This is a genomic window from Mesorhizobium sp. B2-7-2 (genome assembly GCF_006440775.1).
Classification (GTDB): domain Bacteria; phylum Pseudomonadota; class Alphaproteobacteria; order Rhizobiales; family Rhizobiaceae; genus Mesorhizobium.
In genome coordinates this window covers 55,216-111,524 of record NZ_VFTZ01000011.1, presented here as the reverse complement: position 1 = coordinate 111,524, position 56,309 = coordinate 55,216, and the positions used below count along the sequence as shown (strand labels likewise).

The following is a 56,309-nucleotide window of genomic DNA, read 5'->3' as shown; positions in this document are numbered from 1 at the left end:
CGACGCCGACGCGCTTGCCATAGCCCAGCATTCTCAGCGCCAGGCCGAAGGCAGCCGTGGTCTTGCCCTTGCCCGGCCCGGTGTTGACGATCAGCAGCCCCTTTTCGACCGTCTTGCCGGCCACTTCGGCATCCTGCACCGCCTTGCGCTTGGCCATCTTGGCGCGGTGGCGCTCGGCGTCCTTGTCATCAACGGTCTTGTCTTCGATTTCGGCCATGTCACTTCACCTTGAGTGGCAATCCCGCCACCATCATGAGAACGCTGTCGGCAGCGGTCGCCACCTGTTGGTTGAGCCGGCCGGCGGCGTCGCGGAACCGGCGCGCCAGCGCATTGTCGGGCACGATGCCCAGGCCGACTTCGTTTGAGACCACGAACCATGGCCCGCGCGGCCGCGACAGCGCATCCTTGAGCCGCCGGCATTCGGCCTCGACATCATGTTCGGCCAGCATGTGGTTGGTGAGCCACAATGTCAGGCAATCGATCAGCACAGGTTGGTAGGTCGGCAAAGCCTCGATTGTGCCCGCCAGATCGAGCGGCGCATCGACGGTGACCCAGCCTTCGCCGCGCCGCGACCGATGCAGCGCGATGCGCTCGCGCATCTCGTCGTCATAGGCCTGCGCCGTGGCGATATAGGTCCAGGGCGATGGGTTAACGATCGTCAGGCTCTCGGCATAAGAGCTCTTGCCCGAACGGGCACCCCCCAGGATGAAGGTCAGCTTCCCATCGGAAGCTCTATTGCCGCTCGCGGCTGTCGTGCCGGTCATTCTTGCCTTCCAGGTTGGAATCGTGTCGCGGCCCAGAGGCCGACGGTGCGCGAACCTTAGGCAGAAGCGCGACCACCGGCAAACCCAATTCCGCCACCGCCCGGCGCGATTGCGGCACGACTTGCGATGCTACGAGCCGGCAATCCGCGCCGCGACCAGCTGCTGCAACCGCCACAAATGTGTATCGTGGATGCCGCGCTGCTCGAGATTCTTCACCGTGTTGTAGAGATAGTCGGCGCCCGAGCCCCAATGGCCGCAGGAGGTCGCCAGCCGCTCGACAACCGCTTCCTCGCTTAATGGACCGGCATACGTGGTGCCCTGGCGGTTGATGACGAAGGCCAGCGCCCGCAGCGGGCCGCCATCGCTCGTCATATTGAGCAGGCGCGGATGGTAGCTGGTCGGCTTCAGTGTCACCTCTCGCCGCAGGATCTTGTCGAGTTGCTCGCGCCTGTCACCGTCGCCGAGCCGAAAGGCGACGCCCTTGCACTGTCCGCCACGGTCCAGCGCCATCATCAGGCCCGGGCTTTCCTTGGTGCCGCGCCAGCGCGTCATCTTCATGCAGAAGGATCTGTGCCAACCTCGCAGCAGGGCCACGCGCTCCTCGACATGCTCGATCTCGGGCTTCCAGATCAGAGAGCCGTAGCCAAACAGCCAGAGCGGTTCGTTGGCCAGGAGTTGAACCTCCAGCTCACGCGTCATCGCCGCATAGTCGCTGTCATCCAGATGTGCCGCATCGGGATCCGGTCCTGCATCCTCGACCGCGCGGAAGCAGCGGGCGACCAGTTCCTCGGTTAGCGACATGGTTCTTGGCAGCATGCGCGCGACCTTAAGGTTCCTGCGCGACCGAAACAATGCGGGCGCCGCGCGATTGACAACTCCTTGGCCCGGGTGTCGGCTGTCGGCAGCCACGGAGAAGCCGATGCAGCCCGATCCGAACGAACGCGACCCATACAACGGCCTGACCAGCCTCCAGCCGACCTTGCCGTCGGCCGCCTATTGGGACGCCGACGCCTACCGGCGCGATCTGGACGCCATCTGGTATCGAAACTGGTTGATGGTCTGCCGCGAGGCCGATATCGCCGAGCCCCTCGCCTTCCGCACGGTGCGCATCGGCAGCCAGGAGGTCGTCGTGCTGCGCGACGAGACCGGCGCCTTGCGCGCCTTCCACAACACCTGCAGGCATCGCGGCTCGCAGCTTTGCCAGGAGAGCGCCGGGCGGCTGAAAGCCAGGCTGCTGACCTGCCCCTATCACGCCTGGTCCTATTCGCTGCGCGGCGATCTCGTGCGCGTGCCGTCGAAATCGCTGCCCGAGAGCTTCGACAAGGCCGACTATCCGCTCTACCGCGTGGCGCTATCGGTGTGGCGCGGTTTCGTCTTCGTCAACCTCGCCGAGCATCCCGACGGCTCGGCGGAAAGCTCCTTCGATCGCGCCTCCGGAGATCTTTCCAGCTGGCCTCTGGAAAGCCTAGTCACCGGCCACCGGCTCACCAAAGTGATGAACTGCAATTGGAAGATTTTCTGGGAGAACTTCAACGAATGCCTGCACTGCCCCGGCGTGCATAAGGATTTGTCGCGACTGGTGCCGATCTATGGCCGCGGCCTGATGGCCAGGCATGACGATCCCGAATGGGCGCGCCACGCCGACAATGACGCCCCGGAATTCTCCGGCCGGCTGCGCCCCGGCGCCGAAACCTGGTCCAGGGACGGCCATGTCCATGGCCCTGTCTTTTCCGGCTTGACGCCGGCCGAGCGCGCTGCCGGCCAGACCTACACCACCTCGCTGCCCTCGATGTTCATCGTCGGCCATGTCGACTATATGCGCACCGTGCGGCTCGCCCCGCTCGGCCCGGAGCAGACCGAGCTGACCGCCGAATGGCTGTTCGCTCCGGAAGCGTTGGCTGAGACCGATGTCGAAAACATCGTCGCCTTCGGCACCCAGGTGCTCGAAGAAGACGCCGCGATCTGCGAGGTCAACCAGAAGGGGCTTCGCTCGCTGCGCCACAAAGCCGGCGTGCTGATGCCGGAGGAATACGATCTGCACCGCTTCCACGATTGGGTGCGCGGTCGTCACACAGCGTTCAAAACGCCTTCGGCAGGTAGCGCCAGGTGACGAAGCCGCAGAAGGCGGCCAGGATGCCGAGCGTGACGAACACCGATCCGAGGCCGAAGAAGGCCAGCACCACCGAATAGACGAGCGGCGGCGTCAGCTCGGAGAAATCGAGATAGGTGCGGTAGACCGCTGCCATCTGCGCCTTCTCGTAAGCGCGCACCGAGCGCATGAAGGCGGTCGAGCCGAGCGCGTCGAGGGCGATGGTGAACAAGGCGCCGCAAAGCAGCAGCGCGCCGGTGAGCAACGGCGCCGCCTCGCCGATTCCGCCCGCGGCAAACAACATGGCCGACATGGCGAAATAGGCGAAAGTCATGACCTTGCGCCCGCCGAAGCGCTTGCCGGCCCTGCCCCAGAAGATCGCCACGAACAGAAGCGCATTGCCGGCCGAAACCAGCAAGCCGCCGGCGAGCTCGCCCTGGCCGGTGATCACCATGAACAGCGGGCCGTAGACGAAGAACGTCGTCCAGAAGCAGGAGCGGCCGAAGGCGATCAGCCAGGCAAGCCTGAGCCTTGGCTGCTTCACGAAGCGGCCGATATTGGCAAGTGGATTGGCGGGCCGCGACTTGCCGGGCCGGATCGACTGGTTGTCGCTCAGCCGGTAGAACCAGAACAGGCAAAGCAGGGCGAACGCAAACACGACGACCGCGCCATGCGCGGCATAGATGCCGAAATGGGTGTAGAGGAAGATGCCGAGCGTCGGCCCGCCGGTCCAGGCGAACATCGACCACGCCATGCGCAGCGATTCTGCCTGCATGAAGTCGGTCTTGCGGATGTGATCCATGATGTAGAGGTTGAGCGTGATCGACAGCGCGCTCGCCCCCATGACGCGGCACAGCATGCCGGCAATCTGGCCGGGCAGCGAGTGGGTGACGAAGAAGGCGGAGCCGAGCGCCAGCAGCACGCAGCCGGCCGTGTAGACCCAGCGCCGCGCGAAGCGACGGATGAGCATCGGCATGAACAGCGTGACCGAAAGGCCCATGAGGGACACGATCGTGTAGAGGATCGAGACGATCCGCTCATTGTGCAGGATCTCGTAGGCCTGGATCGGGATCACGCTGGAGATCGTGGCGCGGGCGAAGGATTCAACCGCATAGAGCGAGGCGAAGGTGCGCGCGTCCGCCGGCCGCAGGGCCGGAAGCCAGATCGGATGGCGCACATGGGTGGACATCGGCCCTCCGAGACGTGAATCGTCCGTCAAATCTGGCCGGGCCAGCTGCCGGCCAGTAGCAGGAAACCGACTCCGAGAGGCCGAAAAAGCGAAGCCTGCCAAAGGCTTTCCAGCTCTGGCCTAAAGCGAAATTTCATGGCTGCCATGAACCGCATTGATGGCCGCCTGCTTCTGTCGTCCACTTGAACCGTGATAGTCGTTTGGCACGACTGAATCGGATCGAGATGATGAGCCTTCAAACGACGAGCGGCCCTGTTCAGGACGCGCCAAAGCACGGCCGCATCCAGGCCATCGACATCCTGCGCGGCATCGCGCTGATCGCGATGGCGAGCTACCACTTCACCTGGGACCTTGAAAACTTCGGCTACACCGCGCCCGCCCTCACCGCCTTCGGCTGGTGGAAATTCTACGCGCGCTGCATTGCCTCGACCTTCCTGTTGCTCGTCGGCGTCAGCCTTTTCCTTGCCCACGGCCGTCATATCCGCTGGCCAGGCTTCTGGAAGCGCTTCGCCATGGTGGCCATCGCAGCGGCCGCCATCTCGGCAGTCACCTACATCGTCACCCCGGACGGGTTCATCTTCTTCGGCATTCTGCATGAGATCGCGCTGGCGAGCCTGCTCGGCCTCGCCTTTCTCAGGCTGTCCTGGTTGGTGACGGCGATCATCGCCGCAGCGGTCATTGCCGCCCCTTACTATCTGCGGTCGGAGTTCTTCGACCATCCGGCGCTGTGGTGGGTGGGCCTTTCCGCCACCAACCCGCGTTCCAACGATTACGTGCCGCTTTTCCCCTGGTTCGGCCCTGTTCTGCTGGGGATCGCCACGGTGAAGCTTGCTTCCGCCACTGGCTTTCTCGCCCGGCTGGGAACATGGCTGCCCGGCCGCTGGTCTAAGCCGCTGACCTTCATCGGCCGGCACAGCCTCGCCTTCTACCTCATTCACCAGCCGCTTCTGTTCGGCTCGGTGTGGCTGTTCTCGCAGGTCTTGCCCGCCGCCCCTCAGGATAGGCAAGCCGGCTTCCTGCCGGCTTGCCAGGCGCAGTGCGAACAACAGCGGGACAGCAAGTTCTGTACGGGCTATTGTGGCTGCATGCTGGACACGCTGAAGGGCGAAGGGTCTCTCGACAAGCTCTACGCCAACGATCAGTCCAGCGTCTGGAAATCGCATCTGGCCGACATGGCGGAGACCTGCACCGCCGCGACGCAGGACCAGATGGAGGGAGGGCAGCAATGACGGGCATCGTAAAGCCCAGACACGGGATCATTCCCTGGCCGCCGGTGATCTATGTCGTGGCGATTGCGGCGAGCGTCGTCCTCGGCATACTCTACCCGCTGCCCTGGATCGGCGACATCTTCGGCGATCTCCTGTTCGGCGTCGGCTGGGTGGCGCTGTTCGGCGTCGCCATGCTCTGGATCACGGCCATCCGCGTCATGATGCGGGCCAAAACGACATTCGACCCCAACGCCGAACCTGATCATCTGGTGACGTCGGGCCCCTTCGGCATCACCCGCAACCCGATGTATCTCGCCAACACGCTGCTGCTGATCGGCGTCGCCTTCATCACCGGCATCGCCTGGTTCCTGCTCTTTGCCTTCCTCGCCGCCTTCGCGACGCAGAAGCTAGCGATCGAGAAGGAAGAAAAGATCCTGGCGACGAAGTTCGGCAAGAAATACCGCGATTATGCCAAGCGGGTGCGGCGCTGGATTTGAAGTTGCTTCGCTTGGATCGGTCGCGGGCCAGGCGTCCTTAGCGGGTGGGCTAGCGTGTTTCGCCTTTAGCTAGCCGCAGCGCCTCTCCCGTCATCATTCTATGGCGAAGCAAGGAGCGAAGCGACGCGCGCAGACCATAGAATCCATTCCGTGACATCAAGGCGTTGCAACGGTGCAGACTTCTGCTCCGCCGCGCCCTTCGATCGAGGTCACGGAATGGATCCTCGGGTCTCCGCGTCCGCTTCGCCCGTGGATGACGAAGCTGAGAGGGACCGGCTAATCTCGAACGTTTGCGGTAGTTGGTCTTCGCCTGTCAGCGGGCTACGTATTCACACCCAGCTCGGCCAGCCGCTCCACGCAGGACTCTTCCGCCTGGTCCAATTCAGCCAGCGTCTCTTCCAGGTCGCGCCGCTTCTGGCGCAGGTCCTCGCGTTTTTCCTCGATGCGCTTGATCATCAGCTTGAGTTGGCCGACCTCGCCGGGCGGCTCCTTGTACATCTGGATGATCTCGCGGATCTCGTTGATCGAGAAGCCGAGCCTTTTTCCCCGCATGATCTGGCGGATGAGATGCCGGTCCGACGGCCGAAACAGCCGCGTGCGGCCGCGCCTTACCGGCTGCACCAGCCCCTCGTCCTCGTAAAAACGCAATGTCCGCGTCGACACGTCGAATTCGCGCGTCAGCTCGGTGATCGTGTAATATTCCCGCATTCCCGCTCCCAAGCCAGGGCATCGCCGCTTGAAGCGTCGCCCTTCCCTCCGGTGATACCCATCCAGCGCCGGAATCGGCACGTGACCCCGCGGCAACCTCGCACGGCATTTACGTAAAAGTCAATTAACGGCGCCTTGTTGCTTTAGCGAATGCTGAACCACCAGGTAGCCAACCCAAGGAAAGCAAAGAAGCCGACGACGTCGGTGACGGTGGTGACGAAGACGGCGGAGGCCACGGCCGGATCGATCTTGAAACGGTCAAGGAGCAGCGGGATGAGAATCCCGGCCAAGGCAGCCGCGAACATGTTGATGATCATCGCCGCCGCGATGATGCCGCCCAGATTGGGATCGCGGAACCAGACTGCGGCCACGATGCCTATCAGCGTAGCGAAGACGATGCCGTTGATGAAGCCCACACCGACCTCGCGACGGATGATGCGGGCGGCGTTGTAGATATCGAGGTCCCTGGTCGCCAGTGCGCGCACGGTGACGGTCATGGTCTGCGAGCCGGCGTTGCCGCCCATGCCGGCGACGATCGGCATCAGCACCGCCAGCGCCACGATATGCTCGATCGTGCGGTCGAACAGGCCGATGACCGAGGCAGCAAGGAAGGCGGTCACAAGGTTGACCAGCAGCCAGGGCACGCGCGAGCGCGAGGTGGCGAGCACCGTGTCGGACAGTTCTTCGTCGCCGACGCCGCCCATGCGCAAAAGGTCCTCTTCCGCCTCTTCCTGGATGACGTCGACCACGTCGTCGATGGTCAGCACGCCGACCAGCCGCCCGTTCTCGTCGACCACGGCGGCGGAGAGCAAATTGTACTGCTCGAACTCGCGCGCCGCCTCTTCCTGGTCCATCGTGGCCGAGATCGCATGCAGGGTCTCATGCATGACGTCCTCGACCTTGACCGCGCGCTTGTTGCGCAGGATCTGGTCGAGATCGATGGCGCCGAGCAGCTTGAAGCTAGGGTCGATGACGAAGATCTGGCTGAAGCGCTCGGGCAGGTTTCTGTCCTCGCGCATGTAGTCGATGGTCTGACCGATGGTCCAGAACGGCGGCACGGCGACAAACTCCGTCTGCATGCGCCGGCCGGCGGTCTCTTCCGGATAGTCGAGCGCGCGCCTGAGCCTGATGCGCTCGGTGAAAGGCAGTTGCGACAGGATCTCGTCCTGGTCTTCCTTCTCGAGGTCCTCGAGGATGTAGACGGCGTCGTCGGAATCGAGCTCCTGCACCGCCTGCGCGATCTGTGCGTTGGGCAGATTGTCGACGATGTCGAGGCGGATCGCCTCGTCGACTTCGGTCAGCGCGGAGAAGTCGAAATCGGAGCCGAGCAGTTCGACCAAAGCCCGGCGCTGTTCGGGATGAAGCGCTTCCAGCACGTCGCCGAGCTCCGACTGGTGCAGGTCGTCGACCTCGCGCTTGAGGGTGATCGTGTCGCGGTCGGCGATCGCCGCGCCGATCTGGGCAAGGAAGGAGGCGCGCACTGCGCCGTCCTCGCCATAGATGTCGGCGTGGCGCTCCTCGGCGGGCGCGGCGCCGGTCGTCTGTCTGTCCTGGCCTTCCACCAGCGCCTCCCGCAACGAGGAATCCCCAAACGAGGTCTAGTGCATGATCCCGAAAAGGGGAAACCGCTTTTCGGGAAATCCAAACCCTGTTCGGCAGATAGCGCGGCAATAGGATTCGTCTTGGAAAGATGTCGCTCTAGCGCGCGGAATAGCCAAGGAAATGTGACGGCCGCCTTCGCCCCGCACTTCTCGGAAGCAGCGTGCGACTACCGCGTCGCAGGTGTGATAACGCTTCAGCGGGCGCGACAGCGCATGTCGCTGGGGAAAGAGCACCCCTTCCCTATTGAGGCAGAATTGTCATGATGCATGATCCAGAGATCAGCGCATCGCCAAATGCTCCGAGGACAAACGCTGCCCTTGAACATCAAGTCCGGAAAGACGAGCGAAGGAAATGCCGAGCGGCGCGTTCGCGTGGTCGTCGCCGAACGCAATCCGTTCGTCGTTTCGGCTTTACGCGAGATGCTGGAATGCGACGGCCGCTTCGATTTGCTCGGTGTCGTGCACAGCGGCGCGCAATTCCTGGAACTGGCCGCCGCCACGCAATTCGATGTCGCCGTCGTCGGCTGGAAGCTGGCCGACATGGACGGCGCCGATGTGCTTGCGGAAGTCCAGAGCCGCGAGCTTGGCGTGCGCATCGCGATCTTCTCCAACGACCACGACATCGGCATCCTGAAGCAATGCGTGCGCCTCGGCGCTCAAGGGTACTGCTTCCAGTTCGACGATCCGCCCGTCATCTTCGAGACGATCCTGGCGGTCGCCCACGGGCGCATCTGCATTCCCTACATCGACATCAACAAGGTCAACGACACGCCGCTGTCCCGGCTCACCGTGCGCGAGCGCGAATTGCTGGCGGTGCTTTCCGACGGCTGGACCAATCTGCAGATCGCAACGCGGACCGGGATTTCCGAGAACACAGTGAAGTATCACCTGAAGAACCTCTACGACAAGCTGGACGTCCGCAACCGCGCCATGGCCGTCGCGCTCTATTCGAGCGAGAAACGCCGCACCTCCAAATCACCTATAGGGTAGGCCAACCGGGTAGGATCATCCCACCCGCAAGGGCCAACAACTTACCCGGCAAGGTGTTGTTGCAAGGCCTCATCGAAACGAAACTGCCTCCACTATCCCAACGATCGGAGGAGTTTCGCGCATGGCTGGGTTTACCCATCTCTTTATCCCAGGACCCACCAACATTCCGGAACAGGTCCGGCAAGCCATGAACCTCCCAATGGAGGATATGCGCGCCTCCTCCTTCTCCAACCTGACGCTACCGCTGTTCGAGGACATCAAGAAGGTCTTCAAGAACGAGACCGGCCGCGTCTTCATCTACCCCTCCTCCGGCACCGGTGCCTGGGAAGCGGCGATGACCAATGTCCTCAGCCCCGGCGACAAGGTGCTGATGTCGCGCTTCGGCCAATTCTCGCATCTGTGGGTCGACATGGCCGAGCGCCTCGGCTTCGATGTCGACGTCATCGACTGCGAGTGGGGCACCGGCGTTCCGCTCGAGCTCTATGCCGAGAAGCTTCGGGCCGACAAGGCGCACCGCATCAAGGCTGTCTTCTGCACCCAGAACGAGACCGCGACCGGCGTCACCAGCGACGTCGCCGGCTGCCGCGCCGCGCTCGATGCGGCGCACCATCCTGCCCTTCTCTTCGTCGACGGCGTTTCCTCGATCGGCTCGATCGACTTCCGCCAGGAGGAATGGGGCGTCGACTGCGCCGTCAGCGGCTCACAGAAAGGCTTCATGCTGCCGGCCGGCCTCGGCTTCCTGTCGGTCAGCAAGAAGGCGCTTGCCGCTTCGCGGGTGGCGACACACCGGCACTGCTACTTTTCCTTCGAGGACATGATCCGCGCCAATGACGCCGGCTACTTCCCTTACACGCCGGCGACCCAATTGCTGCGCGGCCTGCGCGCCTCGCTCGACCTGATTGCCGAGGAAGGGTTGGAGAACATCTTCGTCCGCCACCATCGCCTTGCCGAGGGCGTGCGCAAGGCCGTCGACGCCTGGGGCCTGAAGCTGTGCGCCAAGACAGCGCAATGGCACTCCGACACGGTCAGCGCCATCCTGGTGCCGGAAGGCATCGACAGCGCGAATGTCGTCAAGCGCGCCTACCAGCAATACAATACCTCGCTCGGTGGCGGCCTCAACAAGGTGGCCGGCAAGGTCTTCCGCATCGGCCATCTCGGCTGGCTGAACGAGGTGATGGTGCTGGCCTCGCTGTCGGCCGCCGAAATGGCGCTGCTCGATTGCGGCGTGCGCCTGGCCCCCGGCTCGGGCGTGGCGGCGGCGATCGAGCATTTCCGCCGCACGGCCGACGTGCCGGTCGCCAGAGCGGCGTGAGGAGCGCACCATGAGCCACACCATCAACCATCTGAAGAAGCTGAGGCTGCAGCGCAGCGAGCTTGCCGTTCCGGGCTCCAGCCCGGAGATGATCGACAAGGCGGCCAACAGCGCCGCCGACTTCGTCTTCCTCGACATCGAGGACGCGGTGGCGCCGCCCGACAAGGAGCGTGCCCGCAAGAACATCATCCAGGCGCTGAACGACATCGACTGGCGCGCAAAGGGCAAGACCGTCTCGGTGCGCATCAACGGGCTCGACACGCATTACATGTACCGCGACGTCGTCGACGTCATGGAGCAGGCCGGCGACCGGCTGGACACGATCCTGGTGCCAAAGGTCGGCGTGCCGGCCGACCTCTATATGGTCGAGGCCATGGTCAACCAGATCGAGATGGCCAAGGGTTTCAAGACCCGTGTCGGCCTCGAGGCGTTGATCGAGACGGCGCTGGGCATGGCCAATGTCGAGGCGATCGCCGCCACGCCGGGCCGGCTGGAGGCGATGCATTTCGGCGTCGCCGACTATGCCGCCAGCAACAAGGCGCGCACCGTCAACATCGGCGGCCTCAATCCCGACTATCCGGGCGACCAGTGGCATTTCGCCCTGTCGCGCATGACGGTCGCCTGCCGCGCCTACGGCCTGCGCGCGATTGACGGTCCATTCGGCGATTTCTCCGATCCGGAGGGCTACAAGGCGGCCGCGAGGCGTGCCGCCGCGCTCGGTATCGAAGGCAAATGGGCGATCCACCCTTCGCAGATCGCCTTGGCCAACGATGTGTTCTCGCCGCCGGAGAAAGAAGTCACGCGGGCCAGGCGTATCCTCGAAGTGCTGAAGGAAGCCGAGGCGCTCGGCAAGGGCGCGGCGGCGCTCGACGGCAAGATGATCGACGCGGCGTCGGAGCGCATGGCGCGCAACGTGCTGGTGGTGAACGAGGCGATCGAACGCGCAGGCCATCTTGCCAGCGAACAAAAGCCGCAAGCCGCGCAATAGACATACCCGGAGGACATGATGGACATCCACGAATACCAGGCCAAGGAACTGCTTGCTCGCCACGGCGTGCACGTGCCGCGCGGCGGCCTCGCCTACAGCCCCGAGCAGGCGACCTATCGTGCCCGGGAGATCGGCGGCGCCAAATGGGTGCTGAAGGCGCAGGTCCATTCCGGCGCGCGCGGCAAGGCCGGCGGGATAAAACTCTGCTCGAACGACGAGGAGATTTCCAACGCGGCAGAAGCCATGCTTGGGCGCAAGCTGGTGACGCAGCAGACCGGCCCGCGCGGCAAGCTGATCTCGCGCCTCTATCTCGAGGAAGCCGTCGATATAGCGCAGGAGCTCTATCTCGGCTTCGTGCTCGACCGCAAGGAAGAGCGCGTCATGATCGTGGCATCGGCCGCCGGCGGCATGGAGATCGAGGACATCTCCGAAAAGAAGCCGGACTCCATCATCCGCGCCACCGTCGATCCGGGCGTCGGGATGCAAGGCTTCCAGGCGCGCGAAATCGCCTTCGGCCTCGGGCTTGAGAGCAACCTGATCGGCAAGGCGACCGAAACCATCCTCGGCTGCTACCAGGTGTTCCGCGACTACGACGCCTCAATGCTGGAGATCAACCCGCTGGTGGTGACGCGCGACGGCAGCCTCGTCGCACTCGACGCCAAAATGTCGTTCGACGAGAACGCGCTGTTCCGCCGGCCGGAGATTTCCGAGCTGCGCGACAAGAGCCAGGAAGATCCGCGCGAAACCTTCGCCAGCGACCGCGGCCTCTCCTATGTCGGGCTCGACGGCAATATCGGCTGCATCATCAACGGCGCAGGCCTCGCCATGGCAACGATGGACATGATCAAGATCGCCGGCGGCGAGCCGGCCAATTTCCTCGACATCGGCGGCGGCGCCTCGCCGGAGCGGGTAGCAAAGTCCTTCCGCGCCGTGCTCGGCGACAAGAATGTCGAGGCAATCCTGGTCAACATCTTCGCCGGTATCAACCGCTGCGACTGGGTGGCTGAAGGCGTCATCAAGGCGATCCGCGAGGTCGGCGTCGACGTCCCTCTGGTGGTGCGCCTATCCGGCACCAAGGTCGAGGAAGGACGCAAGATCCTGGCCGATTCCGGCGAGAAGGTGATCGTCGCCGACACGCTGGCCGAAGCCGCCGAAAAAGCCGTCGCCGCCTGGCGCGCAGCCGCCAAGAACAAAAAAGCAGCCTGAGGGAGGTCGAGAAATGGCAATCCTGCTCAACCGCAGCACGCGCGTCATCGTGCAAGGTTTCACCGGCAAGATCGGCAGCTTCCACGCCGACGACATGAAGCGCTACGGCACCAAGCTGGTCGGCGGCGTCACCCCCGGCAAGGGCGGCCAGACGCATCTCGGCCTGCCCATCTTCAACACCGTCAAGGGCGCCGTGCGCGAGACCCGCGCCGAGGCCAGCATCGTCTTCGTGCCGCCGCCCTTCGCCGCCGATTCGATCATGGAAGCGGCCGACGCCGGCATCAAGATTTGCGTCTGCATCACGGACGGCATCCCCTCGCAGGACATGATGCAGGTCAAGCGCTACATGCGCCGCTACCGCTTCGAGGATCGCATGCGGCTGGTCGGACCGAATTGCGCCGGCGTCATCACCCCCGGACAGGCGCTGATGGGCATCATGCCGGGCAGCATCTATCTGCCCGGACGCGTCGGCATCGTCGGCCGTTCCGGCACGCTGGGTTACGAGGCCGCATCGCAGATGAAAGCGCTGGGCATCGGCGTCTCGACCAGCGTCGGCATCGGCGGCGATCCGATCAACGGCTCGTCCTTCAAGGACATCCTGCAGCTCTTCGAACGCGACGACGACACCGACGCCGTGGTGATGATCGGCGAGATCGGCGGCCCGCAGGAGGCCGAAGCCGCGATCTGGGCGCGCGACAATATGAGGAAGCCGCTGATCGCCTATATCGCCGGCCTTTCCGCGCCGAAAGGCCGCCGCATGGGCCATGCCGGCGCGATCATCTCCGCCTTCGGCGAGTCGGCGCAGGAAAAGGTCGAAATCCTCAAGGAAGCCGGCGTCGTTATCGTGCCGACCCCCGCCTCCTTCGGCGAGGTCGTGGCCGATACGCTGGCGCGGACGAAGAAGGCGGCTTGACGGCCGACCAGGCGAGAATCGCGACAGGATGTGAAGCCTGTTCCGGGCCGGCCTCCTCGATGGTCGTCGGCCCGTGCGCTCGGCGCTGCCCGTATGAAGAGCAATTCCGGGAAACGTGCGCTGCGGCCGTCCGGGATTGCCTGAAGACAACTGCTTAGCAGCGCAGCGGCAAATCGGCTGACGATCGGGAAAGCGGCTTTGGAACAGAGCAAACCCATCAAGTTTCGTGAGGACGAGCGCAGCCTGCTGTTACGTCTGCTGCTTCAGGTCGCAAGCGCGCGCGAGCCCGAGATCGCCGCGGTCCTGAGCGGCCGCAGGTCACTTGTCTCGCTGGCCCCGGAGCAGCGCATCCCGGCGCTTCAGGCGAGCGGCGTGTGGTTCCAGTTGCTGGCGATTGCCGACGAGTTGCTGGCGATGCGGGCGCGGCGCGAGCTCGAGCAAGGCGCGGGCGCCGACGAAGTGCCTGGCTCCTTCGCCAGCGTGATTGCCGAGATGGCGGCGAGCGGCCACTCGGCGGCGGAAGCCCAGGCGGCGCTCGACGAACTTTGCGTCGGCCCGACCATGACCGCGCATCCGACGGAGGCCAAACGCGTCACGGTGCTGGAAATCCACCGCCGCATCTATCGCAAGCTGACCGAGCTCGACCAGCCGCGCTGGGCGCCGCGCGAACGCGATCTCTTGATCGCCGACCTGGAAAGCGAGATCGAGCTTTTGTGGATGACGGGCGAGCTGCGGCTGGAGCGACCGACGGTCGAGCGCGAGATCGCCTGGGGACTTCATTTCTTCCGCGAAGTTATCTTCGAGGCAACGCCGCAGCTCTATGGCAAGCTTCAGAGCTCCTGCGAGCGCCACTATCCGGGCGAGCCGATCCGAATTCCCTCCTTCATGCGCTATGCCTCGTGGATCGGCGGCGACCGTGACGGCAATCCGAATGTCACGGCCGAAGTCACCGCCTACGCCATGGCCGAATACCGCAACACCGCTATAGGCTGGTACCTGGCTCAGGCGCAGCGGCTGGTGACGGTGCTCAGCGCCAGTTCGAACGTCATCGAGCTGCCGGCCGGCTTCAGGCCGGTGCTGCAAACAGCGCTTGATAAGAGTGGAGAGGCGCAAGAGATAGCCGCCCGCAATCCTGACGAACCGCTGCGCCAGTTCGCTTCGGCCCTGCTGGCCCGGCTGGTCGCCACCCGTGACGGCGGCAAGGCGGCCTACCCGTCGGCGGAGGCGTTTCGCGCCGATCTCAACGCCCTCTCGTCAGTCCTCGAAGCGATCGGCGGCCGCGCGGTCGCCAGGCGTTTCATCCAGCCGCTCGTTTGGCAGGTCGGAAGCTTTGGCTTCCGCACGGTCTCGCTCGACATCCGGCAGAACTCCACAGTCGTCAATCGAGTGCTGGCCGAGCTGTTTGCGCTGATAGACGCCACCGATCCGATCGCCGCCGGCACGCCGCAATGGTCGGCGCGCATCCGCGGGGCGCTCAGCCAGGGCGAGCGGCTGCAGATCGACGCAAGCCAACTCTCGCCGGAGGCAGGTGAACTGCTGTCGACATTCGCTGTCATCCGCGAACAAATATCCAGCGCGGATGCCGACGCCGTCGGCTCTTTCGTGCTCAGCATGACCCGCTCGGCCGACGACCTGCTCGCGGTCTACCTGCTGGCGCAATATTGCGGGCTCTCCACCGCGCCCGGCGGCGACGCCACGATCAGGCTGCGGATCGTGCCGTTGTTCGAGACCATCGCCGACCTGCAGGCTGCACCCGGCGTCCTGAACGCATTGCTCGACGTTTCCCTTGTGCGGCGCACGGTGCGGGATTTCGGCGCGCGCCAGGAAATCATGCTTGGCTATTCGGACTCCAACAAGGACGGCGGATTCCTCGCTTCGAATTGGGAACTGGCAAAGGCGCAGAAGCGCCTCGCCGCCATCGGTCGCAAGCATAAGGTCAGGATCGGCTTCTTTCACGGCCGCGGCGGCTCCGTCAGCCGCGGCGGCGCGCCGACCGGCCGGGCGATCGCGGCGCAACCGCAGGGCACCGTCGCCGGAACCATGCGGGTGACCGAGCAGGGCGAGGTCGTTTCGTCGAAATTCGCCAATCGCGGCACCGGCCTCAACCAGCTCGAGGTTCTCGCCGCTGCCGTGCTGGCGCACGGGATCGGATCGCCCGGCGATGCCGGGCCGAAGGAATCGCCGGAGTTCGACGAAGCGCTGGAAGCGCTGGCGGGCATGTCGCAAGCATCCTACGCCGGATTGATGGCCGAGCCGGGCTTCCTCGACTATTTCAACCAGGCGAGCCCGGTCGCCGAACTGGCGCTCTTGAAAATGGGATCACGGCCGGATCGCCGTTTCGGCGCCAGCGGCATTGCCGACCTGCGCGCCATTCCGTGGGTGTTCGCGTGGAGCCAGAACCGACATCTGTTGACCGGCTGGTACGGCATAGGCAGCGCGCTGAGCGCGTTCGTCACGGTGCGCGGCGAGGCCGGGCGCGAGCTTCTGACCCGCATGTTCGAGCATTCGCGCTTCTTCCGCCTGATCGTCGACGAGGCCGAAAAGACGCTCTACCAGTCCGACATGGAGATCGCACGGCTCTATGCCGACCTGGTGTCCGACAGCGATGCGGCGGCAAGAATCCACGCCCGCATCGCGGCCGAATACGAGCTGACGCGGCGCCTGATCGGCGACCTTACGGGAGGCGACCTTTCCGCGCGCTTCCCGATGTTCAAAAGGCGTTTCGACAATCTGCGCCGGCAGATGGACGACATCCACCGGCTGCAGGTCAATCTGCTGCGCGAAGCTCGGGCAGGCACAAGCACAGATCAAAGGCGGGCGACCGACGCCCTGCTCGTCTCGATCAACTGCATCTCGGCCGGTCTGGGGTGGACGGGATAGGCTCGGTTTGCCGGTTGCCGGAATCGCCTCGCGTCAAGCATCAGCGGCGGTGTGGTCTCATGGCCCGCCGCCGCTTCACTTTGGTCTAGGAAACCGCCGGCAGCGACGATCGCTCGCCGAAGCCAAATTCAACAGGCTTTTGGGGAGAATGGTGCGGTCGAGAAGACTCGAACTTCCACGGGTTGCCCCACAGCGACCTCAACGCTGCGCGTCTACCAATTCCGCCACGACCGCACGTGGTAGGAGCCGGAACCGACCGGCCCGGGGCCTGTAGCAAATCGTTTCCGGCGAAACAAGTGCGCCGAGCGGAATATTCGCGAATGCGTATCGCCCACAACTGCGCAGAGGTTTTGGGAGGACGACGTGCATCAGGCAAAGCGGCTGGCACAAGCCGCCGCGGCTCGGCTTCACACTGGCGAAACTGGACGTTTTGGCCGATTGCCGCCATATGAGAGGAGCATCGAGAAAGTTCCATGACCGAACGCAGCCAGATCGCCACGTCGTTCCTTCCCCTGCCTGGTTCGTCGCCGGTGGAATGGATGATCGAACCTGGCTTCACCTCTTATCCGGACGCGCTGGCCTTCATGGAAGCGCGCGCCGAGGCGATCCGCAGCGGTGCTGCCGGCGAGATGGTCTGGCTGGTCGAGCATCCGCCGCTCTACACCGCCGGAACCAGCGCGCGAATTGAAGACCTGATCGATGCCGACCGCTTTCCGGTCTTTGCCGCCGGGCGCGGCGGCGAATATACCTATCACGGTCCCGGCCAGCGCGTGGCCTATGTGATGCTCGACCTGAAGCGCCGGCGCGAGGATGTGCGCGCCTTCGTCGCGGCGCTCGAGCAATGGATCATCGCCACGCTCGCCGCCTTCAACGTGCGCGGCGAGCGGCGCGAGGACCGCGTCGGCGTCTGGGTGGTACGACCGAACCGGCCCGCCCTGCCGGACGGCACGCCCGCCGAAGACAAGATCGCGGCCATCGGCATCCGGCTGCGGCGCTGGGTGAGCTTCCACGGCATCGCCATCAATGTCGAACCGGACCTCGGCCATTTCAGCGGCATCGTGCCCTGCGGCGTCTCGGATCATGGCGTGACCAGCCTCGTCGATCTTGGGCTGCCGGTCACCATGGCCGACCTCGACCTCGCGCTGAAAGCTGCGTTCGAGGATGTGTTCGGACCTGCCGCAGTTTCTGCCGCCGAGCCCGCTCGCAAGGCTAGCTAAGCCGCTCCGCCTACATGAGCTGCGCGGACGCCCACAGCATCCCGTAGCCATGGATGGCAAAAACGGCGAGCAGCGCGCCGGCCATGGCCAGCCTGTCGAAGGGCCGGATCGGCTTCAGCTCGTGGCGCGGCTTCACGCCGCTGCCCACGGTGATCAAGCTGAGGATCGCGAATACCGCGCCGGCGATCAGCAGGAATTTCGGCGAGAAACCAGCCCGCCAGCCGAGCGACAGAAGCGCCAAGAGCAGCAGGAAGGACGCCAGCGCAAGTGCGGCCGGGCCCGGGCAGATCTGGCGCAGCACCTGACCGCCGTCGAATTTCCACACCGGCACCAGATTGGCGATGTTGAACAGCGACGCGCAGCCGGCAAGCGTGGCCAAAAGCATTGCGGCCAGCCGATGTCCTTCGCTATTGGCGAAGCCGCTGGCGGCGATCAGCACCGGCACCAGGAAGGCGGAGAAGCCGGCGCCCATAAGCGCCACGAAGGCGACCTCGAAGCGGCTGTCATAGGGCCTGCCGCCGATGGCGATGCCGCCAAGCAGCGGAATGAAGATCATCCGCGCCCGGCGATGCCCCGTCAGGCGGAAGGCGGCCATATGGCCAAGCTCGTGCAGGGCGACCACCGAGGTGAGGATCGCCGCCAGCGCCAGGCCGCCAAGATTGAGCCCGAAGAACGGCCACAGGATCAGGGCCGAAAGCACGGCGAAGCCGATTTGGCTCAGCGGATGCTCGAACCAGCCGCCCCTGCGATACGTGCCCGTCGCCGCCCAGACGTCGAGCTTGCGCAATTCGCGGCGCATGGCGAAGAAACGGAAGATCAGGAACGCGACACCCCGATAGCGATCTGTCTGGCTGAGCGTCACCCGCGTGGCGTCACCGTCCGGTACGAGTTCGACGGTCTCGCGATAGTTCGCCCAGAACGAGGGATCGAGCGCCGTATCCTCAAGGACCGTCATCGAGAAGCAGCTTCCCTCCCTCACATCCTCGAACCGCGCCTTGCGGTCGATCGGCCGCCCGTCCCGTCCTTCCCAGGAGAGCCGGATCTGCGCCGCCCCTTCGCTATCCAGCGGCTGGGCGGCAAGGATTTCGCCCGACCAGCCGGCGTCGCTGCCGAACGGCCACAGCGCCTGCCAAAGGCGATTGCGATCGGCCTTGATCACGCGGCTGACCGTCACCGTGCGCAGTCCAAGCGGCACGGTCATCAAAAGAAAGATCAGTCCGAGATTGCCGGCCACGAGCGTGACCGTGACGATGACCGACACTTGTGTTGGCTCCCTGTCTTGAAGGAGCAGCCTAGCGGCGACGCGGCCAAGAAAGACTTAACAGCAATGGGTGGGCTCTTGCCCGTCCCAGGCGGGCTTTGCTTATCCCACAGGCGGGCCTTGTTGCCCGCCCGAACAACGGACGGGCCATTGCCCGTCCCGGTAGCGGCGAAGCCGCCCGATCACATGGCGCCGATCCAGATCGCCATGGAAACGAGAAAGGTGCTCATGCAAACCAGCGAGACAACATCCTGAACCAGATCAGACATAACTCTCTCCGTTGTTGGAATGTTCGTAATTTGTTCTAATTTTGTTCGAATGTCAACGACCGTCGACGGCGCGCCGGGGAAATTCGAGCGGTCCGTTTGGGCAGGGTTAAGGAAAGGTTAGCGGCTTTGCTCCGCGGGCACATCGCAGCCGTTTGCGATTGGCCAACACGCCGATGGCTTCGTCATTCTAGGGCGGAGCAAGGAGCGAAGCGACGCGCGCAGACCCTAGAATCCATTCCGTGAGATTGATGTTTCGTTACGGTGCGGAACAAGGCTTCTAAGAGCCGCCCGCTGCCCCCTCTGCGGCGTCGCATTCTTCGGCAGAGGTCAACACACAGGATCCTAGGGTCTTCGCTCCGCTTCGCGGAGCTTCGCCCTACGATGATGACATTGGGACCTATAGCGGCACGACCTTCCCCTCGGCCAACGTCACCCGCCGGTCCATGCGGCCGGCGAGCTCGTGGTTGTGGGTGGCGATCAGCGCCGCAAGGCCCGACTGCCTGACCAGCGCCTCCAGCGCATCGAACACGTAGGACGCGGTGACCGGATCGAGATTGCCGGTCGGCTCGTCGGCCAGGAGCACCAGCGGCGCGTTGGCGACCGCGCGGGCAATGGCGACGCGCTGCTGCTCGCCGCCGGAAAGCTCGGCCGGCCGGTGCTGCGCGCGCTTGCCGATCTGCATATAGTCGAGGAGCTGTGCCGCCCGCTCGGATGCTTCCTTGCGGCCGAGCCCCTTGATCAGTTGCGGCATCATGATGTTCTCGAGCGCGGAGAACTCCGGTAGCAAATGATGGAACTGATAGACGAAGCCGACATCGTTGCGGCGGATCGCGGTGCGCTCCTCGTCCGAGAGCCGGCCGCACGCACGGCCGGCGAGGATCACGTCGCCGGCGTCGGGCCGCTCCAGCAGACCCGCCGTGTGCAAAAGCGTCGACTTGCCGGTGCCGGACGGCGCCACCAGCGCCACCATCTCGCCGCGCCTGAGCGAAAAGTCGGCGCCGTTCAGAATGGTGAGCTTGCGCGGCCCCTGGACGTAGTGCCGCTCGACGCCCTTCAACTCGATAATGGCCTCGGCCATCATTCGTACCTCAAGGCTTCGACGGGATCGAGCCGGGCGGCCCGCCAGGCCGGGAACACCGTCGCGAGGAACGACAGGGCCAGCGCCATGATGACGACATAGGTCGTCTCGCGCGGATCCATCTTGGCAGGCAGCTGGCTGAGGAAATAGAGCTCGGGGTTGAACAGGATCCTGCCGGTCATCCAGGAGAAGAACTGGCGGATCGATTCGATATTGATGCAGATGACGACGCCGAGCAGCACGCCGGCGATGGTGCCGGTGACGCCGATCGCCGCGCCGGTCATCAGGAAGATGCGCAGGATCGCGCCGCGCGAGGCGCCCATCGTGCGCAGGATGGCGATGTCGTGGCCCTTGTCCTTCACCAGCATGATGAGGCCGGAAATGATGTTGAGCGCCGCCACCAGCACGATCAGCGTCAGGATCATGAACATGACGTTGCGCTCGACCTGCAGCGCCGAGAAGAAGGTCTCGTTGCGCTGGCGCCAGTCGACGAGGTCGACCGGCCGCTGCGCCGCCTGCTCGACCAGCGGCTTCAACGCGTCGACATTGTCGGGATTGTCGACATAGATCTCGATGGTCTGGGCTCGCCCATCCATGTTGAAATAGAGCTGCGCTTCCGAGAACGGCATATAGACGATCGAGCTGTCATATTCCGACATGCCGACCTCGAAGATCGCCGTCACCTTGTAGCCCTTCATGCGCGGCGTGGTGCCGAGCGGCGTCACGTCGCCGTCCGGCGAGATCAGCGTGATCGTGTCGCCGAGCACCAGCCCGAGGCTTTCGGCCATGCGCTTGCCGATCGCCACGCCGTCGCCGGTATCGAAGCCGTCGAGCGTGCCCTGCTTGATGTTGCTGGCGACGATCGAAATCTTGCCGAGGTCCTCGCCGCGGATGCCGCGCACCAGGGCGCCCGTGCCGCCGCCGACATTGCCTTGCGCCAGGACCTGGCCGTCGATCAGCGGGATGGCGTATTTGACGCCCGAAACACCGTTGATGCGGCTCGCCACCTGGGCGTAGTCCTCCAGCGGCGAATCGAGCGGCTGCACGATGAGATGGCCGTTGACGCCGAGGATGCGGGTCAGCAATTCGGCGCGGAAACCGTTCATCACGGCCATGACGACGATCAACGTCGCGACTCCGAGCATGATGCCGAGGAAGGAGATCGAGGCGATGACCGAGATCACCGTCTCCTTGCGGCGCGAGCGCAGATAGCGCCACGCCACCATGCGCTCGAAGCCGGAGAAAGCGCCCGCCGCTGACCTGGCCGCTGCCGCCGCCTCGTTCATGCGGCGATACCCAGGCGTTTCTTGGCCTCGGCGATCGGCAGCGTCGCGCGCTCGCCCGATTTGCGGCTCTTGATCTCGACCTCGCCGGCGGCCACGCCGCGCGGGCCGACGATCACCTGCCACGGCAGCCCGATCAGGTCGGCGGTGGCGAATTTGCCGCCGGGACGCTGGTCGGTGTCGTCATAAAGCACGTCCTTGCCCGCCGAAGTCAGAGCCGCATAGAGCTCGTCGCAGACGCGGTCGCATTCGCCGTCGCCGACCTTCATGTTGATCAGCCCGATATCGAAGGGCGCCACCGCTTCCGGCCAGATGATGCCGTTCTCGTCATGGCTGGCCTCGATGATCGCCGCGACCAGGCGCGATGGACCGATGCCGTAGGAGCCGCCAGAGGCGAAGTGATCCTTGCCGTCGGGTCCGGTCACCTTGGCGCCCATGGGCTTGGAGTATTTCTCGCCGAAGTGGAAGATGTGGCCGACCTCGATGCCGCGCGCCGAGACCTGCTCGTTGGGCGGAACGTTCGCCCAGGCCGCCTCGTCATGCATCTCGTCGGTGGCGGCATAAGGCGTCGTCCACTTCTTCACGATATCGCCGATCTCGGCGTCGTTGGAGAAGTCCGTGCCGGCGCCCGGCACGTCGAGCGTCAGATAGGCGCGGTCGCAGAACACCTGGCTCTCGCCGGTTTCGGCCAGGATGATGAACTCATGGCTGAGATCGCCGCCGATCGGACCGGTGTCGGCGCGCATTGGAATGGCCTGCAGGCCCATGCGTGTGAACGTCCTGAGATATGAGACGAACATACGGTTGTAGGCGGCCTTGGCGCCCTCGAAATCGAGGTCGAACGAATAGGCGTCCTTCATCAGGAATTCTCTGCTGCGCATGACGCCGAAGCGCGGGCGCACCTCGTCGCGGAACTTCCACTGGATATGGTAGAGGTTGAGCGGCAGGTCCTTGTAGGACTTCACGTAGGCGCGAAAAATCTCGGTGACCATCTCTTCGTTGGTCGGCCCGTAGAGCATGTCGCGGTCCTGGCGGTCCTTGATGCGCAGCATCTCCTTGCCGTAGTCGTTGTAACGGCCGCTTTCGCGCCACAGATCCGCCGACTGGATGGTCGGCATCAGGATTTCCAGCGCGCCGGCGCGGTTCTGTTCCTCGCGGATGATCTGGCAGACCTTGTCCAGCACGCGCTTGCCCAATGGCAGCCACGAAAAGCTGCCCTGCCCCTGCTGGCGGATCATGCCGGCGCGCAGCATCAGCCGATGCGAGACGATCTCGGCCTCGCGGGGATTTTCTTTGAGAATGGGCAGGAAATAGCGCGACAAACGCATGGACTTGTCCGTGAGTGAAATGGCGGCGCGGGAATCGGCGCAACCGAGGCTGCTTGCCCGGGCTTCATAGCCATTTCATGGCCGAATGGAAACCCGAGTGCCCCAAAGTATCGGGCCTTCTGCACCTTACCAAAAAGGCGATTTTGGCTGCAAAGTGCCGCAAATGGCTTTTTGATCGATTCACAAGCAAGCCCTGCCGCACTATTGTGCAGTGCAGCACGATATTGCCTGTTTCGAGGCAAAATTCTTCGTGACATTTTCACCTGCCTTGGTCTAGTGTGCGCCGATAACCGAGAGGGCGGAGAAAAATCTGCTCTCCTACGCGGTCAAAGTCTTGGGAGGATGCGATCTAGGCGCGGTAACTCGCTGCCGCCGGACACCGGAAACGGATCGGACGCGTTTAAATTGCAAGGCCTTGTGCCTTGCATTTTTTTTGTGCAATCATCTGCTTAGCGCGATCATCTGCCAAACGGCATCAGCCACAGTTGGTCGCCGAATTCGGAAGCCGGCTTCCGAATTCAACCTTGGCGCGCGTATGCTGCTTAATACTTGGGGAGACTGTATCTTCAGCCTCAGTGATGGGCATTCGGACTAAAGTCCGGCATGATCCGCATGATATCGTCGAAGCTGAATCCCAGGCCCATCGTCAGGCCGTAGAGAATGCCCATCACGACCACCGTCACGATCGTCGCGCGGGCGAAGGCACGCAGCATATGCGGGCCGCGCGGTGCGCTGGAAACGGTGCCAAGCGTGACATCCTGGTCGTCGTCCTGGGTGCGCAGGCTGAACGGAAGGACGACGAACAGCACCAGCCACCAGGTGACGAAGAACAGCGCCGCGAACAGGATCCAGTTCATGCCTGCTCCAGTTCGACCAGCGTGCCGAAGAAATCCTTGGGATGCAGGAACAGCACCGGCTTGCCATGCGCGCCGATCTTCGGATTGCCATCGCCAAGCACGCGCGCGCCGCTTTGCTTCAAATGATCGCGAGCGGCCAGGATATCGTCGACCTCATAGCAGACGTGATGCATGCCGCCCGAAGGGTTCTTCTCGAGGAACGCGGCGATGGGCGATGCCTCGCCCAGCGGCTCCAGCAACTCGATCTTGGTGTTGCCGACATCGACGAACGCCACGCTCACACCATGCTCCGGAAGCGCTTGCGGCTCGCTCAGCCGCGCGCCCAGCGTATCGCGATAGGCGGCCATTGCCGCGGCCAGATCCGGCACGGCAAGCGCGACATGGTTCAGGCGTCCAAGCATTGGCGGTTTCCTCAGGCAGTAGGCAGTAGGCAGTAGGCAGTAGGCAGTAGAGAAGAAGCAAATTTGGCGAGCTAAAAAGCAATTGCCTTTCCTATTGCCTACTGCCTAATCCCTACTGCCTACTCCCTCATCTCGTAACAAACACCGTCACCAGCGGCTTCTTGCCCCAGGCTTCGTTGGCGGCGCCGCGCACTGCGCGGCGCACCGCCTCCTGCACCAGGTCGAGGTCTTTTCGGCGCTGACGCGGAATGGAGTCCACCGCGCCGATTGCCGCATCGAGCATCAGATCCTCCAGCGTCTCGCCGCGGGCATCCGCTTCGGCGACGCCGATCGCCACCAGGTCGGGGTCGCCGGCAAGCTCATATTTGTCGTCGAGCACGACATTGACCGCGACATGCCCGGCGAAGGAAAGCTTGCGACGGTCGCGTATGCCCATCGCCTGGTCGGTGCCGATCAGCGAGCCGTCCTTGTAGAGCCGGCCGAACGGCACCTGGTCGATGATCGTGGCAGGACCAGGCCAGAGCCTCAGCATGTCGCCGTCGCGCACCTGCGCCACCTGGCCGATGCCCGACATCGACATCAGCGAGCCCTGCGCCACCAGATGCGCCGCCTCGCCATGCACGGGAACGCCGATCTGCGGCCGCACCCATTCATACATTTTGCGCAATTCGCTGCGGCGCGGGTGGCCGGAGACATGCACCAGCGCGTCGCCGTCCTCGATGATCTTCATGCCGAGATCGATCAGCCGGTTCTTGATCTCGAGGATTCCCTTCTCGTTGCCGGGAATGGTGCGCGAGGAAAACACCACCGTATCGCCGGCCGTCAGCGCCACCGACTTCATCTCGTCGCGCGAAAGCTTGGCAAGGGCAGCCAGCGGCTCGCCCTGGCTGCCGGTGCAGATGATCACCAGGTTCTCGCGCGGGATATAACCATAGTCCTCCTCGGCGATGAACTCCGGCAGCCCGTCCATGTAGCCGAGCTCGCCCGCCACATCGATAACGCGCTTCAGCGATCGGCCGAGCACGAGGCATTGCCGGCCGGCATCGCGTGCCGCCTTGGCGATCGAGACGATGCGCCCGACATTGGAGGAGAAGGTCGTGACCGCAACGCGCCCCTTCGCGCTCTCGATGACTCCCTTGAGGCCTTCCCCGACAGCGACTTCCGACGGCGACTCCCCTTCCCTCAGCGCGTTGGTGGAATCGCAGATCAGCGCCAGCACGCCCTTGTCGCCATAGGCGCGGAAGCGTGCCTCGTCGGTCTTCGGGCCGATCGTCGGCGCCGGGTCTATCTTCCAGTCGCCGGTGTGGATGACGGCGCCGGCTGGCGTGGTGATCGCCAGCGACATCGGCTCGGGAATCGAATGCGCCACCGGAATGGCCTCGATCTCGAAAGGTCCGATGGTGAATTTCTCGCCGCCCCGGTAGATCGACGCAGGGATCTTCGGCGCGCCCTGCTCGCCCTGCCGCTTGGCTTCGAGCAGGCCGGCGGTGAACGGCGTCATCCAGACCGGGACTTTAAGCTTCGGCCAAATGTCGAGCAGCGCGCCGTAATGATCCTCATGCGCGTGGGTGATGACGATGCCGCGCAGGCCGTCGATATTCTCCTCGATGAAGCGCGTATCGGGAAGGATGAGATCAACGCCGGGATGTGCCGAGTCCGGAAAGGTGACGCCGACATCGACGATGATCCATTCGCGCGCGTCGGCGGGCCCATAGCCGTAAAGGGCGAAGTTCATGCCGATCTCGCCGACGCCGCCCAGCGGCGCGAAAACGAGCTCGGCGTTTTGTCTATTCGCCATCAATTCTTTCCTTCCTGGCCGCTTTGGCCAAGCCGTTGGCGCAATTCCGGGAAAAGCGTGTCACGGCTTTCCGCCCGGAATTGCGCAAGAACAAAATTATACGCGGGCCGAAGCGACCGCGCCGAAATGCACGTCGCCGGCCGCGATCGTCAAAACCGATCCCTCATCGTCGCGGATCACGAAACGGCAGTCCTCGTCAATGGTCTCGAAGATGCCGCGCACCACATTGCCGTCAATTCTGACGGCAACCTCGCCGCCGAGGCCGGCTGCGCGGGCAAGCCAGCGCCTTCTGATGGCATCGAGCCCGCGCCCGTCATCCCACATCCGGGCATTCTCGCTCCAGGCATCCGAAAGCGCCAGGAACAGGGTTTCGGCATCGCAAGTGGCGCCCAGCGCCTGCAGCGACGTCGCTGGATAAGGCAAATCCTCAGGGTAAGCCACGACGTTGACGCCGATGCCGATGGCGACGGCAAAGCGGCCGCCATCGAGCATCGCCGACTCCAACAGGATGCCGGCAAGCTTGGCGCCCGAAGCCAGCACATCGTTCGGCCATTTCAATTCGAAGCGGTTGCGACCCTGGCTTGCGCCATCCAAGGCGACGGCGATCCGGCCCTTCGGCACGACGGCGTCTAGCGCGTCGGCCAGTGCAAGCCCCGCGACAAAGCCGAGCGTCGCGGCAAGGCGGAGCTCGCCGCCCGGAACCAGAAGCAGCGTCGCTGCGAGATTGCCTTCGGGCGTTGCCCAGACACGGCCACGGCGGCCGCGGCCGCTTTCCTGCTTCTTCGAAACGACCCAGAGCTTGCCGGGATCGCCGGCGCGCGCGTGTTCCAGCGCCAGCCCGTTGGTCGAGCCGACGCTGTCATGCGCCTCGAGCCGGAACCCCTCCGACGCCGCGGTTGGAGCCAGCCGAAATGCCATCCCGTCAGAAGAAGGTCTTCGCAGCGGCTTCGGCATAGCTGCCGATCGGCCCGCCGATCAGCACATAGAACAGCACGAAGGCGCCGCTGACGCCGAGCACGAGGCGCAGCTCGCTGGCCATCGGCACAAAACCGCCGACCGGCTCGTCGAACCACATGATCTTGATGATGCGCAGATAATAGTAGGCGCCCACCACCGAGGCCAGCACGCCGATGATCGCCAGCGCGTAGAGATGCGCGTTGATGGCGGCAAGGAACACGTACCACTTCCCCCAGAAGCCTGCGAGCGGCGGAATGCCGGCCAGCGAGAACATCAGGATGGTGAGGATGGTGGCCATGAACGGATTGGTCGAGGCGAGACCGGAAAGATCGCTGATCTGCTCGACATTGCCTTCCTTGCGCCGCATGGCGAGAATGAAGGCGAAGGTGCCCAGCGTCATCACCAGATAGATCAGCATGTAGATGGCGACGCCGCGCACGCCGGCCTGGCTGTTGGCGGCAAGGCCGACCAGCGCATAGCCCATATGGCCGATCGAGGAATAGGCCATCAGGCGCTTGATGTTGGTCTGGCCGATGGCTGCGAAAGCGCCGAGCGCCATCGAGGCGATCGAGATGAAGACGACGATCTGCTGCCAGTCCGATGCGATCGGCTTGAAGGCGCCCATGGTGACGCGCACGATCAGCGCCATCGCCGCCATCTTCGGTGCGGCTGCCAGGAAGGCGGTGATCGGCGTCGGCGCCCCCTCGTAGACATCCGGCGTCCACATATGGAATGGCACGGCCGAGATCTTGAAGGCGAGGCCTGCCAGCACGAACACCAGGCCGAAGACGAGGCCGAGCTGACGCTCGCCGCTGCCAAGCGCAGTCGCGATTTCCTGGAAGCCGGTATTGCCGGTGTAGCCGTAAACGAGGCTGATGCCGTAGAGCAGCATGCCCGACGACAGCGCGCCGAGGACGAAGTATTTCAGGCCGGCTTCGGTCGAGCGCAGATTGTCGCGGTTGATCGCCGCCAGCACGTAGATCGCCAGCGACTGCAGCTCGAGCCCGAGATAGAGCCCGATCATGCCGTTGGCCGAGATCATCAACAGCATGCCCAGCGTGCAGAGCAGGATAAGAACCGGGAATTCGAACTTGTCGAAATGTTCCTGGCGCGCGAATCGCATCGACATGATCAGCGTCACCGCCGAGCCGATCAGCGCCAGCATCTTCATGAAGGCGCTGAAGGGATCCTGCACGAAGGCGCCGCCATAGGCGGAGCCCTGCGTGCCGGAGAAGGCAAGCCACAGTCCGGCCGCCGCCAGCACGACGACGGCCAGCCCGGTCACGGTCATGGTGTTGTTGGAGCGCGAATAGGCCCCGATCATCAGGAGCGCCAGCGCGCCGATGGCGAGAATCAGTTCCGGCGTCGAGAGCGAAAGGCTGGAGAGAAGGTCCGGCGTCATGGTCTATTCCCCAGTCAGTTCGCCGCCGCGGTCTGCGCGGAATTGATGGATGCGGTGACGTTGGTGACGAGCGTCTTGACCGACTGGGCCGTCGCGTCGAACACCGGCGCCGGGTAGACGCCGAAGAAGATGACCAGCACCACCAGCGGGTAGACAATCGCCTTCTCGCGCGGCGAGAGGTCGAGCAGGTTCTTCAGGCTGTCCTTGCTCAGCGCGCCGAAGATCAACCGGCGATAGAGCCACAGCGCGTAGGCCGCCGACAGGATGACGCCGGTGGCGGCGAAGAACGCCACCCAGGTGTTGACCTTGAACACCCCGAGCATGGTCAGGAATTCGCCGACGAACCCGCTGGTGCCGGGAAGGCCGACATTGGCCATGGTAAAAATCATGAACACGGTGGCGTATTTCGGCATGTTGTTGACCAGACCGCCATAGGCGTCGATCTCGCGCGTATGCATGCGGTCGTAGATGACGCCGACGCACAGGAACAGCGCGCCCGAGACGAGGCCGTGGCTGAGCATCTGGAAGATCGCGCCCTGCACGCCTTCCTGGTTCATCGCGAAGATGCCCATGGTGACGAAGCCCATATGCGCGACCGACGAATAGGCGATCAGCTTCTTCATGTCCTCCTGCATCAGCGCCACCAGCGAAGTGTAGATGATGGCAACAACCGAGAGCGTGAACACCAGCGGCGCGAACATCGCCGACGCCTCCGGGAACATCGGCAGCGAGAAGCGCAGGAAGCCGTACCCGCCCATCTTCAGCAGGATGCCGGCCAGGATGACGGAGCCCGCGGTCGGCGCCTCGACATGCGCGTCGGGCAGCCAGGTATGCACCGGCCACATCGGCATCTTCACCGCGAAGGAGGCGAAGAAGGCGAGCCACAGCCAGGTCTGCATGTTGGCCGGGAAATCATGCGTCAAAAGCGTCGGAATGTCGGTCGTGCCCGACTGGAAGAACATGGCCATGATGGCGAGCAGCATCAGCACCGAGCCGGCGAGCGTGTAGAGGAAGAACTTGAACGAGGCATAGACGCGCCGCTTGCCGCCCCAGACGCCGATGATGATGAACATCGGGATCAGGCCGGCCTCGAAGAAGACGTAGAACAGCACGATGTCGAGCGCGCAGAACACGCCGATCATCAACGTCTCGAGGATCAGGAAGGCAATCATATAGGCCTTGACCCGCTTCTCGATCGCATCCCAGGAGGCCAGTATGCAGAGCGGCATCAGGAAGGTGGTCAGGATGACGAACAGCATCGAGATGCCGTCGACGCCCATGTGGTAGGAAATGCCCGAATCCAGCCAGGCGTGCTTCTCGACGAACTGGAAGCCGGCCTGCGAATTGTCGAAGCCCGTCCAGATGAACAGCGAGACGACGAAGGTGAACGCCGTCGTGATGAATGCGATCGCGCGGATGTTGCGGCGCGCGTTTTCGCTGTCGTCGCTGATGAACAGGATGAGCAGAACACCAACCAGCGGCAGGAAGGTGACCAGCGAGAGGATTGGCCAGTCGGTCATCAGAGCATCATCCAGGTGACGAGAGCGGCCACGCCGATCAGCATGGCGAAGGCATAGTGGTAGAGATAGCCGGTCTGCAGCTTGACGACCCTGTTGGTGACGTCGACGACGCGCGCCGAGATGCCGTCGGGGCCGAGGCCGTCAATGACGGCGCCGTCGCCGGTCTTCCACAGGAACCTGCCGAGGCGCTTCGCCGGCCGCACGAACAAGAAGTCGTAGAGCTCGTCGAAATACCACTTGTTGAGCAGGAACGCATAAAGCAGGCGATGATTGGCGGCGACGCTTCGGGGAAGTTCCGGCGACCGGATATAAAATTTCCAGGCCACCGCAAGGCCGATCAGCATGGCGACGAACGGGGCGAGCTCGACCCAGAGCGGCAATTCGTGGATCTCACGCAGGATGTGGTTTTCCGGCAGCGTGAACAGCGAAGCCTTCCAGAATTCGGCGTAACCCTCGCCGATGAAGGCGCCGTGAAAGATGATACCGGCAAACAGCGCGCCGGCGGCCAGCACATAGAGCGGCACCAGCATCACCGGCGGCGATTCGTGGACATGGTGCATGACCTCGTGGCTGGCGCGCGGCTCGCCGTGGAAGGTCATGAAGATCAGCCGCCAGGAATAGAAGCTGGTGAAGCAGGCGGCGACCACCAGCAGGATAAAGGCGAAGCCGGCGACCGCATTGTGGCTGGCGAAGGAGGTCGCGATGATGGCGTCCTTGGAGAAGAAGCCGGCAGTGCCGATCACCGTTGCCGGAATGCCGACGCCGGTCAGCGCCAGCGTGCCGACGACCATCATCCAGTAGGTCGCCGGGATCAGCTTGCGCAGGCCGCCCATCTTGCGCATGTCCTGCTCGTCGGACACGGCATGGATGACAGAGCCGGAGCCGAGGAACAGCAGCGCCTTGAAGAAGGCATGCGTGAAAAGATGGAAGATCGCCGCGCCATAGGCGCCGACGCCGAGCGCCACGAACATGTAGCCGAGCTGCGAGCAGGTCGAATAGGCGATGACGCGCTTGATGTCGTTCTGGACGAGGCCGACGGTCGCCGCAAAGAAGGCGGTGAATGCGCCGATGAAAGTGACGACGGTCAGCGCCGAATGCGACAGCTCGAACAGCGGCGAAAGCCTCGCCAGCATGAACACGCCGGCGGTCACCATGGTCGCGGCGTGGATCAGCGCGGAGACCGGCGTCGGGCCTTCCATCGCGTCCGGCAGCCAGGTGTGCAGCGGCACCTGCGCCGACTTGCCCATGGCGCCCATGAAGAGCAGCAGGCAGACCACCGTCAGCGCCGTCTGCTTGTCGAGCGCTTGGCCGAGGAAGGTGAGCACGGCGGCACCCGCCGGCGCACCTTCGGCCGGCAGGAAGGATGCGGCATTGGCGAACACGGTACTCAGATTGACCGAGCCGAACAGTACGAACACGCCGAAGATGCCGAGCGCGAAGCCGAAGTCGCCGACGCGGTTGACGACGAAAGCCTTGATCGCCGCCGCATTGGCCGACGGCTTCTTGTACCAGAAGCCGATCAAGAGATATGAGGCGAGACCGACGCCTTCCCAGCCGAAGAACATCTGGATGAGGTTGTCGGCCGTCACCAGCATCAGCATCGCGAAGGTGAACAGCGACAGATAGGCGAAGAAACGCGGCCGGTTCGGATCGTAGTGCATGTAGCCGATCGAGTAGATGTGGACCAGCGCCGACACGGTGTTGACGACGACCAGCATCACCACCGTCAGCGTGTCGATCCTGAGCGCCCAGGAGGCGTCGATGCCGCCCGACTGGATCCAGCGCAGCACCGGCACGGTGAACACCTCGCCATGGCCGAAGCCGACGGTGAAGAAGGCAACCCACGACAGCACCGCCGCGATCACCAGGAAACCGGAGGTGATGTATTCGGAAGCCTTGGCGCCGAGCGAATTGCCGAACAGGCCGACAATCAGGAAGCCAAGCAGCGGAAGGAAGACGATAGCCTGATACATGGTGGTTTCCGTCAACCCTTCATCGCGCTCACGTCTTCGACCGCGATCGAGCCGCGGTTGCGGAAGAAGACGACAAGAATGGCAAGACCGATCGCCGCTTCAGCGGCTGCGACTGTCAGCACGAACAGGGCGAAGACCTGTCCGACGAGGTCGTGCAGCGCCGCCGAGAAAGCGACGAAGTTGATGTTGACCGCAAGCAGGATGAGCTCGATCGACATCAGGATGACGATGATGTTGCGGCGGTTCAGGAAGATGCCGAACACGCCGAGCGTGAACAGGATCGCCGATACGGTCAGATAATGTGCAATGCCGACGACCATCTCAGATGCCCTCGCCCGATTTGACCTTGCGGATTTCCATGCCCGTCGCCGGCGTGCGGGCGACCTGCGCGGCGATCGACTGCCGCTTGACGCCTTCCTTGTGGCGCAACGTCAAGACGATGGCGCCGATCATGGCGACCAGCAGCACCAGGCCGGAAATCTGGAAATAATAGAGGTAGTCCGTGTAGAGGATGTCGCCGAGCGCCGCCGTGTTGGAGCGCGTGGCGAGATCCGGCGTTGCCTTGGCTACCGTCGAGGCGAGCTGCGGCGCGAATGTGTAGCCGCCGAGCACGATGATCAGCTCCGCCGCCAGGATCAGCCCGACCAGCGCGCCGATCGGCGCGTATTGCAGCGCGCCCTCTTTCATCTCGGCGAAGTCGACGTCGAGCATCATGACGACGAACAGGAAAAGCACCATCACCGCGCCGACATAGACGACCAGCAGGATCATCGCCAGGAACTCGGCGCCGGTCAGCATGAACAGCCCCGCGGCGTTGAAGAAGGTGAGGATCAGGAACAGCACGGAATGCACGGGGTTGCGCGACGAAATGACCATGAAGGCCGACGCCACGGCGATAAAGGCGAAGAGGTAGAAAAAGGCCGCCTCTAGTCCACTCAGCATGGGGTTCCCCCGGGTTCCAAATTCCGACTCCGACCCGCCTCCGGTTCGAAACCGCGTGTTCCTTAGACGGACGACGTTGCGCCGTCCACTTTCTTGTTCCTTCTCCCCGTTTACGGGGAGAAGGTGGCCCGAAGGGCCGGATGAGGGTACGCCAAGTTTCCAGAAGCTGGCGCCGCCCCTCATCTGCCTGCCGGCATCTTCTCCCCGTAAACGGGGGAGAAGCCCGCTAATCACCTATACGGTGCATCCAGCGCGATGTTGCGCGCCAGCTCCCGCTCCCAGCGATCGCCGTTCGCGAGCAGCTTTTCCTTGTTGTAGTAGAGCTCCTCGCGCGTCTCGGTCGCGAATTCGAAATTCGGCCCTTCGACGATGGCGTCGACCGGGCAGGCTTCCTGGCAGAAGCCGCAATAGATGCACTTCACCATGTCGATGTCGTAGCGCACGGTGCGGCGCGTGCCGTCATTGCGGCGCGGGCCAGCCTCGATGGTGATGGCCTGCGCCGGACAGATCGCCTCGCAGAGCTTGCAGGCGATGCAGCGTTCCTCGCCGTTCGGATAGCGGCGCAGCGCATGCTCGCCGCGGAAACGCGGGCTGATCGGCCCCTTCTCATGCGGATAGTTGATCGTTTCCTTCGGCGCGAAGAATTGGCGCATCGACAGGAAGAAGGCGCTGACGAAATCCTTCAGCAGCAGCGATTTTGCGGCCTGGGCCAGAGCGGACATCACGCAAACCCCGTGATCTTGAGGAAGGCCGCGGTGGCGACAACCATGAACAGCGAGATCGGCAGGAACACCTTCCAGCCCAGCCGCATCAGCTGGTCGTAGCGGTAGCGCGGCACGAAAGCCTTCACCATGGAGAACATGAAGAACATCAGGCAGATCTTCAGCACGAACCAGATTACCCCCGGCACCCAGGTGAAGGGCGCGAAGTTGAACGGCGGCAGCCAGCCGCCGAGAAACAGGATGGTCGCCAGCGCGCACATCAGGACGACGGCGACATATTCGCCGAGGAAGAAGAGCAGGAACGGCGTCGACGAATATTCGACCATGTGGCCGGCGACGAGCTCCGATTCCGCTTCCACCAGGTCGAAAGGCGGGCGGTTCGTCTCGGCAAGCGCGGAGATGAAGAACACCACGAACATCGGCAACAGCGACAGCCAATGCCAGTCGAGGAAGGTGTTGGGCAGGCCGAGCCGCGTGCCGAGACCGTCCTGCTGCGACATGACGATGTCGGAGAGGTTGAGCGAGCCGACGGTGAGCAGCACGGTGACGATGACGAAGCCGATCGAGACTTCGTAGGAGACCATCTGCGCGGCCGAGCGCAGCGCGCCGAGGAACGGATATTTCGAGTTCGATGCCCAGCCGCCCATGATCACGCCATAGACCTCGAGCGAGGAGATGGCGAAGACATAGAGGATGCCGACATTGATGTTGGCGATCGCCCATCCCTCATTGACCGGAATGACAGCCCAGGCCGAAATCGCCAGCACCGCCGACACCAGCGGCGCCAGAAGGAACACGCCCTTGTTGGCGCCCGACGGGATCACCGGCTCCTTGAAGACGAATTTCAGAAGGTCGGCAAAGGCCTGCAGCGTTCCCCACGGACCGACGACGTTCGGCCCACGCCGCAATTGCACCGCCGCCCAGATCTTGCGGTCGGCATAAAGCAGATAGGCGACGCCGATCAGAAGCACGACGATCAGCACGATCGACTTCAACAGGATCAGCAGCGTCGGCAGCACATAGAAGGAGAAGAAGGTGTCCATGCTTATTCCGCCGCCTGCTTGAAGCCGCTCTTGGCCAGCGCCGAGCATTCGGCCATTACGGCCGACGCCCGCGCGATCGGGTTGGTCAGATAGAAGTCCTTCACCGGCGAGGTGAAGGTGCCCTTGTTAAGCCGGCCGCCGAGCTTCGCCACCTTGGCGATGTCGTCGCCGCTGCCCGCCTGCACTTGGTCGATGCGGGCGAGATGCGGGAATTCGCCATAGAGCTTGGCACGCAGCTGCGCCAGCGAATCGAAGGGCAGCTTCTTGCCGAGCACGTCGGAGAGCGCCCGCAGGATCGCCCAGTCCTCGCGCGCCTCGCCAGGGGCGAAGCCGGCGCGGTTGGTCTGCTGCACGCGGCCTTCCGTGTTGACATAGGTGCCCGACTTCTCGGTGTAGGCCGCGGCCGGCAGGATGACATTGGCGCGGTGCGCGCCGGCATCGCCATGCGTGCCGATATAGACGACGAAGGCGCCGCCGGTCTTGGCCATGTCGATCTCGTCCGCGCCGAGCAGGAAGAGCACATCGGTGTCGCCCAGCATGCCGGCGACGTTCTTGCCGCCCTCGCCCGGCACGAAGCCGACATCGAGGCCGCCTACTCTTGCCGCTGCGTTGTGCAGCACCGCAAATCCGTTCCACTCGGCTGTGACCGCGTTGACGGCAGCCGCGAGCCTGGCTGCCTGGCCGAGCACCGCTGCGCCGTCGGTGCGCGCCAGCGCGCCCTGGCCCACGATGATCAGCGGATGCGTGGCCTTGCTCAGCACCTCAAAGAACTTGCCGTTGCCGTCGGCAAGATCCTTGAGCGATTCCGGGCCGGCGCCGATCAGCTCATAGTCGTAGCGTGTGTCGCCGATCTCGCCGATGACGCCGACCGGCAGATTGCCGACGCGCCAGCGCTTGCGGATGCGAGCGTTGAGCACCGAGGCCTCGAAGCGCGGATTGGCGCCGATGATCAGCACCGCATCGGCCTGCTCGATGCCTTCGATGGTCGGGTTGAAGATGTAGCTGGCGCGGCCGAGCGACGGATCGAGCGCGGCACCGTCCTGGCGGCAGTCGACGTTCTTCGAGCCGAGCGCCGCCATCAGCAGCTTAAGCGCGTAGATTTCCTCGACCGCGGCGAGATCGCCGGCGATGGCGCCGATCCGCTCGGGCGCGGTCTTTGCAACCTCGTCCTTGATCGCTGCGAAGGCTTCCGCCCAGCTTGCCGAAACGAGCCTGCCGTTCTTGCGCACGTAAGGGCGGTCTAGGCGCTGCGTGCGCAGGCCGTCCCAGATGAAGCGGGTCTTGTCGGAGATCCACTCCTCGTTCACCGCCTCGTTGACGCGCGGCAGGATGCGCATCACTTCGCGACCGCGGCTGTCGACGCGGATCGCCGAGCCGACGGCGTCCATGACGTCGATCGATTCCGTCTTCGTCAGCTCCCACGGCCGCGCCTGGAAGGCGAACGGCTTGGAGGTCAGCGCGCCGACCGGGCACAGATCGATGACATTGCCCTGCAGCTCCGACGTCATCGCCTGTTCGAGATAGGTGGTGATCTCGGCATCCTCGCCGCGGCCGATCAGGCCGAGCTCGGAAATGCCGGCGACCTCGGTGGTGAAGCGGACGCAGCGCGTGCAATGGATGCAGCGGTTCATCACCGTCTTGACCAGCGGGCCTATATACTTGTCCTCGACCGCACGCTTGTTCTCGTGATAGCGCGAGGAATCGACGCCGAAGGCCATCGCCTGGTCCTGCAGGTCACATTCGCCGCCCTGGTCGCAGATCGGACAATCGAGCGGATGGTTGATCAGCAGGAATTCCATCACGCCTTCGCGGGCCTTCTTGACCATCGGCGTGTTGGTGAAGATTTCCGGCGGCTCGCCATTCGGGCCCGGGCGCAGGTCGCGCACGCCCATGGCGCAGGAGGCCTGCGGCTTGGGCGGACCGCCCTTTACCTCGATCAGGCACATGCGGCAATTGCCGGCGATCGACAGCCGCTCGTGGAAGCAGAAGCGCGGCACTTCCGCGCCGGCGTCCTCGGCCGCCTGCAGCAGCGTGTAATGGTCGGGTACCGTGATCTCTTTCCCGTCGACCTTTAGCTTTGCCATTCGCCTCAAACCTCTGCGGATGTCCCGCAATCTATCCTTCCGGGCGCGACTGAAGCCGCGCCCGGCATTTCAATTCACTTCTTCGCGGCAAGCGCCGCGGCCTGGGCAGTCCAGTTGTCGCGGCCGATACGGCCGGCGAGCGACAGGTAATCTTCCACCCAGGCGATCTCTTCCGACGTCCAGGCGGCGATCTGGCCATAGGTCCAGATGCCGAGACCGTTGAGCACCTTTTCCAGCTTCGGTCCGATACCCGAAATCGCCTTCAGGTCCGACGGCTTCGCCGGCTTGTCGACGGCCTTAGGCTGCCTGAAATCCTCGGGCATCAGCCCCGTTGCAGCCGGTTGGGCGACAATATCGGCCCCGGTCGCGTCGAGCGCTTTCTCGGTCGCGTTCGCCGCTATGTCGGTCACATCCTGGGCGAAGGTCTGAGCCCTGGCGATCAACGTCTCGGTCGCCTTGCGCGCCTTGGAGGCGTTGGCGGCCGCTTCGTGCTGCGCCTCGAGATCGTCGAGGAAAGGCTGGAACATGCGCTGCGAAGCCTCCAGCGCGCCGGTGAACGCGCCCATCCACATGCCGACGGCGTGGTTGGCCAGACCGATGCTGAGCGCCGACATCGCGGCGGCACCCGCGACTGGATGCGCCAGAAGGTTGACGGCGCTGGCCATCTCCTTCGGCATCATCTTGGTCAGGTCCTGGTTCATCTTCTCGAGTTGGTCCAAATCAGGCACGAACGGATAGGGTATCGAATACGGCGCCATAGAGATCTCCTGGTCGTTTCTTCGTATGCCCGCCCCAGTTTTTTAGTCTTCGGGCCAAGCCCGTATTTCGTAGTCTTATTCCGCCGCCACCATCACCGGCTCGACCCGGTGCGCGTTGCGCGAAAACTCGTCGATGCGGCGTTCCACCTCGCCGCGGAAATGCCGCATCAGGCCCTGGATCGGCCAGGCAGCCGCGTCGCCCAGCGCGCAGATCGTGTGGCCCTCGACCTGCTTGGTGACGTCGAGCAGCATGTCGATCTCGCGCTTCTGCGCCTCTCCGCGCACCAGCCGTTCCATCACCCGCCACATCCAGCCGGTGCCTTCGCGGCACGGCGTGCACTGGCCGCAGCTCTCATGCTTGTAGAAGTAGGACAGCCTGGCGATCGCCTTCACGATATCCGTCGACTTGTCCATGACGATGACGGCGGCCGTGCCGAGGCCGGATTTCAGGTCGCGCAGCGCGTCGAAATCCATCGGCGCGTCCATGATCTGCTCGGCCGGCACCAGCGGCACCGAAGCGCCGCCCGGAATGACCGCGAGCAGATTGTCCCAGCCGCCGCGGATGCCGCCGCAATGTGTCTCGATCAGCTCGCGGAACGGGATCGACATCGCTTCTTCGAAGGTGCACGGATTGTTGACGTGGCCGGACACGCAGAACAGCTTGGTGCCGGCATTGTTCGGGCGGCCGAAGGACGAGAACCAGGCGGCGCCCCGGCGCAGGATGGTCGGCGCCACCGCGATCGATTCGACGTTGTTGACGGTGGTCGGGCAGCCATAGAGGCCGACATTGGCCGGGAATGGCGGCTTCAGCCGCGGCTGGCCCTTCTTGCCTTCCAGGCTTTCGAGCAGCGCCGTCTCCTCGCCGCAGATATAGGCGCCGGCGCCATGATGCATGTAGATGTCGAAGTCGTAGCCGGACGTGTTGTTCTTGCCGATCAGCTTGGCCGCGTAAGCCTCGTCGATGGCGCGCTGCAGCGCCTCGCGCTCGCGGATGAACTCGCCGCGCACGTAGATGTAGGCTGCGATCGCACCCATGGCGAAGCCGGCGACCAGTGCGCCCTCGACCAGCGTGTGCGGATCGTTGCGCAGGATATCGCGGTCCTTGCAGGTGCCGGGCTCGGATTCGTCGGCATTGATGACGAGATAGCTCGGCCGTCCATCGCTCTGCTTGGGCATGAACGACCATTTCAACCCGGTCGGGAAGCCGGCGCCGCCACGGCCGCGCAGGCCGGACGCCTTCATTTCATTGATGATCCAGTCGCGCCCCTTGGCGACGAGGCCTGGCGTGTCGTCCCAGATGCCGCGCGACTGCGCGCCGGCCAGCGACTTGTCGAACAGGCCGTAGATGTTGGTGAAGATGCGGTCTTTGTCCTGAAGCATTTTTCGTCCCTCAGACCGGCTTCTTGCCGAAGACGCGGATGTATTCGGCGACGCCGCCCTTGGCGAGCGCCTTGGCCTGCTTCACCCAGTCGTCGCGCTCGATGCGGCCGCGGAAATTGAGATAGCCGTCGACCCATTCGCGCTCGGCCTTCTTCCAGGCGGCGACCTGCGCGAAGGTGTAGATGCCCAGCGAATGCAGGGTGCCTTCGATCTTCGGGCCGACGCCTGAGATCAGCTTGAGATCGTCGACCGTTGCCGGGCGCTCGATGCCGGCCGGCCGGTTCTTGTCGTCGAGCGAAGGTTTCGCCGTCTTGGCGACAGGCTGCTTGGTTTCCGGCGCCTTGAAAGCGGTGGCCGGCTCGGCCTTGGTCTTCGGCCCGCTGCGCGGCTTTGAAACCGCCTCGACTTCCGGAGCGGCCTGGTTGGCGTTGGCGGCCGAATGACGCGGCGCCCTGACGCTGGCGCCGTTCTCGGTGGCCGGGGCGACCTTGACCGGCGACGGCGTGTTGAGCGCCGGGCTGGTTTCAGCCGCATGGGTCTTCGGCTTGCTGGATTTTGACGGTCCAACCGGGCCAGAGGCGGCCGGAGCTGGCGCCGAGCTTGCCGGCGCAGCGGGTGCCGGGGCTGCGGCGGAAGCTACAGGCGGCGCCGACGCGAGAGCTTCCTTGGCGGCTTTCGCCGCCGCCCTGGCTTCCTTGTCGCGCGTCGACTTCAGGATCGCCTTTTCGCTGGTCAGCGTCGTCAGCCCGGTAGCCGGCTCGGACCCGTGGCGGCCGTTCTGCGGACCAGGCTTCACCTCGGCGCCCTTGCCGGCGTCGTAGAGATCGATGATCTCGGTCAGCCGCTCAGGCGTCAGGTCCTCGAAAGTGTCCTTGAAGATCATGACCATCGGCGCGTTGACGCAGGCGCCGAGGCATTCGACCTCCTCCCACGACAGCGTGCCCTTATCGTTGGTGTGGAACTGGTCGTGATGGATTTTCGAACGGCACACATCCATCAGCGCTTCCGAGCCGCGCAGCATGCAGGGCGTGGTGCCGCAGACCTGGATATGGGCGCGCGTGCCGACCGGATTGAGCTGGTACTGCGTGTAGAAGGTCGCGACCTCGAGGCCGCGGATGCGCGGCATGCCGAGCATGTCCGAGATCGTCTCGATCGCCGCTTTGGTGACCCAGCCTTCCTGCTCCTGCGCAATCATCAGCAGCGGGATGATCGCCGACTGCTCGCGCCCTTTCGGATATTTGGCGATCCACTGCTGTGCGGCTGCCGCGTTCGCCTCGTTGAAGGCGAAGGTGGCTGGCTGGAGGCTGGCTTCTGCAAGACGGCGGACTGACATTAGCGATCGACCTCACCAAACACGATGTCGAGGGAGCCAAGCACGGCGGTGACGTCGGCCAGCATGTGGCCGCGGCACAGGAAATCCATGGCTTGCAGATGCGCGAAACCGGGGGCGCGCAGCTTGCAGCGATAGGGCTTGTTGGTGCCGTCGGAGACCAGGTAGACGCCGAATTCGCCCTTCGGCGCCTCGACGGCCGCATAGACCTCGCCGGCCGGCACGCGGTAGCCCTCGGTATAGAGCTTGAAGTGATGGATCAGCGCTTCCATCGAGCGCTTCATTGCAGCGCGCTTCGGCGGCACGACCTTGCCGTCGAGGTTCGACACCGGGCCGGCGCTTTCCTTGCCCAACAAGAGATCGACGCATTGGCGCATGATCCTGGCCGACTGGCGCATCTCTTCCATACGCACCAGGTAACGGTCGTAGCAGTCGCCGTTCTTGCCGATCGGAATGTCGAAATCCATCTCGGAATAGCATTCATAGGGCTGCGATTTGCGCAGGTCCCAGGCAGCGCCCGAGCCGCGCACCATCACGCCCGAAAAGCCCCAGGCCCAGGCGTCGGCCAGCGACACGATGCCGATATCGACATTGCGCTGCTTGAAGATGCGGTTGCCGGTCAAGAGCGCGTCGAGATCGTCGATCGACTTCAGGAACGGGTCGATCCACTTGCCGATGTCCTCGACCAGCTTCTGCGGCAGGTCCTGGTGCACGCCGCCCGGCCGGAAATAGGCCGCATGCATGCGCGAACCGCTAGCGCGCTCATAGAACACCATCAGCTTTTCGCGCTCGACGAAGCCCCACAGCGGCGGCGTCAGCGCGCCGACGTCCATGGCCTGCGTCGTCACATTCAAGATGTGCGACATGATGCGGCCCATCTCGGAATAGAGCACGCGGATCAGCTGACCGCGCTTCGGCACCTCGATGCCGAGCAGGCGCTCGGCCGCGAGCGCAAAGGCATGCTCCTGGTTCATCGGCGCGCAATAATCCAGCCGGTCGAGATAGGGCACTGCCTGCAGATAGGTCTTGGCCTCGATCAGCTTCTCGGTGCCGCGATGCAGCAGACCGATATGCGGATCGACGCGGTCGACCACTTCGCCGTCCAGCTCCAGCACCAGGCGCAAAACGCCATGCGCCGCAGGATGCTGCGGACCGAAGTTGATGTTGAAGTTGCGGACGGAGGTTTCAGCCATGGGTCGCCCTACTGCTTCGCCTTCTCATCCCCCGGCAGGACGTAGTCCGTCCCTTCCCAGGGAGAAAGAAAATCGAAATTGCGGAATTCCTGCTTGAGCTCGACCGGCTCGTAGATCACCCGCTTGGCCTCGTCGTCGTAGCGAACCTCGACGAAACCGGTCAGCGGGAAATCCTTGCGCAGCGGATGGCCCTCGAAACCATAATCGGTGAGAATGCGGCGCAGGTCCGGATGGCCCGAGAACAGCACGCCGTAAAGGTCGTAGGTCTCGCGCTCGAACCAGTCGGCGCCCGGATAGACGCCGGTCAGCGACGGCACCAGCGTCTCCTCGTCGGCCTGGACCTTGAGGCGGACGCGCGCATTCTGCTTCGGCGACAGGAGGTGATAGACGACGTCGAAGCGCCTGGCGCGCGACGGGTAGTCCGCTCCGCAGACATCGATGATCGAGATGAACTGGCAGCGCGGATCGTCGCGCAGGAAGGTCGCCACCTCGATCAGATTGCCCGGTTCCACCGAAACCGTCAGCTCGCCATACGCAATCACGGCTTCGCCGATGCGGCCGGAGAGCTTCTCGCCGAGATAGGTGGAGAGTTCATTCAACGCCAGGGTCATCGGCTCACCGTTCGATCGTGCCGGTGCGGCGGATCTTCTTCTGCAGAAGGAGAATGCCGTAGAGCAGTGCTTCCGCGCTCGGCGGGCAGCCGGGCACATAAATGTCGACCGGCACGACGCGGTCGCAGCCGCGCACCACCGAATAGGAATAGTGGTAGTAGCCGCCGCCATTGGCGCAGGAGCCCATCGAGATGACGTAGCGCGGCTCCGGCATCTGGTCGTAGACCTTGCGCAGCGCCGGCGCCATCTTGTTGGTCAGCGTGCCGGCGACGATCATAATGTCGGACTGGCGCGGCGACGCGCGCGGGGCGACGCCGAAGCGCTCCGAGTCATAGCGCGGCATTGAGGTGTGGATCATCTCGACCGCGCAGCAGGCGAGGCCGAAAGTCATGAACATCAGCGAGCCGCTGCGCGCCCAGGTGATCAGCGCCTCGGTCGACGTGACGAGGAAACCCTTGTCGGCCAGCTCATTGTTGATTTCGAGGAAGAAGGGATCGTCCTCCCCCACCGGCCTGCCGGTGTTGGGGTCGATGATGCCCTTGGGCTTCGGCGCGACGAGGGTGCCTGAACTGTCGTTCAATCCCATTCCAGCGCTCCTTTTTTCCATTCATAGGCAAAACCGATGGTCAGCACCGCCAGGAACACCATCATCGACCAGAAGCCGAGCATGCCGAGCTTCGAGAAGGACACCGCCCACGGGAACAGGAAGGCGACCTCGAGATCGAAGATGATGAACAGGATCGACACCAGGTAGAAGCGGATGTCGAACTTCATGCGGGCGTCGTCGAACGAGTTGAACCCGCATTCATAGGCGGAAAGCTTTTCCGGGTCGGGATTGCGGTAGGCCACAAGGAACGGAGCGACGATGAGCGCCAGACCGACGATCATCGCCACGGCGATGAACAGCACGATAGGCAGGTACGAACTTAGGAGTGCGCTCATGCGGCGACTTTCCTTCGGCGGGGGCAGTTCACTTTGATTACAGCAACGGACTCTAATGCGGAAGCGTGACAGTTTAACCGCTGAACCGTTTTAACGGGCCCATGCTGCAACGCGGCGAGGGTTAGCGCAGCGGTTTCGGTGACGCAAGTCAAACGTTGTTCAAATCGCGGCGCTGGACGCCTTATCGGAAGAAACTGGTCCGATCCGCTCCTGTTTGATTTCCTTCAGCTTTTACTCCACTTTTCTCTCCTGACATATCTCCCGCCATTTGCCTGCTAGCATGACAGGAATCACCGGCTAAAAATCCAGCAGATGATCGGGCAAGGACACCTGATGAAGGACAAGATTTCGCTGGCCATGGCGAGGCGCATTTCGCTCGGCGCGCAAGGGTTCAACGACCCTAGGCCCAGTGGTATTCCGGATCGCCGCCACCTTGCACGGGTACTTTCGCGAACCGGCCTCTTGCAGATCGATTCCGTGAGCGCGGTGGTGCGCGCGCATTACATGCCGCTCTATTCGCGCCTCGGCCCCTACCCGCTTACGCTGCTCGACAATGCCGCGGTCACCCGCAAGCGCGCCGTGTTCGAATACTGGGCGCATGAGGCGTCGTTCCTGCCCGTCGAGACCTACCCTTTGATGCGCTGGCGCATGCAGCGCGCCGAGCAGGGCGACGAGATGTATCTCGGCCTGGCGAAATGGGGCCGTGAACGCAAGGAAATGATCGACGAGATATATAGAGAGGTCGCCGATCGCGGTCCGATCGCCGCCTCCGATATCGAAGGCCACAAGGGCAATGGCGGCTGGTGGGGCTGGAGCGAGGCCAAGCACGCTTTCGAATGGCTGTTCTGGGCCGGGCGCATCACCACCGCCTACCGCCGCGGCTTCGAACGCTATTACGACCTGCCCGAGCGCGTTTTGCCGCAGGCGGTCCTCGACCTGCCCGTACCCTCCGTCGAGGACGCGCATCGCGAGTTGCTACGCATCTCGGCCCGCGCCCATGGCATCGCCACCTATGGCGACCTTCGCGACTATTTTCGTCTCGCGCCGGGCGACACGAAGGATCGCATCGAGGAACTGGTCGATGCCGGCGAATTGCTGCCGGTGAAGGTCGAAGGTTGGGACAAGACCGCCTATCTCCACAAGGACGCCCGTTTTCCGCGCCGGATAGAAGCGCGTGCCCTGCTCGCCCCCTTCGATCCCGTCGTCTTCGAACGCACCAGGACCGAGAAACTCTTCGATTTCCGCTACCGCATAGAGATCTACACGCCGGCCGAGAAACGCCAATATGGCTACTACGTGCTGCCCTTCCTGCTCGGCGACCGGATCGTCGCCCGCGTCGATCTGAGGGCCGATCGCCCGGCCAGCGTGTTGCGTGTCCACGCTGCCTATGCCGAGGCCGGCGCCCCGCCCGAAACGGCCGCCCAGCTCTTCGACGAGTTGAAGCAGATGCAGGGCTGGCTCGGCCTGGAGTCAATCGAAGTGACGCCGGCCGGCGACGTCGGACCGGCGCTGGCCGACATCGCGGTGTCGTAGCTGCGCGTTGACAGGGACCTAGCCGTAAGCCTAAATCCTGACCCAGACGGTCTTCTCCCGGCAAAGGGAGGAGCCAAGAGGGAATGCGGTGCGGGCCAAAACCCAAATCCGCGGCTGTCCCCGCAACTGTAAGCGACGAGCCTCTGCCGAAAACCACTGGGATGTTCCCGGGAAGGCGGCATTCAGGGCGACGACCCGCGAGCCAGGAGACCTGCCGTCTGAGACTTTAAGTATCCGAATGCCCGGCGGGTTTTCCGGGCAAGGAGCATGGTTTTGGATCGCAACGGCAGTTTCCCGGCAAACAGTGCGGATGTTCCGTCCGAGCCCGATGCTTTGGCCGGCGTCGCCGTCATCGTCTGCTCATCCTGCCGCGACGAGACCGGGTCGGATGCGCATCCGCGCGCCGGCGCGCTGCTTGCCGAAGACACGCGTCGGGCGGCTTGCGGCGAAAAGATCGACATCCGTACCGTCGAATGCCTCGGCAACTGCAAGCGCCGGCTAAGCGCGGCGCTGCTGCGCGACGGCTGCTGGAGCTACGTCTTCGGCGATCTGAACACGACCAGCGGCGCCGATCTCGTCACCGGCGCGAAACTCTTCGCCACCTCGACCGACGGCCTGATCCCCTGGCGCGGCCGGCCCGATTCTCTCAAGCGCGGCCTGGTTGCCCGCATCCCTCCCCTCGACATGCTGAAGGACCGACCATGAACGCATCCGTTTCCCGTGTGCCCTGCACCGTCGTCACCGGCTTCCTCGGCGCCGGCAAGACGACGCTGATCCGCAACCTGCTCGAGAACGCCAAGGGCAAGCGGCTGGCGATCATCGTCAACGAGTTCGGCGATGTCGGCATAGACGGCGAGATTCTCAAAGGCTGCGGCGTCGACTCCTGTCCGGAGGAGAACATCGTCGAGCTCGCCAATGGCTGCATCTGCTGCACCGTTGCCGACGATTTCGTGCCGGCGCTCGACCGAATCCTGTCGCTCAACCCCAAGGTCGATCACATCCTGATCGAAACCTCGGGCCTCGCTCTGCCGAAGCCGCTGGTGCAGGCATTCCAGTGGCCGAGCGTGAAGAGCCGCGTGACGGTCGATGGCGTCATCGCCGTGGTCGACGGCCCGGCGCTCGCCGACGGCCGTGTCGCTTCCGATATGGATGCGCTGCAGGCGCAGCGTGCGGCGGACGATTCCCTCGACCATGACGATCCGGTCGAGGAGGTGTTCGAGGACCAGATCGCCTGCGCCGACCTGATCATCCTGTCGAAGAGCGACCTGATGGATGCGGCAGGCTCCGCCCGTGCCAACGCCGTCATCGGCGAGCATGTCGCGCGTGCCGTCAAGATCGTGCCGACAGCGCAGGGCAAGGTCGATCCGTCCGTGCTGCTCGGCCTTGGCCTTGCGGTGGAGGACGACATCGAGAACCGCAAGACCCATCACGACGACGAGCTCGACCATGAGCACGACGATTTCGATTCCTTCGTCCTCGATATCCCCTCGATCACCAATCCCGACGAGCTGGCCGAGCGCGTCGCCCTTGCCGCCGAGCAGGAAAACGTATTGCGCGTCAAAGGTTTCGTCGAGGTCGGCGGCAAGCCGATGCGGCTCCTGCTCCAGGCGGTCGGCCCACGCGTCAATCATTACTACGACCGCGCCTGGACGTCCGAGGACGATCGCCGCTCGCGGCTCGTCGTCATCGGCCTCAAGGGGCTGAACCGCCCGGCGATCGAGCGTATCCTCGCCGGCTGAGGCTAATACCAAAAAGCGATGCACATCCTCGCCACCACATCCGCTTCGCTCGACGACCTCGCCGAGCCGATCGACCTCAGGCAGGCGCCTGCGGATGTCGTGGCACTGTCTTTTACCGACAGCGATCTCGCCGGCCTGGCCACCGCCTGGACGGCGGATGCGGGGCGGCTACCATCGATGCGGTTGGCGGCGCTGCGCGACCTTCGGCACCCGATGTCGGTGGACCTGTGGATCGACAGCGTCGCCCGCCACGCCAGGGTGGTGCTGGTGCGCATCCTCGGCGGCTATGACTGGTGGCGCTATGGCTGCGACCAGCTCGCCGCGGTCGCGCGCGAGCGCGGCATCAAGCTGGCATTGCTGCCCGGCGAAAGCCATGACGAGGACCAGCGGCTGATCGAAGCCTCGACCCTGCCGCGTGCCGAGTTGGACGCTCTGCTCGGCTATTTCCGCGAAGGCGGCCCGGCGAATATGAGCGCGCTGGTGCAAAGGCTGGCAAGGCTTGCGGGGTCGGATGCGGCCGTGGCCGAACCGGTCAGCGTGCCGAAGGCGGGGTATTATGAGCCGGGTCTGGGAGTTGTCGAAAAGCCAGTCCTGTCGAGCGTCGGCGATCCTTCGCCCCCCCCTCTGTCCTGCCGGACATCTCCCCCTCAAGGGGGGAGATCAGCTGTCACCCAAGCCGGCTCTATCTCTGCTTCGTCAAATATCGAGCTACTTGAAACATCTACAGTTGGCGAAACCGTCGACCACAGAACAATCTCCCCCCTTGAGGGGGAGATGTCCGGCAGGACAGAGGGGGGGGCGACGGAACTCGACGCTGGCAACCTCAGCGCCCCGGCTATCCCCATCCTCTTCTACCGCTCGATGCTGTTGGCGGCAGACGTAGCGCCGATCAACGTTCTCGTGGAAGCGTTGAAGCTGCAAGGGCTCACCCCCGTGCCGATCTTCGTCTCCAGCCTCAAAGATCCGGCATCCCTGGCCTTCGTAGAGAATGCCATCGCAACATCGAACCCCTCAGCCATTGTCACCGCCACTGCTTTCGCCTCCGGCGCGGAACCCGGCGCCGAGACCCTCTTCGACCGCGCGGGCGTGCCCGTCTTCCAGGTCATCGTCGCCACCACCAGGCGCGAGGTCTGGGAAAAGAACCAGCGCGGCCTGGCGCCCGCCGACCTTGCCATGCATGTCGTCCTGCCCGAGCTCGACGGCCGCATCCTGGCCGGCGCCATCTCCTTCAAGGGCGAGGTCGAGACCGATCCGGCGCTCGCCTTCCGCGCCTTCGCCAACCGGCCGGAGGCGGACCGCGTGGCGCAGGTCGCCAAGCGCGTCGCCGCCTTTATCCGCCTGCAGCGGACGGCGCGGGCCAAACGCAAGCTCGCGATCCTGATCCCTGACTATCCGAGCGCGCCCGGACGTACAGGTTATGCCGTCGGGCTCGATGTGCCCTCCAGTGTGCTTGCGATGCTGCATGACCTGAAGGAACAGGGCTATGCGGTTGAGGGGATTCCGCAATCGCCGCGGGGATTGCTGGATGCGCTGGAGGTGGGTGGGCACGGCCTTGCCTTGATGGATTATCTCGCCCTTTCGGCAGATCTGCCCGAGGGAGCGCGCGATGCCGTAAAGGCCGCATGGGGTGACGAGATAGGGCTGCGCGAGGCCCCCCTCTCTGTCCTGCCGGACATCTCCCCCTCAGGGGGGGAGATTGGCAGTTCCATCGATGGTGCCCTTCCTGCAACCCAAGTGGGTGGCGAAAGCCGAGGTGAAGGAATAATCTCCCCCCTTGAGGGGGAGATGTCCGGCAGGACAGAGAGGGGGGCGACAGAACGCCTACCTTCGCAGGCCAGTTCCTACAACCACTTCCCCTTCCGCGCCGCGACCTTCGGCAACGTCACCGTGGCGCTGGCCCCCGACCGCGGCCGCTCCGCCGATCGCCGCGCCGACTATCACGACCCGACGCTGCCCCCACGCCACGAGCTGATCGCTTTCGGCCTCTGGCTGCAGAAATCGCTCGGCGTGCATGCCATCATCCATGTCGGCGCGCATGGCACGCTGGAATGGCTGCCGGGCAAGACGGTGGCCCTCTCCGGAACCTGCTTCCCCGAGATCGTCACCGGATCGCTGCCCGTCATCTATCCCTTCATCGTCTCCAATCCGGGCGAGGCGGCGCAGGCCAAGCGCCGCATCTCGGCGGTCACCCTCGGCCATCTACCGCCGCCGCTGACCGGCGCCGGCCTAGACGAGGCGCAACAGAAGCTGGAGCGCTTGGTAGACGAATATGCCCAGGCCGACGGCCTCGACCGCCGCCGCCGCGACCGTCTGGCCAAATTGATCGTCGAGACGGCGCAAAAGACCGGCCTTGCGTCCGAAGCCGGCGTTGCCGGCACAGACGCTCCGGACGAAGCGCTGCGCCGCATCGACGCCTGGCTCTGCGACCTCAAGGATTTCGCCGTCAAGGACGGGCTGCATATCTATGGCCGCGCGCCGCAGGACGAAGCCGATCCGCTGCGCCGGCAAAGCGCGGACGCGGAAAAAGCAGCCCTGCTTGCCGCGCTCGACGGCCGTCACGTCAAGGCAGGACCTGCCGGTGCGCCGGCGCGCGGCCGCTCCGACGTGCTGCCCACCGGCCGCAACCTCTTCACCTCCGATCCGCGCACCATGCCGACACCGACTGCCTATGACCTCGGCCAGGCGGCAGCGGAGGAAGTGGTGCGCAGCTATATGCAAAGCCATGGCGACTGGCCGCGCTCGTTGGTCATCGACCTCTGGGGCTCCGCCTCCTTGCGCACCGGCGGCGAAGAGATCGCGCAAGGCCTGGCGCTGATGGGCTGCCGGCCGCAATGGGATGCCGCGACGGGCCGCGTCACCGGTATCGAGGTGCTGCCGCCGGCCACGCTCGGCCGCCCGCGCGTCGACGTCACCTGGCGCATCTCCGGCCTGTTCCGCGACATGTTTCCGACCCAGATCGCGTTGATCGACGCCGCTGCCAACGCGGTCGCCAGCCGCGACGAGGACGACACGGAAAACCCGCTCGCCGCGGCGACGCGCGCTCAGGGGAAGATCAGCCCGCGCATTTTCGGCACCTCGCCGGGATCTTATGGCGCCGGCGTCGAGGACTTGCTGTCGCGCGGCGAATGGGGCGCGCGCGAAGAGATCGGCCGCGCCTATCTCGACGCCACCTCGCACGCCTATGGCGGCGCCGAGGGCCAGGCGATTTCCGCGCCCGGCGCTTTCGAAGGCCGGATCGCCGAAGCCGATCTCCTCGTCCACACCGGCGACGATCCGGGCCGCGACATCCTCGAAGGCTCGGCCGACGTCGCCTTCATCGGCGGCTTTTCGGCTGCCCTTGCAGCACTTGGCCGGAATGCCGACGTCATCGTGCTCGACACGACAGACCCGAAGAAGCCAAAGCCGCGTTCGGTCGGAGAAGCGGTATCGCGCGTGGTCCGCGCCCGCGCCGTCAACCCGCGCTTCATCGCCGGTCAGATGCGCCACGGCCCGCGCGGCGCCTCCGAATTCGCCGAAACGGTCGACCGTCTGGTCGGCTTCGCCGAAACCACCCATGCGATTCCCGGCGCGCTGATCGAGGCAGTGCACGACGCCTATGTTGGCGACCCGGACGTGCGCGCCTTCCTGCTGCGCGAGAATCCGGCGGCGGCGAAGGTCATCGCCGAGCGGCTTCTCTCCGCGCGTCGGCGCGGTCTCTGGCATCCGCTCAGGAATTCCATCGACGACGACCTCGCGGCCCTGATCGCCGAGGCCCAGGCAAGCGAGGTGGCGGCATGAACGCCTTCTCGCGCCGCGGCGCCTGCCCGGCCCTCAGCGCCCCGATGCACACCGGCGACGGGCTGCTCGTGCGGCTCAACCCGGTGGCTGGAGGAATTTCGCCCAAGCCGCTGATCGGGCTCGGCGAATCCGCCTTGCGCCACGGCAACGGCATCATGGAGGTGACAGCGCGCGGCAGCCTGCAGATTCGTGGTTTGACGGCGGAAAGCGCCCGGCTGCTGGCGGACGAAGTAGATGCGCTGGGGATCGAAGTGCGGACGGGGGTGCCGGTCGAGACGGGGCCGTTGGCTGGGATCGATCCGGAAGAGATCGCCGATCCGCGTCCGCTGGCTGAGCGGATAAGCGCGGCGATTGAAGCGGCCGGCCTGACGACAAGGGTGGGACCGAAGGTGTCGGTGGTAGTCGATGGAGGTGGGCAGCTGACGATGAATGCGCTGACAGCCGATTTAAGGCTGAAGGCGGTGCGGGCTGCGGCGGGCGTTCAATGGAGCATATCGGTTGCCGGCGACGGGCGGAGTGCGAAGCCGCTCGCGACGGTCGATGCGGATGGCGCGCGCGACATTGCAGTCGCGGCTCTTCGGATGGTCGCCGAAAAAGGTCGCGAGGCGCACACCCGGGATCTTTCGGAGAGACAGTTGGCTTCTCTCGCAGGCTGGCATTCCGTCGCGCCCCCCTCTGTCCTGCCGGACATCTCCCCCTCTAGGGGGGAGATTGGCAGTTCCCGCGCCGGCTCTGCACTTTCAGCGTTGGAAATTGGCGAAAGCCGCGGTGACAAGGCAATCTCCCCCCTAGAGGGGGAGATGTCCGGCAGGACAGAGGGGGGCGCCGTAGAGCAGCAACCTACAAGAAGCCCCATTGGCACCTTCACTCTCACCCACACCCACGCCCTAGGCATCGCCCTGCCCTACGGCAGCATGCCGGCGCAGTCCCTCATCGACCTCGCCACCCAAGCCTCAAACCTCGGCGCCACCGAAATCCGCCTCGCCCCAGGTCGCGCCTTGCTCTTCCTCGGCCTCTCCGCCCCCTCCTCTCTCCAATCCTCCGCCGCCGCTCTCGGCTTCGTCACCGACCCTGCCGATCCGCGCACCCGCATCGCCGCCTGCCCCGGCACGCCGGCTTGCGCGTCCGGCCGCATCGCCACCCGCGCCGTCGCCGAAACCATCGCAAAGGAAAGCGCGGACCTTCTCGACGCCTCGCTGACCCTGCATATCTCAGGCTGCGCCAAGGGCTGCGCGCATCCCGGCACCACCGCGCTCACCCTGGTCGGCGACGAAAACGGAGCCGGACTTGTCGTGGACGGGACGGCAAAGACCCTTCCTGCCGCGTACAGGCCGGGCTATGACGCCGCGCGCGGGGTCGCCAGTATTGCGGTGGCGCTCCAAAACGCACGACATCCCGGCGAAACCGCCGCCGCCTGCCTGGCAAGGTTTGGCGCTGCCGGCATCGCCGAACTCTATCGACGGAACCAGTGAATGGCCGCCTACGACTATATCCATGACGGGACGGCGATCTACGAGCGCTCTTTCGCCATCATCCGCGCCGAGGCGGACCTGTCTCGCTTCTCGGAAGCGGAGGCCGATGTCGCGATCCGCATGATCCATGCCTGCGGCCAGGTCGAAGCCGCCAGCCATTTCGTCTTCTCGAACAATTTCGTTGCCGCCGCCCGGACCGCGCTCGCCGCTGGCGCGCCGATCTTCTGCGATGCCGAGATGGTGGCGCACGGCGTCACCCGCGCCCGGCTGCCGGCCGACAACGAAGTGATATGCACGCTGCGCGACCCGCGCACGCACGACATCGCCAAGCAAATCGGCAACACGCGTTCGGCTGCCGCGATCGACCTCTGGGGCGAGCGCATGGCCGGCTCTGTCGTCGCCATCGGCAATGCGCCGACCGCGCTCTTCTATCTCTTGGAGAAGCTGCGCGACGGCGCGCCGAAGCCGGCCGCGATCATCGGCATGCCGGTCGGCTTCGTCGGCGCTGCCGAATCCAAGGATGCGCTGGCCGAAAATTCCTATGGCGTGCCCTACGCCATCGTGCGCGGCAGGCTCGGCGGCAGCGCCATGACCGCCGCCGCGCTCAATTCGTTGGCGAGGCCGGGCCTGTGAACGCGATCATGAAAGGCCGTCTCGTCGGCGTCGGCACCGGCCCTGGCGATCCGGAGCTTCTGACACTGAAGGCAGCGCGCGCGCTGGCCGAGGCCGACGTCGTCGCCTATTTCGCCAAGCGCGGCAACAACAGCAATGCGCGTGCCATCGTCCAGGCGCGCTTCCGGCCGGACATGATCGAGCTGCCGCTGCTCTATCCGGTGACGACCGAGATCGACAAGGACCACGACGACTACCGCGCGCAGATCGCCGATTTTTACGAGCAATCGGCCGAACAGGTCGCCCGGCATCTCGGCGCCGGCAGGATGGTGGCGGTGCTGTCGGAAGGCGATCCGCTGTTCTACGGCTCCTACATGCATCTGCATGTGCGCCTGGTGCACCGCTTCCCGACCGAGGTCATCCCGGGCATCACCGCCATGTCGGGCTGCTGGTCGAGCACCGGCCTGCCGATCGTCCAAGGCGACGACGTGCTGAGTGTGCTGCCGGGCACGATGAGCGAGTTCGAGCTGACCCGTCGCCTCGCCGACACCGATGCCGCCGTCATCATGAAGGTCGGTCGCAACCTGCCAAAAATCCGCCGCGCGCTAGAAGCGACCGGCAAGCTGGCGAAGGCCGTCTATGTCGAGCGCGGCACCATGCCGGGCAGCGTCTCGATGCGGCTCGCCGAGAAACCGGACGACAAGGCGCCCTATTTCGCCATCGTGCTGGTTGCCGGCTGGTCGGCTCGCCCGGGTGCCAAGCCATGAGCGGCCGCCTTACCGTCATCGGTCTCGGACCCGGCAATGCCGACCAGGTCACGCCGCAGGCTGCCAATGCCGTCGCCGAGGCTTCCTTCTTCTATGGCTACAAGCCCTATCTCGACCGGCTGAAGCTGCGGCAGGACCAGACCCGCATCGCTTCGGACAATCGCGAGGAACTCGCCCGCTCCAACGAAGCGCTGGCCAAGGCCGCAGAAGGCCACAACGTCGCCGTCGTTTCCGGCGGCGATCCCGGCGTCTTCGCCATGGCGGCGGCGGTTTGCGAGGCGATCGAAGCAGGCCCGGCCGAATGGCGCGCCATCGACCTGTCGGTCGTTCCCGGCGTCACCGCCATGCTTGCTGTTGCCGCCCGCATCGGCGCGCCGCTCGGCCATGATTTCTGCGCCATCTCGCTCTCCGACAATCTGAAGCCTTGGGAGCTGATCGAGCTGCGCCTGTTGGCGGCGGCCGGGGCCGGCTTCGTCATCGCGCTCTACAATCCCATCAGCAAGGCTCGCCCCTGGCAGCTTGGCCGCGCCTTCGAATGCCTGAAGGCGATCCTGCCCGGCACCACGCCGGTGATCTTCGGCCGCGCCGCCGGCCGGCCCGACGAGCGCATCGAGGTTTTCCTGCTGGCGGATGCCGATGCGGCAAAGGCTGACATGGCGACCTGCATCATCATCGGCTCGCCCGAGACCCGCATCATCAAGCGCGGCAAAAAACCCGCGCTGGTCTACACGCCGCGTTCGGCAACGGGGTCGAAAAGATGATCGACTTTTGCCGCCAGCGCATCGACGGTTTCGGCCGAAGGAACGTCCGGCAAAGGCGGTCGGCGGATCATGACCACGTCGATGCCGAGCGCCCGCGCAGCGGCGATCTTGCCATAGGTCGCCTGGCCGCCGCTGTTCTTGGAAACGACGGCGTCGATGCCATATTCTTCGAGCAACGCCCGTTCGTCCGCTTCCGGGAACGGCCCGCGCGCCAACAGGTAGAGCGCATCGGGCACGGCAAGCTTCGGCTCGACCGGGTCGACGCTGCGGATCAGGTAGTGGTGCTGCGGAGCGGCCTGGAACGCGCCCGCCTCCTGCCGGCCGATCGCCAGGAAGACACGACGCGGCGCCGTGCCGAGCGCTCGTGCCGCCTCGGTGACATTGTCAACCAGCGTCCAGCGATCACCCGTCACGGGTTCCCAGCCGGGACGGCGCAGCGCCAGGATCGGCACGTCCGTCTGCCTTGCCGCTTCGGCGGCGTTGGCCGAAATACGCGCGGCGTATGGATGCGTGGCGTCGATCAGCAGATCGACGTGTTCTTCGCGAAGATAGGCGGCCAGCCCGTCGGCGCCACCAAAGCCGCCGACACGCACCGGCACGCTTTGCGCGACCGGGCTTTCGGTGCGGCCGGCAAGCGACAGTGTGACCGACAGTTCCTCGCGACGGACGAGCGTCCCGGTCAGCTGCCGGGCTTCCGTCGTTCCGCCGAGGATCAGGATACGGTGGGTCATCATGCCTGCTAAGGGTCCGCGCGCCGCCAAGCCCGCCTCCAAATGGCTCACCATCGTCGGCATCGGCGAGGACGGTGTAGCGGGTCTCGGCGACGAGGCCAAGCAGCGCATTGCGCAGGCGGACGTCGTCTTCGGCGGCAAGCGGCATCTCAGCCTTGTCGCCTTGCTGGCCAAGGGCGAAACCCGCTCATGGCCGACGCCATTCGATGCCGAAATGCGCGACGTGCTGGCGCTCAAGGGTAAAAAAATCTGCGTGCTCGCGTCCGGCGACCCGTTTTTCCATGGTGTCGGCGTCACGCTGGCCCGCAAGGTCAAGCCGGAGCAAATGCTCGTCCTGCCGGCGCCCTCGTCTCTGTCGCTGGCCGCCTCCCGCCTCGGCTGGGCCTTGCAGGACGTGGAGACCATCTCGCTGCACGGCCATTCGATCGACCTGATCCGGCCCCTGCTCCATCCCTGCGCGCGCATCCTGGCGCTCACCTCCGACGCCGATGCGCCGGCGGCTATCGCCGCACTGCTCGACGAGCTCGGTTTCGGCTCTTCGCGGTTGACGGTCCTCGAAGCGCTCGGCGGTATGGATGAGGCGCTTCGGACCTCCCGCGCCGATGCCTTCGACCTCAAAAACATCAACCCGCTCAATGTGCTGGCGCTCGAAATTGAATCGACACCGGATGCGCGCATCCTGCCTCTGACCGTCGGGCTTGCCGATCATCTGTTCGAGCATGACGGCCAGATCACCAAGCGCGAGATCCGCGCCATCACGCTATCGGCGCTGGCGCCACGGCGCGGCGAGCTGCTGTGGGACATCGGCGCCGGTTCCGGCTCGATCGGCATCGAGTGGATGCTGGCTCATTCCTCCCTGCGCGCCATCGCCATCGAAGCCAATAGCGAGCGCGCCGCCCGCATCCACCGCAACGCCGCGCATTGCGGCGTGCCCGGCCTCGTCGTGATCGAAGGAGCCGCGCCGAAGGCGCTGGCAAAATTGGAGATGCCCGATGCCATCTTCATCGGCGGCGGCGGCAGCGATGCCGGCGTGCTGGAGAAGGCGATCAAGGCGCTGCGTCCCGGCGGCCGGCTGGTCGCAAATGCGGTAACGCTGGAGATGGAGGCGCTGCTGCTCGACCTGCACAACAGGCGTGGCGGCGACCTCACCCGAATTGCGCTCTCGCGCGCGGCGCCTGTCGGCTCGATGCAGGCATGGCGACCGGCCATGCCGGTCACGCAGTGGAGCTGGATCAAGCTATGATGGTCGCGGGCATCGGCAGCCGGAAGGGCGTGAGTGTCGAAGACGTGCTGGCGGCGATCGAGACCGCGCTCGAAGCGCATGGCCTGACCATAACGGCATTGTCCGCCTTGGCGACAACCGAATTCAAACGCAACGAAGAAGCCATTTTTGCCGCCGGTCGTAAGCTCAGCCTCCCGGTGATAGTGGTGGATGCCGCTGGCTCCGAACCACCGCTCCCCCTCACCCAGCCTCCGCTTCGCTCGGCTGACCTCTCCCCGAGGGGAGAGGAGGCTACCAGCGCTGGCGCCAGTCTCTTCTCCCCACCGGGGAGAAGGTGGCCCGAAGGGCCGGATGAGGGGGCCGCCTCACGCAACCTTTCGCAAGAACTCGCCGGCACACCGTCGGTTTCGGAGGCGTCGGCCCTCGCGGTTGCCGGGGCCGGCGCGAGACTGCTCGGGCCCCGCACAGTTCTTGGCCCGGTCACCTGCGCCATCGCCATCAGCGGAGATGCGCCATGACCGTCCATTTCATCGGCGCCGGTCCAGGTGCGGCCGATCTCATCACGCTGCGCGGCGCGCGGCTCCTGGCCAGTTGTCCGGTCTGCCTCTATGCCGGCTCGATCGTCGCGCCGGAGCTGCTCGAGCATTGCGCGCCAGGCACCAAATTGATCGACACCGCGCCGATGTCGCTCGACGAGATCGAGGCCGAATATGTCGCCGCGCACAAGGCCGGCCAGGATGTCTCGCGCCTGCATTCCGGCGACCTTTCGGTGTGGAGCGCGGTGGCCGAACAGATCAGGCGCCTGGAAAAGCACGGCATCCCCTACACGCTGACCCCAGGCGTGCCCTCTTTCGCGGCGGCGGCGGCCGCACTTCGCCGCGAGCTCACCATTCCCGAGCTCGCGCAAAGCCTAGTGCTGACCCGCGTCTCCGGCCGCGCCTCAAAAATGCCACCGGGCGAGACGCTGGCCGGCTTCGGCCGCACCGGCGCCACGCTTGCCA

General features: G+C 64.7%; 51 protein-coding genes, 1 tRNA gene and 1 riboswitch (2 of these 53 only partly in view). Of the genes, 21 read left to right on the top strand and 31 right to left on the bottom strand.

Going from position 1 to position 56,309, the window contains the following annotated elements; all coding sequences use genetic code 11:
• From cobO to FJ425_RS17045, 3 genes are all read right to left on the bottom strand, one after another.
• Positions 1–217: the 5' portion of a cob(I)yrinic acid a,c-diamide adenosyltransferase gene (gene cobO / locus FJ425_RS17055; RefSeq protein WP_140725010.1), read on the bottom strand. It extends 413 nt beyond the left edge of the window; the window shows 217 of its 630 coding nt (coding positions 1–217); it begins with the start codon at positions 215–217; the stop codon falls past the left edge of the window.
• A 1-nt stretch (position 218) separates the two neighbouring features.
• The gene (gene cobU, locus FJ425_RS17050; protein WP_140725007.1) at positions 219–764 is read right to left on the bottom strand and encodes a bifunctional adenosylcobinamide kinase/adenosylcobinamide-phosphate guanylyltransferase; all 546 of its coding nucleotides are present in this window, start codon (positions 762–764) and stop codon (positions 219–221) included.
• A gap of 129 nt (positions 765–893) precedes the next feature.
• Complete coding sequence (locus FJ425_RS17045) at positions 894–1,580, bottom strand: gamma-glutamylcyclotransferase (protein WP_140725005.1); 687 nt, start codon at positions 1,578–1,580, stop codon at positions 894–896.
• A gap of 103 nt (positions 1,581–1,683) precedes the next feature.
• Between FJ425_RS17045 and FJ425_RS17040 the strand changes: the two genes are divergently transcribed.
• On the top strand, positions 1,684–2,874 hold the full coding sequence (locus tag FJ425_RS17040) for an aromatic ring-hydroxylating dioxygenase subunit alpha (protein ID WP_140725002.1): 1,191 nt from the start codon (positions 1,684–1,686) through the stop codon (positions 2,872–2,874).
• On the opposite strand, the gene FJ425_RS17035 is transcribed toward FJ425_RS17040, so the two are convergent.
• Positions 2,843–4,042, bottom strand: coding sequence for an MFS transporter (locus FJ425_RS17035; protein ID WP_140724999.1), 1,200 nt, complete (start codon positions 4,040–4,042; stop codon positions 2,843–2,845). The genes FJ425_RS17040 and FJ425_RS17035 overlap by 32 nt on opposite strands.
• A 227-nt stretch (positions 4,043–4,269) precedes the next feature.
• Here FJ425_RS17035 and FJ425_RS17030 point away from each other — a divergent pair, with 227 nt between their 5' ends.
• Together FJ425_RS17030 and FJ425_RS17025 are read left to right on the top strand one after the other, a co-directional pair.
• Positions 4,270–5,271: a DUF1624 domain-containing protein gene (locus FJ425_RS17030; RefSeq protein ID WP_140724996.1), complete on the top strand. Its 1,002-nt coding sequence runs from the start codon at positions 4,270–4,272 to the stop codon at positions 5,269–5,271.
• Positions 5,268–5,747 (top strand): isoprenylcysteine carboxylmethyltransferase family protein, encoded by a 480-nt coding sequence (locus FJ425_RS17025; RefSeq protein ID WP_140724993.1) that lies wholly within the window; start codon positions 5,268–5,270, stop codon positions 5,745–5,747. The genes FJ425_RS17030 and FJ425_RS17025 overlap by 4 nt, the downstream gene beginning before the upstream one ends.
• A 321-nt stretch (positions 5,748–6,068) precedes the next feature.
• On the opposite strand, the gene FJ425_RS17020 is transcribed toward FJ425_RS17025, so the two are convergent.
• Positions 6,069–6,455, bottom strand: a complete 387-nt coding sequence (locus tag FJ425_RS17020; RefSeq protein ID WP_027168973.1) for a MerR family DNA-binding transcriptional regulator — start codon at positions 6,453–6,455, stop codon at positions 6,069–6,071.
• Positions 6,456–6,598: 143 nt separating this feature from the next.
• A complete protein-coding gene (gene mgtE, locus FJ425_RS17015) occupies positions 6,599–8,017 on the bottom strand; it encodes a magnesium transporter (RefSeq protein ID WP_140541996.1) in 1,419 nt (472 codons plus the stop codon).
• Positions 8,018–8,374: 357 nt separating this feature from the next.
• Here mgtE and FJ425_RS17010 point away from each other — a divergent pair, with 357 nt between their 5' ends.
• From FJ425_RS17010 to FJ425_RS16985, 6 genes are all read left to right on the top strand, one after another.
• A complete protein-coding gene (locus FJ425_RS17010) occupies positions 8,375–9,046 on the top strand; it encodes a response regulator transcription factor (RefSeq protein ID WP_246673154.1) in 672 nt (223 codons plus the stop codon).
• 121 nt (positions 9,047–9,167) lie between these two features.
• Positions 9,168–10,358: an aminotransferase class V-fold PLP-dependent enzyme gene (locus FJ425_RS17005; protein WP_140724991.1), complete on the top strand. Its 1,191-nt coding sequence runs from the start codon at positions 9,168–9,170 to the stop codon at positions 10,356–10,358.
• A gap of 10 nt (positions 10,359–10,368) precedes the next feature.
• Positions 10,369–11,346, top strand: coding sequence for a CoA ester lyase (locus FJ425_RS17000; protein ID WP_140541999.1), 978 nt, complete (start codon positions 10,369–10,371; stop codon positions 11,344–11,346).
• Positions 11,347–11,364: 18 nt separating this feature from the next.
• Complete coding sequence (locus FJ425_RS16995; RefSeq protein WP_140542015.1) at positions 11,365–12,552, top strand: malate--CoA ligase subunit beta; 1,188 nt, start codon at positions 11,365–11,367, stop codon at positions 12,550–12,552.
• A 13-nt stretch (positions 12,553–12,565) separates the two neighbouring features.
• On the top strand, positions 12,566–13,465 hold the full coding sequence (gene sucD / locus FJ425_RS16990) for a succinate--CoA ligase subunit alpha (RefSeq protein ID WP_140542000.1): 900 nt from the start codon (positions 12,566–12,568) through the stop codon (positions 13,463–13,465).
• Between the two features lie 198 nt (positions 13,466–13,663).
• Entirely contained in the window at positions 13,664–16,345 is a 2,682-nt protein-coding gene (locus tag FJ425_RS16985; RefSeq protein ID WP_140724988.1) for a phosphoenolpyruvate carboxylase, read from the top strand.
• A gap of 149 nt (positions 16,346–16,494) precedes the next feature.
• On the opposite strand, the gene FJ425_RS16980 is transcribed toward FJ425_RS16985, so the two are convergent.
• Positions 16,495–16,579, bottom strand: a tRNA-Leu gene (locus FJ425_RS16980).
• Positions 16,580–16,818: 239 nt separating this feature from the next.
• Here FJ425_RS16980 and lipB point away from each other — a divergent pair.
• Positions 16,819–17,562 (top strand): lipoyl(octanoyl) transferase LipB, encoded by a 744-nt coding sequence (gene lipB / locus FJ425_RS16975; protein WP_140626996.1) that lies wholly within the window; start codon positions 16,819–16,821, stop codon positions 17,560–17,562.
• A gap of 10 nt (positions 17,563–17,572) precedes the next feature.
• On the opposite strand, the gene FJ425_RS16970 is transcribed toward lipB, so the two are convergent.
• The 23 genes from FJ425_RS16970 to FJ425_RS16860 all read right to left on the bottom strand — a co-directional run bounded on the left by FJ425_RS16970 (position 17,573) and on the right by FJ425_RS16860 (position 42,694).
• Complete coding sequence (locus FJ425_RS16970; RefSeq protein WP_140724985.1) at positions 17,573–18,823, bottom strand: SRPBCC family protein; 1,251 nt, start codon at positions 18,821–18,823, stop codon at positions 17,573–17,575.
• Between the two features lie 666 nt (positions 18,824–19,489).
• Positions 19,490–20,173: an ABC transporter ATP-binding protein gene (locus FJ425_RS16965; protein WP_181164814.1), complete on the bottom strand. Its 684-nt coding sequence runs from the start codon at positions 20,171–20,173 to the stop codon at positions 19,490–19,492.
• Positions 20,170–21,456 carry a lipoprotein-releasing ABC transporter permease subunit gene (locus tag FJ425_RS16960; RefSeq protein WP_140724982.1) on the bottom strand — a complete coding sequence of 429 codons (1,287 nt, stop codon included), beginning with the start codon at positions 21,454–21,456 and terminating at the stop codon, positions 20,170–20,172. The genes FJ425_RS16965 and FJ425_RS16960 overlap by 4 nt, the downstream gene beginning before the upstream one ends.
• A complete protein-coding gene (proS, locus tag FJ425_RS16955) occupies positions 21,453–22,781 on the bottom strand; it encodes a proline--tRNA ligase (protein ID WP_140724979.1) in 1,329 nt (442 codons plus the stop codon). The genes FJ425_RS16960 and proS overlap by 4 nt, the downstream gene beginning before the upstream one ends.
• 572 nt (positions 22,782–23,353) lie before the next feature.
• A complete protein-coding gene (locus FJ425_RS16950; protein WP_095764873.1) occupies positions 23,354–23,638 on the bottom strand; it encodes a DUF1467 family protein in 285 nt (94 codons plus the stop codon).
• On the bottom strand, positions 23,635–24,039 hold the full coding sequence (gene mce / locus FJ425_RS16945; RefSeq protein ID WP_140542006.1) for a methylmalonyl-CoA epimerase: 405 nt from the start codon (positions 24,037–24,039) through the stop codon (positions 23,635–23,637). Before mce ends, FJ425_RS16950 begins: the two co-directional genes overlap by 4 nt.
• Positions 24,040–24,166: 127 nt before the next feature.
• Positions 24,167–25,837: a ribonuclease J gene (locus FJ425_RS16940; RefSeq protein WP_140724976.1), complete on the bottom strand. Its 1,671-nt coding sequence runs from the start codon at positions 25,835–25,837 to the stop codon at positions 24,167–24,169.
• Positions 25,838–25,933: 96 nt separating this feature from the next.
• Positions 25,934–26,755 carry a biotin--[acetyl-CoA-carboxylase] ligase gene (locus tag FJ425_RS16935; RefSeq protein ID WP_140724973.1) on the bottom strand — a complete coding sequence of 274 codons (822 nt, stop codon included), beginning with the start codon at positions 26,753–26,755 and terminating at the stop codon, positions 25,934–25,936.
• Between the two features lie 4 nt (positions 26,756–26,759).
• On the bottom strand, positions 26,760–28,196 hold the full coding sequence (gene nuoN, locus FJ425_RS16930) for an NADH-quinone oxidoreductase subunit NuoN (RefSeq protein ID WP_140724971.1): 1,437 nt from the start codon (positions 28,194–28,196) through the stop codon (positions 26,760–26,762).
• 14 nt (positions 28,197–28,210) lie between these two features.
• Positions 28,211–29,716: an NADH-quinone oxidoreductase subunit M gene (locus FJ425_RS16925; protein ID WP_140724968.1), complete on the bottom strand. Its 1,506-nt coding sequence runs from the start codon at positions 29,714–29,716 to the stop codon at positions 28,211–28,213.
• Positions 29,716–31,689 (bottom strand): NADH-quinone oxidoreductase subunit L, encoded by a 1,974-nt coding sequence (gene nuoL / locus FJ425_RS16920; RefSeq protein ID WP_140724964.1) that lies wholly within the window; start codon positions 31,687–31,689, stop codon positions 29,716–29,718. The genes FJ425_RS16925 and nuoL overlap by 1 nt, the downstream gene beginning before the upstream one ends.
• Before the next feature lie 11 nt (positions 31,690–31,700).
• Positions 31,701–32,009 carry an NADH-quinone oxidoreductase subunit NuoK gene (gene nuoK / locus FJ425_RS16915; RefSeq protein ID WP_027168992.1) on the bottom strand — a complete coding sequence of 103 codons (309 nt, stop codon included), beginning with the start codon at positions 32,007–32,009 and terminating at the stop codon, positions 31,701–31,703.
• Position 32,010: 1 nt separating this feature from the next.
• The gene (locus FJ425_RS16910) at positions 32,011–32,631 is read right to left on the bottom strand and encodes an NADH-quinone oxidoreductase subunit J (protein WP_140724960.1); all 621 of its coding nucleotides are present in this window, start codon (positions 32,629–32,631) and stop codon (positions 32,011–32,013) included.
• 230 nt (positions 32,632–32,861) lie between these two features.
• Positions 32,862–33,353, bottom strand: a complete 492-nt coding sequence (gene nuoI / locus FJ425_RS16905) for an NADH-quinone oxidoreductase subunit NuoI (RefSeq protein WP_095764866.1) — start codon at positions 33,351–33,353, stop codon at positions 32,862–32,864.
• A complete protein-coding gene (gene nuoH, locus FJ425_RS16900; RefSeq protein WP_140724957.1) occupies positions 33,353–34,396 on the bottom strand; it encodes an NADH-quinone oxidoreductase subunit NuoH in 1,044 nt (347 codons plus the stop codon). Before nuoH ends, nuoI begins: the two co-directional genes overlap by 1 nt.
• A gap of 2 nt (positions 34,397–34,398) precedes the next feature.
• On the bottom strand, positions 34,399–36,480 hold the full coding sequence (gene nuoG / locus FJ425_RS16895; RefSeq protein WP_140626974.1) for an NADH-quinone oxidoreductase subunit NuoG: 2,082 nt from the start codon (positions 36,478–36,480) through the stop codon (positions 34,399–34,401).
• Positions 36,481–36,554: 74 nt separating this feature from the next.
• Positions 36,555–37,238: an NADH-ubiquinone dehydrogenase gene (locus FJ425_RS16890; RefSeq protein ID WP_095764863.1), complete on the bottom strand. Its 684-nt coding sequence runs from the start codon at positions 37,236–37,238 to the stop codon at positions 36,555–36,557.
• Positions 37,239–37,313: 75 nt separating this feature from the next.
• A complete protein-coding gene (gene nuoF, locus FJ425_RS16885; protein ID WP_140545670.1) occupies positions 37,314–38,618 on the bottom strand; it encodes an NADH-quinone oxidoreductase subunit NuoF in 1,305 nt (434 codons plus the stop codon).
• Between the two features lie 10 nt (positions 38,619–38,628).
• A complete protein-coding gene (locus tag FJ425_RS16880) occupies positions 38,629–39,951 on the bottom strand; it encodes an NADH-quinone oxidoreductase subunit E (protein WP_140626972.1) in 1,323 nt (440 codons plus the stop codon).
• On the bottom strand, positions 39,951–41,141 hold the full coding sequence (locus FJ425_RS16875; protein WP_140545668.1) for an NADH-quinone oxidoreductase subunit D: 1,191 nt from the start codon (positions 41,139–41,141) through the stop codon (positions 39,951–39,953). Before FJ425_RS16875 ends, FJ425_RS16880 begins: the two co-directional genes overlap by 1 nt.
• Before the next feature lie 8 nt (positions 41,142–41,149).
• The gene (locus FJ425_RS16870; RefSeq protein WP_140626970.1) at positions 41,150–41,752 is read right to left on the bottom strand and encodes an NADH-quinone oxidoreductase subunit C; all 603 of its coding nucleotides are present in this window, start codon (positions 41,750–41,752) and stop codon (positions 41,150–41,152) included.
• 4 nt (positions 41,753–41,756) lie between these two features.
• A complete protein-coding gene (locus tag FJ425_RS16865) occupies positions 41,757–42,338 on the bottom strand; it encodes an NADH-quinone oxidoreductase subunit B (RefSeq protein ID WP_015317338.1) in 582 nt (193 codons plus the stop codon).
• Positions 42,329–42,694, bottom strand: coding sequence for an NADH-quinone oxidoreductase subunit A (locus FJ425_RS16860; RefSeq protein ID WP_040982049.1), 366 nt, complete (start codon positions 42,692–42,694; stop codon positions 42,329–42,331). Before FJ425_RS16860 ends, FJ425_RS16865 begins: the two co-directional genes overlap by 10 nt.
• A gap of 333 nt (positions 42,695–43,027) precedes the next feature.
• Between FJ425_RS16860 and FJ425_RS16855 the strand changes: the two genes are divergently transcribed.
• The 8 genes from FJ425_RS16855 to FJ425_RS16820 all read left to right on the top strand — a co-directional run bounded on the left by FJ425_RS16855 (position 43,028) and on the right by FJ425_RS16820 (position 53,355).
• The gene (locus FJ425_RS16855; RefSeq protein ID WP_140626968.1) at positions 43,028–44,227 is read left to right on the top strand and encodes a winged helix-turn-helix domain-containing protein; all 1,200 of its coding nucleotides are present in this window, start codon (positions 43,028–43,030) and stop codon (positions 44,225–44,227) included.
• Positions 44,228–44,257: 30 nt separating this feature from the next.
• Positions 44,258–44,461, top strand: a riboswitch (cobalamin riboswitch).
• A gap of 39 nt (positions 44,462–44,500) precedes the next feature.
• Positions 44,501–44,932 carry a DUF1636 family protein gene (locus tag FJ425_RS16850; protein ID WP_140628135.1) on the top strand — a complete coding sequence of 144 codons (432 nt, stop codon included), beginning with the start codon at positions 44,501–44,503 and terminating at the stop codon, positions 44,930–44,932.
• Complete coding sequence (cobW, locus tag FJ425_RS16845) at positions 44,929–45,966, top strand: cobalamin biosynthesis protein CobW (RefSeq protein ID WP_140545665.1); 1,038 nt, start codon at positions 44,929–44,931, stop codon at positions 45,964–45,966. The genes FJ425_RS16850 and cobW overlap by 4 nt, the downstream gene beginning before the upstream one ends.
• Positions 45,967–45,984: 18 nt before the next feature.
• The gene (locus FJ425_RS16840; protein ID WP_140626966.1) at positions 45,985–49,743 is read left to right on the top strand and encodes a cobaltochelatase subunit CobN; all 3,759 of its coding nucleotides are present in this window, start codon (positions 45,985–45,987) and stop codon (positions 49,741–49,743) included.
• The gene (gene cobG, locus FJ425_RS16835) at positions 49,740–51,215 is read left to right on the top strand and encodes a precorrin-3B synthase (protein WP_140626964.1); all 1,476 of its coding nucleotides are present in this window, start codon (positions 49,740–49,742) and stop codon (positions 51,213–51,215) included. Before FJ425_RS16840 ends, cobG begins: the two co-directional genes overlap by 4 nt.
• Positions 51,216–51,848, top strand: a complete 633-nt coding sequence (locus FJ425_RS16830; RefSeq protein WP_140626962.1) for a precorrin-8X methylmutase — start codon at positions 51,216–51,218, stop codon at positions 51,846–51,848. It begins immediately after the preceding gene.
• Positions 51,845–52,594, top strand: coding sequence for a precorrin-2 C(20)-methyltransferase (locus tag FJ425_RS16825; RefSeq protein WP_140724954.1), 750 nt, complete (start codon positions 51,845–51,847; stop codon positions 52,592–52,594). The genes FJ425_RS16830 and FJ425_RS16825 overlap by 4 nt, the downstream gene beginning before the upstream one ends.
• Positions 52,591–53,355, top strand: a complete 765-nt coding sequence (locus FJ425_RS16820) for a precorrin-3B C(17)-methyltransferase (RefSeq protein WP_140626958.1) — start codon at positions 52,591–52,593, stop codon at positions 53,353–53,355. The genes FJ425_RS16825 and FJ425_RS16820 overlap by 4 nt, the downstream gene beginning before the upstream one ends.
• Here FJ425_RS16820 and FJ425_RS16815 read toward each other — a convergent pair.
• Positions 53,319–54,086, bottom strand: a complete 768-nt coding sequence (locus FJ425_RS16815; protein ID WP_140626956.1) for a cobalt-precorrin-6A reductase — start codon at positions 54,084–54,086, stop codon at positions 53,319–53,321. The genes FJ425_RS16820 and FJ425_RS16815 overlap by 37 nt on opposite strands.
• 1 nt (position 54,087) lies before the next feature.
• Here FJ425_RS16815 and cbiE point away from each other — a divergent pair, with 1 nt between their 5' ends.
• The 3 genes in view from cbiE to cobM are tightly spaced (each overlapping or abutting the next) and all read left to right on the top strand, a layout consistent with a single transcriptional unit that may run on beyond the window.
• Positions 54,088–55,329 (top strand): precorrin-6y C5,15-methyltransferase (decarboxylating) subunit CbiE, encoded by a 1,242-nt coding sequence (cbiE, locus tag FJ425_RS16810; protein ID WP_140626955.1) that lies wholly within the window; start codon positions 54,088–54,090, stop codon positions 55,327–55,329.
• Positions 55,329–55,826, top strand: coding sequence for a cobalamin biosynthesis protein (locus FJ425_RS16805; protein ID WP_140628132.1), 498 nt, complete (start codon positions 55,329–55,331; stop codon positions 55,824–55,826). The genes cbiE and FJ425_RS16805 overlap by 1 nt, the downstream gene beginning before the upstream one ends.
• Positions 55,823–56,309, top strand: the 5' portion of a protein-coding gene (gene cobM, locus FJ425_RS16800) for a precorrin-4 C(11)-methyltransferase (RefSeq protein WP_140626953.1). 278 nt of this gene lie beyond the right edge of the window; 487 of the gene's 765 nt are visible here — the first part of the coding sequence; it begins with the start codon at positions 55,823–55,825; the stop codon falls past the right edge of the window. The genes FJ425_RS16805 and cobM overlap by 4 nt, the downstream gene beginning before the upstream one ends.

Excerpts from the sequence above, each read along its gene's own strand:
- FJ425_RS17020 (WP_027168973.1), bottom strand. The coding sequence starts at position 6,455 with ATGCGGGAATATTACACGATCACCGAGCTGACGCGCGAATTCGACGTG.
- FJ425_RS17045 (WP_140725005.1), bottom strand. The coding sequence starts at position 1,580 with ATGCTGCCAAGAACCATGTCGCTAACCGAGGAACTGGTCGCCCGCTGC.
- nuoN (WP_140724971.1), bottom strand. The coding sequence starts at position 28,196 with ATGACGCCGGACCTTCTCTCCAGCCTTTCGCTCTCGACGCCGGAACTG.
- nuoG (WP_140626974.1), bottom strand. The coding sequence starts at position 36,480 with ATGGCAAAGCTAAAGGTCGACGGGAAAGAGATCACGGTACCCGACCAT.
- FJ425_RS16880 (WP_140626972.1), bottom strand. The coding sequence starts at position 39,951 with ATGTCAGTCCGCCGTCTTGCAGAAGCCAGCCTCCAGCCAGCCACCTTC.
- FJ425_RS17005 (WP_140724991.1), top strand. The coding sequence starts at position 9,168 with ATGGCTGGGTTTACCCATCTCTTTATCCCAGGACCCACCAACATTCCG.
- nuoI (WP_095764866.1), bottom strand. The coding sequence starts at position 33,353 with ATGTCCGCTCTGGCCCAGGCCGCAAAATCGCTGCTGCTGAAGGATTTC.
- FJ425_RS16925 (WP_140724968.1), bottom strand. The coding sequence starts at position 29,716 with ATGACCGACTGGCCAATCCTCTCGCTGGTCACCTTCCTGCCGCTGGTT.
- FJ425_RS16820 (WP_140626958.1), top strand. The coding sequence starts at position 52,591 with ATGAGCGGCCGCCTTACCGTCATCGGTCTCGGACCCGGCAATGCCGAC.
- FJ425_RS16870 (WP_140626970.1), bottom strand. The coding sequence starts at position 41,752 with ATGACCCTGGCGTTGAATGAACTCTCCACCTATCTCGGCGAGAAGCTC.
- mce (WP_140542006.1), bottom strand. The coding sequence starts at position 24,039 with ATGCTTGGACGCCTGAACCATGTCGCGCTTGCCGTGCCGGATCTGGCC.
- cobG (WP_140626964.1), top strand. The coding sequence starts at position 49,740 with ATGAACGCCTTCTCGCGCCGCGGCGCCTGCCCGGCCCTCAGCGCCCCG.
- nuoK (WP_027168992.1), bottom strand. The coding sequence starts at position 32,009 with ATGGTCGTCGGCATTGCACATTATCTGACCGTATCGGCGATCCTGTTC.
- FJ425_RS16950 (WP_095764873.1), bottom strand. The coding sequence starts at position 23,638 with ATGAACTGGATCCTGTTCGCGGCGCTGTTCTTCGTCACCTGGTGGCTG.
- nuoL (WP_140724964.1), bottom strand. The coding sequence starts at position 31,689 with ATGTATCAGGCTATCGTCTTCCTTCCGCTGCTTGGCTTCCTGATTGTC.
- FJ425_RS16865 (WP_015317338.1), bottom strand. The coding sequence starts at position 42,338 with ATGGGATTGAACGACAGTTCAGGCACCCTCGTCGCGCCGAAGCCCAAG.
- FJ425_RS16805 (WP_140628132.1), top strand. The coding sequence starts at position 55,329 with ATGGTCGCGGGCATCGGCAGCCGGAAGGGCGTGAGTGTCGAAGACGTG.
- FJ425_RS16860 (WP_040982049.1), bottom strand. The coding sequence starts at position 42,694 with ATGAGCGCACTCCTAAGTTCGTACCTGCCTATCGTGCTGTTCATCGCC.
- FJ425_RS17035 (WP_140724999.1), bottom strand. The coding sequence starts at position 4,042 with ATGTCCACCCATGTGCGCCATCCGATCTGGCTTCCGGCCCTGCGGCCG.
- FJ425_RS16965 (WP_181164814.1), bottom strand. The coding sequence starts at position 20,173 with ATGATGGCCGAGGCCATTATCGAGTTGAAGGGCGTCGAGCGGCACTAC.
- sucD (WP_140542000.1), top strand. The coding sequence starts at position 12,566 with ATGGCAATCCTGCTCAACCGCAGCACGCGCGTCATCGTGCAAGGTTTC.
- FJ425_RS16890 (WP_095764863.1), bottom strand. The coding sequence starts at position 37,238 with ATGGCGCCGTATTCGATACCCTATCCGTTCGTGCCTGATTTGGACCAA.
- cobW (WP_140545665.1), top strand. The coding sequence starts at position 44,929 with ATGAACGCATCCGTTTCCCGTGTGCCCTGCACCGTCGTCACCGGCTTC.
- proS (WP_140724979.1), bottom strand. The coding sequence starts at position 22,781 with ATGCGTTTGTCGCGCTATTTCCTGCCCATTCTCAAAGAAAATCCCCGC.
- FJ425_RS17030 (WP_140724996.1), top strand. The coding sequence starts at position 4,270 with ATGAGCCTTCAAACGACGAGCGGCCCTGTTCAGGACGCGCCAAAGCAC.
- FJ425_RS16935 (WP_140724973.1), bottom strand. The coding sequence starts at position 26,755 with ATGGCATTTCGGCTGGCTCCAACCGCGGCGTCGGAGGGGTTCCGGCTC.
- nuoF (WP_140545670.1), bottom strand. The coding sequence starts at position 38,618 with ATGCTTCAGGACAAAGACCGCATCTTCACCAACATCTACGGCCTGTTC.
- nuoH (WP_140724957.1), bottom strand. The coding sequence starts at position 34,396 with ATGGACACCTTCTTCTCCTTCTATGTGCTGCCGACGCTGCTGATCCTG.
- FJ425_RS16815 (WP_140626956.1), bottom strand. The coding sequence starts at position 54,086 with ATGACCCACCGTATCCTGATCCTCGGCGGAACGACGGAAGCCCGGCAG.
- FJ425_RS16960 (WP_140724982.1), bottom strand. The coding sequence starts at position 21,456 with ATGAACGAGGCGGCGGCAGCGGCCAGGTCAGCGGCGGGCGCTTTCTCC.
- lipB (WP_140626996.1), top strand. The coding sequence starts at position 16,819 with ATGACCGAACGCAGCCAGATCGCCACGTCGTTCCTTCCCCTGCCTGGT.
- FJ425_RS17025 (WP_140724993.1), top strand. The coding sequence starts at position 5,268 with ATGACGGGCATCGTAAAGCCCAGACACGGGATCATTCCCTGGCCGCCG.
- FJ425_RS17000 (WP_140541999.1), top strand. The coding sequence starts at position 10,369 with ATGAGCCACACCATCAACCATCTGAAGAAGCTGAGGCTGCAGCGCAGC.
- cbiE (WP_140626955.1), top strand. The coding sequence starts at position 54,088 with ATGCCTGCTAAGGGTCCGCGCGCCGCCAAGCCCGCCTCCAAATGGCTC.
- FJ425_RS16855 (WP_140626968.1), top strand. The coding sequence starts at position 43,028 with ATGAAGGACAAGATTTCGCTGGCCATGGCGAGGCGCATTTCGCTCGGC.
- cobU (WP_140725007.1), bottom strand. The coding sequence starts at position 764 with ATGACCGGCACGACAGCCGCGAGCGGCAATAGAGCTTCCGATGGGAAG.
- FJ425_RS16875 (WP_140545668.1), bottom strand. The coding sequence starts at position 41,141 with ATGGCTGAAACCTCCGTCCGCAACTTCAACATCAACTTCGGTCCGCAG.
- FJ425_RS17040 (WP_140725002.1), top strand. The coding sequence starts at position 1,684 with ATGCAGCCCGATCCGAACGAACGCGACCCATACAACGGCCTGACCAGC.
- FJ425_RS16940 (WP_140724976.1), bottom strand. The coding sequence starts at position 25,837 with ATGGCGAATAGACAAAACGCCGAGCTCGTTTTCGCGCCGCTGGGCGGC.
- FJ425_RS16995 (WP_140542015.1), top strand. The coding sequence starts at position 11,365 with ATGGACATCCACGAATACCAGGCCAAGGAACTGCTTGCTCGCCACGGC.
- FJ425_RS16910 (WP_140724960.1), bottom strand. The coding sequence starts at position 32,631 with ATGCTGAGTGGACTAGAGGCGGCCTTTTTCTACCTCTTCGCCTTTATC.
- FJ425_RS16830 (WP_140626962.1), top strand. The coding sequence starts at position 51,216 with ATGGCCGCCTACGACTATATCCATGACGGGACGGCGATCTACGAGCGC.
- FJ425_RS16840 (WP_140626966.1), top strand. The coding sequence starts at position 45,985 with ATGCACATCCTCGCCACCACATCCGCTTCGCTCGACGACCTCGCCGAG.